Raw genomic sequence first — 55,167 nt, forward strand, 5'->3', positions numbered from 1 at the left:
CGGGGCGATCGTGAACGTCTCGTCCACCGCGGGCATCGGCGGGGCTCCGGGGATGTCGGCCTATGCGGCCGCCAAGCACGGCGTGGTCGGACTGACCCGCACCACGGCCCTCGACGAGGCCGCTGGCGGCGTGCGGGTCAACGCCGTAGCCCCCGGCCCGATCGCCTCGGGCCGCGTGCTCACCCAGCCCGCGGAGGTGCGGGAGCACATCGGCCGGTTCGTGCCGATGCAGCGGATGGGGCGCCCCGAGGAGGTCGCGGAGGCGATCGCCTGGCTCGCGTCGCCGGCCGCCTCGTTCGTCACCGGCGCGGTCCTGCCCGTCGACGGCGGGAAGACCGCCGCGGCCTGACCCACAGACCGCTCCTCGTCGTCACCCGCTGCGCGGGGTTCCTTCGGCGCGCCCGATCCCCCTGCCGGATCCACCCACCCGCTGGATCCGCTCTGCCCGAATCCCTCCCCGTCCGATCCGAAACGGAGACACCCATGGATCCTCTGTCCCTGCTGCGCGAGTTCCTCGTGCTCGTGCACCTCGTGGGCTTCGCCCTGCTGCTCGGCGGCTGGGCCGCCCAGGCCGTGCGCCGGCGCTACGTCACCACGACCCTGTTCCGCACCGGGCTGGGGGTCATGATCGCGTCGGGCCTGATCCTCGCGATCCCCTTCCCCGCCGGGGCGCACCTGGACTACATCAAGCTCGGCGTGAAGCTCCTCGTCGCCCTGGCGATCGGCGGCGCGTTCGGCGTCGTCATCACCCGCGAGCGCGCGGGCCGACCGACCGCGGGGGCCTTCTGGACGATCGGTGCGCTTGCGGTGCTGAATGCGGGCATCGCGATCTTCTGGCACGGCGCCTGACGCCCTCGGTCGAACTCGAGGCACGCGGGCCCGGCGGCCCGCAACCCGACGACTTCGCACGGAGATGTACGCGTTCTTCGGATCCGTTCTCTGGATCCGTCCGAAGAAGGCGCACATCTCCGCCGCAAAGTACCGGGCTGCCCCGTCCGGGAGCGACTCAGAGGCCCCGGGTCGAACCCGTCGCAGCGCCCGGCTCAGCGGAACCGGCGCAGCCTGCGGCTCAGCGGAACCGGCGCAGCCTCAGGCTGTTGCCCACCACGAAGACGCTCGAGAACGCCATGGCGGCTCCGGCCAGCATGGGGTTCAGCAGTCCCAGCGCGGCGATCGGGACCGCCGCGACGTTGTACGCGAAGGCCCAGAACAGGTTCGTCTTGATCGTGCCGAGCGTGCGGCGGGAGAGCCGGATCGCGTCGGCCGCCGTGCGCAGGTCGCCGCGCACGAGCGTGATGTCGCTCGCCTCGATCGCGACGTCGGCGCCCGTGCCCATCGCCATGCCGAGGTCGGCCGTGGCGAGCGCGGGGGCGTCGTTCACGCCGTCGCCCACCATCGCGACGACGCGCCCCTCGCCCTGAAGCCGAGCGATCACGTCGACCTTGCCCTCGGGGAGCACCTCCGCTGACACCACGTCGATGCCCACCTCCGCGGCGATCCGGCGGGCGACCGCCTCGTTGTCTCCCGTGAGCAGGATCGGGGTGAGTCCGAGCCGCTTGAGCGCGGCGACGGCCTCGGCGCTCGTCGGCTTCACCGTGTCGGCGATCACGACGACGCCGCGGGCGGATCCGTCCCAGCCGACCGCGATGACGGTCTTGCCGCCGCCCTCGGCCTCGGCCTTGGCCGCCGCGACCCGCGGGCTCAGGTGCTGCGCCCAGTCCGCGAGCAGGGCCTCCCGCCCGACGAGCACGGCGTGACCGTCGACGACGCCCTGCACGCCGCGACCCGGGATGTTCTCGAAGGACTCGACGGGCGGAACCGGTCCCGCACCCGCCGCCGCACGGGCCACGGCCTGCGCGATCGGGTGCTCGGAGGCGGCCTCGACGGCGCCCGCCAGACGCAGCAGCTCGGCGGGATCCGTACCGTCCTCGACGATGACGTCGGTGACCTCCATCCGGCCGCTCGTCACCGTCCCGGTCTTGTCGAGCACGATCGTGTCGACCTTGCGGGTGGACTCCAGCACCTCCGGACCCTTGATCAGGATCCCGAGCTGCGCACCGCGACCGGTCCCGACGAGCAACGCCGTGGGGGTCGCCAGGCCGAGGGCGCACGGGCATGCGATCACGAGCACCGCCACCGCGGCCGTGAACGCCGCCGTCGCGGGGAACCCCGCGCCGAGCCAGGCCCCGAGCGTCACCACGGCGATCGCGATCACGATCGGCACGAACACTCCGCTGATCCGGTCCGCGAGGCGCTGCACCTCGGCCTTGCCGGTCTGCGCATCCTCGACGAGGCGCGCCATCTGCGCGAGCTGCGTGTCGGATCCGATCCGCGTGGCACGCACGACGAGGCGCCCGCCCGCGTTGACCGTGGCTCCGGCCACGGCATCGCCCGCGCCGACCTCGACGGGCACGGACTCGCCGGTGAGCATCGAGGCGTCGACCGCCGACGTCCCGGAGACGATGACGCCGTCGGTCGCGATCTTCTCCCCCGGTCGCACCACGAACTCGTCGCCGACGACGAGCTGCGCGATCGGGATCCGCACCTCCTCGGTCCGCACGGCGGTCTGCGCCGACGCACTCCCCGCGTCCGAACCCGCGCCCCCGGGCACCGCGCCCGCGTCCGCCGCCTCCGGGGCAGCGCCCCCGGCCCCTGCGCCCGCCGAAGCGCGCAGCACCGCCACGTCCTTGGCGCCGAGTTCGAGCAGCGCGCGCAGCGCCGCTCCCGCCCGCCGCTTGGAGCGCTTCTCGAAGTACCGTCCGGCCAGGATGAACACGGTCACGCCCGCACCCACCTCGAGGTAGATGTTGCTGCTGCCGTCACCGGCCTGCAGAGCGAACGAGAACTCGTGCCGCATGCCCGGCATGCCGGCCGTGCCGAGGAAGAGGGCGTACAGCGACCAGCCGAAAGCGGCCAGCGTCCCCATCGAGATGAGGGTGTCCATGGTCGCGGCGCCGTGGCGCAGGTTCAGCCAGGCGGCGCGGTGGAACGGCCAGGCGCCCCACACGATCACCGGCGCGGCGAGCGCGAGCGAGGCCCATTGCCAGTTGGTGAACTGCAGCGCCGGGATCATCGCCATCGCGATGACGGGCACGGCCAGCACCGCGCTGACGACGAGACGGGTGCGCAGGGAGCGCAGCTCGGGGTCGTCCGCCGTAGGGGCATCGCCGGCCGGCGGCTCCGCGACCGGCGGCGCGGGGAGCACCGCGGAGTAGCCGATGTCCTCGACCTGTGCGATGAGCGTCGCGGGGTCGAAGCCGTCCGGCAGGTCGACCCTCGCCTTCTCGGTCGCGTAGTTCACCGTGGCGGTGACGCCGTCGATCCGGTTGAGCGTCTTCTCGATGCGGTTGGCGCAGGAGGCGCACGTCATCCCGCCGATCTCGAGCTCCACGCTGTTCGCGTTCATGGGTGCATCTCCTTCCGGGGTCGGTCGGCTTCGAGGGGTCAGTGCTGGTGGGTCGCGGTCTCGGCGCCGTGCGCATCCAGGACGAACGCCGCGGTGTGCACGGATCCGGAGGCCAGGAAGTCGAAATAGAGCAGGTAGCGGCCGGCGGTGGGCACGTGCGCGCCGAACCGGACCTCGGGGCCGGAGGTCGCGTCCGGACCGGTCGGTGCGGCGCCCTCGGGGTGCACGTGCAGGTAGGCGAGGTCGCCTTCGCGCAGCGCGACCAGATGCCCGAAAGCCCCGAGGTACGGCTGCAGCGTCGTGACGGGCTCGCCGTCGCGCCGGACCGTCACGGTGAGCTCGGAGCCGGATCCGGCGACGAGATCGCCCGCGATGCTGACGTCGAAGCCATCGACGCTCGTCCGGGTGCTCGTCGCAGGGACGACGGGCGCGAAGGATCCGGCGACCTCGACCGTTCGCGAGAGCGTGATCGGATCCGCCTCCGTCCCCTGAGGCTCGCGCAGGGCCGCGAAGTCGGCGAACACCCGGTACGAGCCGGCGGCGCTCCAGGACCACGGGATGCTCCAGGTGCCGGTGGCCGCGTCGAGAACGGGGTGCACGTGCCGGAACTGCGCGCCGTCGCTGCGGACGACGATGAGGTGCAGGTCCTTCTCGTGCTGTGGCGCGTAGGCGGTGAGCGGGGTTCCCGATGAGTCCAGGATCCGGAAGCTCAGCGTCCCCTGCTCCCCCACCGCGGCCGGCGCGGAGACCGGATCCAGCGTGTACCCGCCGGCGGCGAGCGACACGCCCGCAGTCGACGCGGCCGCCTGTGCGCCCTGGTCGGCGCCCGTCTGCGGCGCGCTGCCGTGCGCGTCGTGCCCGTTCATGCTCTTCTCCTCCTGCTGAGTTCCCTGCTCGTGCTGAGTGCTCTGCGCCGCGGCGTCTCGCGGGGCGACGAGCGCCGCGACGCCGAAGGCCACGGCGAACGCCGCCGCGAGCCCGGCGCCGTAGAGACTCAGTCGTCCCGCGGTGTTCATCAGGCCCGGACCGCCCGGTAGCCCGCCTCGTCGACGGCCGCGAAGACGCTCGCGTCCTCGAGCGGGGCGCTCGCCGTGATCCGGAGCGAGCCGTCGGCGGCGCTCACCTCGACGGCGTCGACGCCGGCGATCTTGCCGACCTCGCGGCGCACGGACATCTCGCAGTGCCCGCAGGTCATCCCGGTCACCTGGTATTCGGTCGTGGTCATGTCGTCTCCTTCGGTCGATACCCCGTCCGGGTATCCGATATCGACAACCATATACCCCCTGGGGGTATTCCGCATCCGTCGAGAATGCCGCATCGCAAGGCAGCGCCCGCGGATCCGGGAGCTGCACCGGCACGTCGCACCGGTCCGGGATCAGTGCAGCGCGCCGTCCGCCTCGACCACGCGCCATGCGTGCAGGCGCACGGCGAGGCCGGCCCGCGTCGGCGCGCAGACGAACGGACCCGCCTCGGCGGTGACCCCGGCCGGGAAGGGCAACACGCGCACCAGCTGGAGGGGCTGCCCCGAGAGGCCGGCGCGTACGGTGAGCGCGTCCGCCCCGCGACTGACCCGCACCTGGATCCGGCGGTCCGCCCACTCCGGCACCGGCGCGAGCGACCAGTCCGACATCCCGTCGGTGACGACGGCGCCGACCTGCGGCCGCCCGTCCGCGAACTCGACGCCGGCCTTGACCCAGCGCTCCGCCGAGACGCGCACGAAGACGCCCGCCTGATCGAACTGCTCGGAGAACGCCGCCGTGAACTCCACCTCCACAGCGGTGCCCACGGCGAACGACACAAGGAGCGCATGCTCGCTGTCGTGCACGAAGCCGTAGGACGTGACCCGCCATGCATCGCTGCCCTCGACGGCCGTGACGACGAGGTCGCCGTGCTCTTCCGCCGTCCCCGCGGGATCGTGGGTCCAGCGTCCGTCCGACCAGGCGATGTCCGTCATGACCTCAGGCTACGGGCACGGCGGCGGCCGGGCGGGCCCCGTCGGTGCGGGTAGTCTCGGCTCCATGTCCGACGGAACCGCCGACCTCGCCGCGGTCGCCGCACCGGTCAGCGCCCGCGCCCGGCAGCGCGCCGCGGATCGCTGGTTCCGCGAGCAGGGGCTGCCGACCTTCGTGCCGCTGCGGCGCTGGTTCACCGACCTGCCACGCCGCGTCGCTCCGCTGGTGACCGCGGTCACCCTGACCGCCGCGCTGCTCTCGGGGATGGGCGAGGGGATCGATGCGATCGCGGCGCTCCTGCCCGACGACGAGTGGGCGCTGCTGGGGATCGTGCTGCTGTTCCTCGCCCTCACCGCGGTCATCGCGTGGGCCGGGTTCCGGCTCATCCGCGCGGCGCTGCGCCGGCTCTCCGCCCCGTCCGGCACCGCGGTCGCGGGGATCGTGATCGCGATCTGCCTGGTCGCGCTCATCGTGGGCGGCTATCTGCTGAAGCCGGCGGCTCTGGTCGCCCCGGTGATCGAGGGGCTCGCCCTCGTCGCCGTCTGCATGCTGGCCACGGGCGCCGGCGGCGGTGCGCTGCTCTCCTGGGGCAGCCGCCTCGCGGTGCGCAACGTCTCGGCGGTCGGGCACATGGCATCGATCGCGCTCCCCGTCATCCTGATGCTCGTGGTCTTCGCGTTCTTCTCCGCCGAGGTCTGGCAGATGAGCTCGGCGCTGCCCTGGGGATCCATCGCGCTCGTCGGCGCCGTCGTCGCGGCGCTCGCGCTCATCGTGGTCCTGCGGGTGTGCGCGTCCGAGATCGACGAGATCAGGCAGACCCTCACCCCCGAGGAGCGCGCCGCCCTGCTCGTCGGCACCCCCATCGCGCGCGAGGGATCCGCATCGGCGCCGTCCGCGCCGCTGCGCTTCGTCCAGCGCTTCAACGTGATGCTCGTGATGGCGGTCGCCCAGCTCATGCAGGCCGTGCTGTTCGCGGCGATGCTCTGGGCGCTGCTCGTGCTCATCGGCGGCATCGCCATCCCGGTCGGGGTCGTCGAGCTGTGGGTGGGACCGGGAACGCCCGCCCACCCCCTGCACGTGGAGCGCCTGGCGATCGGCGGCGCGACGCTCCCGATCACGATGAATCTCGTCAAGACGGCGGCGCTGATGTCGATCATCTCCTCGCTGCCGTTCGTCCTGTCGGCGGTGAGCGAGCAGCGCTACCGCGAGCGCTTCTTCGATCCGATCATGGCCGACATGCGGCGCGCGATCGTCGTGCGCGACGTGCTCATGGCGCGCACCCGCGGAGGCCGGGCGGCCGGCTGAGCCCCGCCCTTGCGGAGTCCGCCCGGCACGCCGCGGCAGGCGGATCCGTAGACTCCGGCCATGCGCATCGTCGTCTCCGGCACGCACGCGACCGGCAAGAGCACCCTGATCTCCGACTTCGCCCTTCTGCACCCGGGCTTCGCCGTGCTGCCCGATCCCTTCGAGCTCGTGGACGAGAGCCTCGGATCCGGATCCGTCGTCGCCCAGCTCAGGGTCAGCGCCGAGCGCCTCCTCGATCCCGCTCTTCCGAGCGCCGTGATCGCGGAGCGCGGGCCGCTCGACTTCCTCGCCTACCTCGCCGCGTTCGACGAGCTCGGTCGCTCCGGGACCGCCGCCGGGCTCCTGCGCCGCGAGGCGCCGCTCGCCGCCGAGGCCATGCGGAAGGTCGATCTGCTCGTGCTTCTCGGCCCGGAGGACATCGCGGTTCCGGAAGAGGAGGACCCGGAGCTGCGGGACGCGACGGCCGAGGCGCTGCTCGAGCTCGCCGACGACGAGGACCTCACCGGCGGCACCCGGATCCTGGACCTCTCCGGCGCACCCGCCGTGCGCCTCGCCGCCCTGGAGGCCGCGGTCGCCGGCTGAGGCGCCGCCTCCGCGACCGCGGCTCCCGCCACTCCCCCGAGCACAACGCAGGAGATCCCGTCGCCGTTGGCCTGAACGGACCGCGCAGACACCGCATCTCCTGCGTTGTGCTCGGGGCGAACCGGTGGATCAGACGCGCAGCGCCTGCTCCAGGTCGGCGAGCAGGTCGGCGGGATCCTCCAGGCCGACGGAGAGGCGCACGACCTCGACGGGGACCGCAGCCTCGGTGCCGCGCACGGAGGCGTGGGTCATCGCGTCGGGGTAGTTGACGAGCGACTCCACGCCGCCCAGCGACTCGGCGAGCTGGAACACGCGCGTCGACTCGGCGAAGCGCCGCGCAGCCTCCCCCGACTCCAGGGCGACCGAGACGATCCCGCCGAAACCGGACATCTGTCGCGCGGCGAGCTCGTGGCCGGGGTGCTCGGGCAGCCCCGGGTAGTACACGCGGGCGACGCGCGGATGGGTCACGAGGAACTCGGCGACCGCCTCGGCGTTGGCGTTGTGCTGGCGCATCCGCACCGGCAGGGTCTTGATGCCGCGCGTGGTGAGCCAGGCGTCGAAGGGTCCGGAGACCGCGCCCACCGCGAACTGCAGGAAGCCGACCTTCTCGGCCAGTTCGGCGTCATTGAGCACGACCGCCCCGCCGACGACGTCCGAGTGCCCCCCGAGGTACTTCGTCGTCGAGTGCACCACCACGTCGGCGCCGAGGGCGAGCGGGCGCTGCAGCGCGGGGGTGGCGAAGGTGTTGTCGACGACGACCACGGATCCTGCGGCGTGGCCGATCTCCGCGAGGGCGGCGATGTCGGAGATCCGCAGCAGCGGGTTCGACGGCGTCTCGACCCAGAGCACGCGCGGAGCTCTGGCGGCGACCGCGGTCCGGACCGCCTCGGTGTCGCTCATGTCGACGACCTGCACCGTGACGCCCCAGGCGCCGAGCACCCGCGAGATGAGCCGGAAGGTGCCGCCGTAGACGTCGTTGCCGAGCAGCACGTGGTCGCCGGGCTGCAGGATCGCGCGGAGCAGGGTGTCCTCCGCGGCGAGGCCGGACGCGAACGAGTAGGCGCGGGCGCCGCCCTCCAGCGCGGCGAGCTGCGCCTGCAGCGCGTCGCGGGTCGGGTTGCCGCTGCGTCCGTACTCGTACCCCTGGCGGAGGCCCCCGATGCCGTCCTGCAGGAACGTGGTCGACAGGTGCAGCGGAGGGATCACCGCCCCCGTGTACGGGTCGGCGGCCTGCCCGGCGTGGATGGCGGCGGTGGCGGTCTTGTCGGTCTCGATGGTCATGTCGGATCCCTTCGGGGTCGGAGCGTTCGTGGTGTCTGCGGGGTCGTTGAGCGAGGGCGGCGCAGCCGAGCCGGAGCTGCCGAGGTCGTTGAGCGAGGACGGCGCAGCCGAGCCGGAGCCGCCGGGGTCGTTGAGCGAGGACGGCGCAGCCGACCGAGACGAAACGCCGGGGTGCGCAGCGGGCGCAGCCGGCACGGCGAACCCGTTCCCGGTCATCCAGTCGTCGTCGTAGAGCTTGTCGAGGTAGCCGCGGCCGTGGTCGGGCAGCAGCACGACCACGACGTCGTGCTCACCCAGCCCTTCCGCGATCCGGAGGGCGGCGACCACGGCCATGCCGCTGGATCCGCCGACGAGGAGCCCCTCCTCGCGGGCGAGCCGGCGGGTCATCGCGAACGACTCCGCATCCGAGACGCGCTCGTAGCCATCGACCACGGATCCGTCGAACGTGTCGGGGAGGAAGTCCTCGCCCACTCCCTCCACCAGATAGGAGTGCACCGGACCGCCGGAGTAGAGGGACCCCTCCGGATCCGCGCCGACGACGCGCACGCGGCCGGCGCTCACCTCCTTGAGGTAGCGGCCGGTGCCGCTGATGGTGCCACCGGTGCCGATGCCCGCGACGAAGTGGGTGACCCGGCCTTCGGTGTCGGCCCAGATCTCCGGGCCCGTCGACTCGTAGTGCCCCCGCGGCCCGTTCTGGTTCGCGAACTGGTTCGGGTTGAACGCCCCGGGGATCTCCCGGGCGAGCCGCGCGGCGACCGAGTAGTACGACTCGGGGTGCTCGGGCGGCACCGAGGTGGGCGTGACGACGACCTCGGCCCCGAAGGCGCGCAGGGTGGCGACCTTGGGTCCGTCGAACTTGTCGGGGACGACGAACACCATGCGGTAGCCCCGTTGCAGGGCGATCAGCGCGAGGCCGACCCCGGCGTTGCCGCTCGTCGCCTCGACGATCGTTCCGCCCGGCTGGAGCAGACCCTCCCGCTCGGCGGCGTCGACGATCGACCGCGCGATGCGGTCCTTCGCGGATCCGCCGGGGTTGAAGTACTCGACCTTGGCGAGAACGGTCGCCGTGATGGCCGGCCGTTCGGCGGTCGCGCCGACGACGGAGGAGAGACGGACGAGGGGGGTCGCGCCGACGAGATCGGCGACGTGGCTTGCGTAGCGCACGGGGGGTGTTCCTGAACGGTCGTCGCGCGAGAGGGCGCGGAGCTGTCTGTGGTCGTCGAAGGAGCGCGGAGGGCGCTCAGAGACAACAACGACAGGTCAGGCTCACGCGGCCAGCATACGCCTCGGGATCCGGATCCGATTCCCGCGGCGTAACAGTGGCAGTAACAGAGGCGCAGTCCGCGCACGCCCGATAGGCAGGGGCGGCGTCGACGGGGCGCCGGCGCCCGGAGCGCGGCTGACGCCGCGGCGGTCTCAGGCGCGGAGCAGGGCGTCCTCGAGGGCGACCCAGGCGAGCATCGCGCACTTCACGCGCGCCACGTAACGGCTGACGCCGGTGAGCGCCGCCGCGTCGCCGTAGAGGTCCTCGTCGAGCTCGACGGCGCCGCGCGAGCGCAGGGCCTCGCGGAAGCCGTCGATGAGCGTCGTCGCCTCGGCCCGGGTCTTGCCGACCACGAGCTCGGTGAGCATCGACGCCGACGCCTGGGAGATCGAGCAGCCCGCGCCGTCCCAGCTCACTGCGGCGATGCGGTCGCCCTCGCCCGAGATGCGCGCGCGCAGCGTGATCTCGTCGCCGCAGATCGGGTTGCGCTGGTGCGACTCCGCTTCATGGGCGTCGTCCGTCGCCTCGAGCAGGCCCTTGCCGTGCGGGCGCTTGGAGTGATCCAGGATGAGCTCCTGGTAGAGGTCTTCGAGGCCGCTCACTTCGGCTCCCTCCGGTCGCTCGGCGCATCGCCCGCCTGACGCACCCCCTGCTCCGCGGAGGATCCGGAGACGCCGAAGAACTCCCGCACCCCCGAGACCGCGTCGAGCATGCGATCCACCTCGTCGGCCGTGTTGTACAGCGCCGCAGAGGCGCGCACCGACGCGGTCACGCCGAGGCGCGCGTGCACCGGCTCGGCGCAGTGGTGGCCGACGCGCACGGCGACCCCGCGTGCGTCGAGGAACTGCCCGACGTCGTGCGCGTGCACGCCGTCGACGACGAAGGCCTGCAGAGCCACGCGCTCCGCGCCCTCCGCGGCGCCGAGCAGCCGGACCCCTTCGATCGCGCCGAGGCCTTCGCGCAGGCGGCGTTCGAGCGCCGCCTCGTGCGCGTGGACCGCATCCATCCCGAGACCGTCGAGGTAGCGCACGGCGGCGGCGAGCGCGATCGCCTGAGACACCGGCTGCGTGCCGGCCTCGAAGCGCTGCGGCGGCGGCAGGAACTCGGTGCGTTCGAAGGTGACCCGGGTGATCATCGAGCCTCCGGTGAGGAACGGCGGCAGCGCCGCGAGGACCTCCCGGCGTCCGTACAGGCCGCCGATGCCGTACGGCCCCTGCATCTTGTGCCCGGAGAACACGGCGAGGTCGACGCCGAGCGCGGGCAGATCCAGCGGCAGATGCGGCGCCGACTGGCAGGCGTCGAGCACGGTGAGGGCGCCGACCTCACGCGCCAGCGCCACCACCGCATCCACCGGGTTCACGATGCCGAGCACGTTCGAGACGTGCGTGAAAGCGACGACCCTGGTGCGGGATCCGATGACCTGCGCTGCATGATCGAGATCGAGCGACCCGTCGTCGCGGATCCGGATCACCCGCAGCACGGCTCCCGTGCGCGCCGCGAGCTCCTGCCACGGCACGATGTTCGCGTGGTGCTCGGCTTCGGTGACAACGAGTTCGTCGCCCGGCTGCAGCGCGAAGCGGGCGCTCGCGGGCGCACCGCGACCGAGCGTGGCGTTGCCGATCGCGTAGGCGACGAGGTTCAGTCCCTCGGTGGCGCCGTGCGTCCAGACCAGGTCGTCCGGCTGCGCCCCGACGAAACCGGCCACGGCGGCGCGGGCGTCCTCGTACAGCTCGGTGGCCTCCGCGGCGAGGGTGTGCGCGCCGCGGTGCACGGCGGCGTTCGAGCGCTCAAGGAAGTCGCGCTCCGCATCGAGCACGACGCGGGGCTTCTGGCTCGTCGCGGCCGAGTCGAGATACGCCAGCGGCATGCCGTTGACGGACTCGGCGAGGAGGGGGAAGTCGGCGCGGACGGCGGCCGCATCGAGGACGGGAGAGCTCACACATCAACGCTACGTCAGTGCGGGGCGGCTGGACGCGCTGTGGCGCCGCAGCTGCGATCCGCAGAAGCGGAGTGAAACACGCGATCGCGCCTCTGGACAGAACCGCCGCGGGGGAATACCTTGTGCCGTAAGCAGTATATCGGGGGGATTCATGCAGGGTCGTGCGCGTTCGCTACGGGGATTCGTCCCCGCTGCGCTCGCGGGCGGAATCCTCGTCCTCGGCTGGATGGCCCTGTCCATCGCCTTCGGATCCGGATCGGCGCAGGCCGCGGAAACCGCACCTCCGGCACCCCCGAGCCTCCTCGGCACGCTGCAGAGCACCGTCGGTGCGGTGCAGGACACGATCGTCGACGCGCCGGCCACCGTGCAGAGCACGCTCTCGGCCGTGCAGCAGACCGTCACCGAAGTCCTCCCCTCCCCCGTCGCCGACGCGGTGGCACCCGCGACCGACGCGATCGCCGACGCGCCGGCTCCCGCGGACGCCCCGGAGACGGCCACGCCCCTGGTGGCACCGCTCGTGGACGCGGCGGCCCCGCTCCTGCAGAGCCTCGGCCAGACGGCCGGCTCCGCGGTCGACGCGGTCACCAGCACGGCCGGAACCATCGCTCCGGCGCTGAGCCCCGTGCTGGCTCCGGTCGGGGCTGTGCTGCAGCAGGTCCCCGCGACGCTCGATTCGGTGACCGCGACCCTTCCGAGCCTGGCGGCGTCCGTCGACGACACGGTGGGCACGGTGACCGACTCCGTGCACTCCGTGACCGGCCCCGCCCCCTCGCCCGTCGCAGGGGAAACGCCCCAGCTCATCCCTCCGGCACCCGCCGGCATTCCGGATCCCGCTTCGCCCCCGGTGGCGCCCTCCTCGTCCCCGACGGAGGAAGGACCCGTGCTCGTGGCGCCCGCGCTCGACGAGGGCTTCTCCGTCGCGCCGCCGGCCACGACGTCCGTGGTCTCTCCCGGCGCCCCCGCGCGCCACCCGGCTGGATCGCCGACCTCCGAGTTCGGCGTGCCGGGAACCGGATCCGCCTCCGGCGGCAGCACGACCGACCTGCGCCTGTTCGGCACGGTCTCCTCTCCGTCGGCGGGCGAGCGCCTGCTGACCGTCCGCATCGGATCGGCAGGCGATGACCGCCTGCCGATCTCTCCGGTCGCGGACCACGACTCCTCTCCCGACTGATCGGGGCACGGCCGTCCTTCGAGGACGGCACGCGTCATTGCGCATGCGCGCATCCCCAGATCAGAAGGAAAGAGAACATGAATCGCATCGTCAAGCGTGCTCTCTGGGGCACGCTCCTCGCGGGCGGGATCACTCTCGCCGGCGCAACGGCGGCGAACGCCGCGGAGGCACCGCCCAACGGCGCCGACTGCGGCTGCAACGTCGTCAAGAGCGCTCTCACGACCGTGACGAACCTGCTGACCGCCCCCTGCGACCAGCCGTCCGGCGGTCAGCCGGGTTCGGGCGGAACGGAGGGATCCGGTGGGCTTCCCGCCGTGACCCAGGACGTCTCGGCCCTCGTCACGGACACCCTCGCCACCGCCACCTCCGCCGTTCCCGGCGGTTCGACCGGCGGCGGGACTCCGGGAGGAGGAACGGATCCCAGCTTCCCCTCCGCACCGGTCGACACCGTGCTGGACACGGTGACCGGCGTCGCGGACACCGCCACGAGCGAGGTCGCGAACACCGTCAGCGGAGTCACCGGCGGTCTGCCCGACCTGCCCTCGGTTCCCGGGCTTCCCGGCACCGGCGCACCGGGCGGCGGCACCGGATCCCCGGGCGTCGTCACGATCCCGGTCCCGGGGGTCGGCACGGTCCACGCCGGCGCCACCCCGGACGGCCTCGACGTCGGGAAGAACCTGAACGTCCTCGGCATCAAGGACGACTGGGACCTCACCGCCGGCCGCAACGGCGTCGCCACCACGGACCGCATCGGCACAGACACCACGAACGTCTACGTCGACGCCGCGGTCCCCACCACCGGCACCACCGCACCCCACGCGTCCGTGACCCTGCCGAACCTCGGCGGGCCCACTGGCGGCGGGCTTCCCGGAGTGCCGGGCCTGCCCTCGGTTCCGGGTCTTCCCGGCGGATCCATCCCGGGTCTTCCGTCCCTGCCGATCGGTGACCTCACCGGCGCGCTCGGCGGACTGACCGGATCCCTCCCGGGCCTGCCCTCGGTTCCGGGTCTTCCCGGCGGATCCATCCCAGGTCTTCCCGGAACGGGCGGCACCTCCGGAGTGATCACCATCCCGGTCCCGGGTGTCGGCAGCGTCCACGCCGGCACCACCCCCGACGGCCTGAATGTCGGCAAGAACCTGAACGTCCTCGGAATCAAGGACGACTGGGACCTCACCGCCGGCCGCAACGGCATCGCCACCACCGATCGCATCGGCACAGACACCACGAACGTCTACGTCGACGCCGCGGTGCCCACCACCGGCACCACCGCACCCCACGCGTCCGTGACCCTGCCGAACCTCGGCGGACTCACCGGCGGCCTGCCGGGCCTTCCGTCCGTCCCGGGTCTCCCGGGCGGCACCCCCGGCGGCAACGGCGGCGGAACACTTCCGGGCCTGCCCGCCCTGCCCCTCGGTGACCTCACCGGCGCGCTCGGCGGACTGACCGGATCCCTCCCGGGTCTCCCGGGCAACGGCGGCACCCCGGGCGGTAATGGAGGAGGAACCGTCCCGGGGTTGCCCGCTCTGCCCCTCGGCGACCTCACCGGCGCGCTCGGCGGACTGACCGGACCCCTGAGCGGTCTGACCGGCGGCCTTCCGGGCCTGCCGACCCTGCCGGGGCTTCCCGGAACCGGCGGAACCCCGAGCACGGGCGTCATCACCGTCCCCATCCCGGGTGTCGGCAGCGTCCACGCCGGCACCACCCCCGACGGCCTGAACGTCGGCAAGAACCTGAACGTCCTCGGAATCAAGGACGTCTGGGATCTCACCGCAGGCCCCAAGGGAATCTCCACGACCGACCGCATCGGCACCGACAGCACCAACGTCTACGTCGACGCCGCGGTCCCCACCACCGGCGCCACCGCACCCCACGCGGCGGTGACCCTGCCCAGCCTCGGCAACCTGACGGGTGGACTCCCCACCGTCCCGGGCCTTCCCGGAACCGGCAACCCCGGCACCCCGGGCACCCCGGGCACCGGCGGAACCCTCCCGGGCCTGCCCAACCTCGGCGGGATCCTCGGCGGACTGACCGGCAGCCTTCCGGGCCTGCCGACCGTCCCCGGCCTTCCCGGAACCGGCAACCCCGGCACCCCGGGCACCGGCGGAACCCTCCCGGGCCTGCCCAACGTCGGCGGGATCCTCGGCGGTCTGACCGGCAGTCTTCCGGATCTGCCGACCGTCCCCGGCACCCCGGGCACCGGCGGAACCCTCCCGAGCCTGCCGTCGCTGCCCATCGGTGACCTCGGCGGGATCGTCGGCGGTGTCACCGGAGCCCTCCCTGCGGCGCTCGGCGTCGCCGGAGAGATCACGGGTTCCGCACCGGGCGCGATCGGCGGGATCACGGGATCCCTTCCCGGCGTGATCGGCGGCGTGATCGGGGGCATCACCGGTTCGCTGCCGGGCCTGCCGATCGCTCCGGGCACGCCGGGCACCGGAACCCCGGGAACTCCCGGCACCGGAACCGGCACTCCCGGGTCCGGTATCGGAGGAACCGCTCCGGGCGCCGGCACCGGCGGAGTCCCGATCGTGTCCACCGTGGCACACAGCCTGGTCGGGGCAGCGCACAGCCTGTACGCCTCGACCCCGAGGAACGGCTCTCTCGCGCAGACCGGGTTCTCCGACCCGTTCCTGCTCTTCGCCGGGCTGATCCTGCTCGCTGCAGGTGCGGTCACGAAGGCCTTCGAACGTCCGTGAATCCGAACGAGCGGAGGGCCGTCCTCGCGGGCGGCCCTCCGCTTCCGAGCCGCTGATCGTCCGGAACGACGGTGTCGCGGCGCCTCCGACCGAGAACCACGGGGTTCTCCACACGCCCCGCGGAAGCGGCTCGCCCCCGATGCCCTGGCCGCTAGGGTGGCCGCATGACCCCCACCGCGGAGACTCCGGCAGGCCTCGGTTCGGCTGCGGCGGGAGCCCCCGCCCGCGTGAAGACGGCGGGATCCGGCCAGCCCCTGCGCGACTACCGCGTGCATCGCTACGTCAACGCGTTCTGCCCGACCTGTCACGACGAGGATCCGGATCGCCCGCTCGCCGACGTCCGCCGGTTGAGCGGCTGGCTGGCCGTGCGGAACGATCGGGTATGGCTGGAGCGCGGGTGTCCCGAACACGGGCTGCAGCGCACGATGTACGACGAGTCGGCCGAGATCCTCACCTACCTCGAGCAGTGGACCGCACCGACCAAGATCCACGAGCCCGATCTCGCCGGCAACTTCAAGCCCGTGCCCTCGGCCTATGAGGACGGCCTCCCCGAGATGCAGACGCAGCACACCTGCATCCTGCTGGAGGACCTCACGGACCACTGCAATCTGCGCTGCCCGACGTGTTTCGCGGAGTCCAGCCCCGCGGCGAGCGCGATCGCACCGCTGGCCGACGTGCTCGCCTCGGTCGACGCACGGCTGGCACGGGAGAACGACCGCATCGACGTGCTCATGCTCTCGGGCGGTGAGCCGACGCTCTATCCCTGGCTGGAGCAGCTGCTCGAGCACCTCGTCGCACGCCCCGTCGTCCGCATCCTGCTGAACTCCAACGGCCTCCGCATCGCCCAGGACGACGCGCTCGTCGAAATCCTGAAGAAGCACCGCGAGCGGGTCGAGGTCTACCTGCAGTACGACGGCGAGAGCGCCGAGGCGTCCGCCTACCATCGCGGGGCGGACATCCGCCGGTTCAAGGAGCGCGCGCTCGCCCGGCTCAGCGAGGCGGGGGTCTTCACGACCCTCACGATGACCGCGGCCCTGGGCGTCAACGACGACGAGATCGGCGCCGTGATCCGCCGCGCCATGGCGACGCCCTACGTGGGCGGCGTGACCATCCAGCCCGTGTTCGGATCCGGACGCTCCGCGGGGATCGACCCGGACGACCGCCTCACGCACACCGGGGTGCTGGCGCGGCTGGCACCGCAGACCGACGGCGAGGTCACCTGGAAGGACCTCACCGCGCTGCCGTGCAGCCACCCGCACTGCTGCTCGGTCGGCTACCTGCTCAAAGACGACTCCGGATCCTGGAACTCGCTGACCAAGCTCGTCGGCCACGACAAGCTCAAGGACTTCCTCGACCTCAACCCCGACCTCATCGCGAACCGGATCGCCGACAGCGGCATCAACCAGAAGCTCAAGGACTCGGTCAAGCAATCGCTGCTCGACCTGCTCAGCGAGCAGTCCTCCCTGTCGCACCCCTCGATCGGATCCCTCTGGAAGGACATCTGCACGGGATGCGACCTCGGCATCGGCACGCTCACCAAGCTCGCCACCGCGGCGCTGCCCGGCCAGCACAAGCGACTGCGCCGGTTCCTCGGCGAGCGCGTCAAGCGCATCACGGTCAAGCCCTTCATGGACATCAACACGATGATCGAGGAGCGCCTCACGCAGTGCTGCGTGCACGTCGCGACGGTCAACGAGCAGACCTCGGCGCATCAGTGCGCACCGTTCTGCGCCGTGCAGGCCTGGGCGCCGCTCTCCCGCACGCGCATCTCGACCGCGACCGGATCCGTGGGCGCCCGCGGCGCCGGTCCCGCCCGCGACGCGGGCGTCGACGCCGGCGACCGCGCGCGACTCCCGCTCTCGGTGGGGCACTGAGCCATGTCCTCGGGGGGCGATGCACGCCATGACCGGTTCCGGACTCCGCCGGAACCGGTCGATCATGCGCCGCACGCGGCGACGGGCGGCGAACCGACGGTGCTCGGCACGTCCGGCGGACCTCCGGAGCCCGGCGAGATCGATCTGACGGGCCTGAACCGCTACGACGAGACGGTCGGATCCCCCGCCCCGCCGTTCGATCCGCTGCGGCTGTGCGTGTTCACGACGGTCGCGCTGATCGCCTGCGTGCTCGGCCCGATCGCCGTTCTGGGCTTCGCGCTCATCGCCATCGCCGGCTATGCGCGCGCCCGTCGTCAGGGTCTGCTCCGATCGAAGTGCAAGCTCGGCGACACCCGCCTGGTCCTCGCGTATCTGTCGATCCTCGCGCTTCTCTCGGCCGTCGCGACGCCGTTCTGGGTGATGTTCTGGATCGGGCGGTTCTGATGTTCCCGACGCTGCAGGATCTGCTCGGGCCCTGGGCACCCCCGCTCGAGACCCACGGCTTCTTCGTCGCGCTCGGCCTGGGCGCGGCGGGGATCGTGTTCCTCATCGAACGCCGCCGGCGGGGCGTCACGGATCCGCGGGTCGCCTATCTCGTGCTCGGAGCCCTGCTGGGCGCCGCGATCCTCAGTCGCCTCGGCACCTGGGCGCAGCACATCGACCTAACCAGGAACCGCGACCTCGTCTCGCAGCTGACGCAGGGCAACGCCTCGATCCTGAGCGCCCTGGTCGGCGCGTGGCTCGGCGTGCACGTCGCGAAGAGGATCGTCGGCTACCGCGACCGCAGCGGCGACCTGTTCGCCCCCGCCGTGGCGATCGCGATGGCGATCGGCCGCTTCGGCTGCCTCTTCACAGAGCGCCCCGGCACCCCGACCGGCACGGGCTGGGGCATCGTCCTGGATCCGGCCGCCGCGACGCGGGTCGGTTCCCCGGCCGGCGTGCCGCTGCATCCGAGCTTCGTGTACGAGATCGCGTTCCACGCGGCCGCGTTCTGCCTGCTCTGGTTCTGGCTCCGCCACCGCGACATCGCCGCCGGCGAGACCCTCACCCTGTACATCGCGGCCTACGGCGTCTTCCGGTTCTTCGTCGAGTTCGTCCGCGGCAACGACGTCGCCTGGCTCGGCCTGACCCGACCGCAGCTCTTCCTGCTCGTCACGATCCCGCTCCTGCTCGCCCGCATCGTCTGGAAGGCGCGACGAGGCGCCTTCCCGCTCACCCCCAGGAGGACCCCGAGTGAACAGCACGCCTGACCTCCCGTCCGAACCGGATCCGGCGCAGCCGCCGACGCCCCCGGACACGCCGCCGCCTCCGGGCACGCCGGCGCCACCGCCGGCTCCGCCGGTGCACCCGGGAACGCCGGATCCTCCCGCGCCGCCGCTGCCGCCGGAACCACCCGTGCCCCTGGCGCCGCCGCTCACCCCGCCGCTGCCGCCCGCACCGGTTGCGCCGCCGGGCCCGGTCGTGCCCGCGGGCCCTCCCGTCGGCGCTCTTCCCGGCGCGTCGCTGCCCGCAGGACAACCCGGCGCACCCGCGGGAGCGCCCGGCGTCCCCGGAGCGCCCGGCGGCTACGCCGGATACGTCGGCCCGACCGGCGCACCGGCACCGCGCTCGGGACTGGGCTTCGGCGCGGGCATCGGCGTCGGGACCGCGGTGGGCTGCGTCTCCATGATCCTCGCCCTGATCCTGTTCTTCAGCCTCGCCAACCTCGGCATGGCCTTCTCGATCGGCGCGGTCGTGCTTCCGCTCATCCTGGGCGCGGTCCTGCTGATCTGGCGGCAGACCCGGGGCATCGGCGTCGGAGTCCTCATCATCTCGGCGGCCGCGTGGATCATCGTGATCGGGCCGTGCCTGGGACTGCTCAACGGCCTCTGAACCTCTCCCCCGGATGGGCCGTCGCTCTCGGCGCGGGGTCGACGATCGACTCGTCCCCAAGGAATCGGGAAGCATAGGTTAGGCTTACCTACCTACCCGTTCCTTTCTTCGAGGAGACCCATGCCCTCCCTCCGTCTGCGCCGCAGCGCGGCCGTCCTCAGCCTCCTGACCGCCGGCGCCCTCGCCCTCACCGCGTGCTCGACCGGATCCGCACCGGACGCGAGCGGGACCGGATCCGCCGACGGCGCGTTCCCCGCGACGATCGAGCACGTCTACGGCAAGACCGTCATCGAGTCGGCGCCCCGGAGCGTCGCGACGATCGGCTGGGGCAGCTTCGACGCCGCGATCGCCCTGGGCACCATCCCCGTCACGATCCCGAAGGCGACGTTCGGCGACCCGGACGGCGACGGCTACCTGGAGTGGACGAAGGCCGCGATCGAGGCCGACAAGGCGAAGCTGCCGCCGCTGCACGACGAGACCGACGGCATCCCCTACGAGAAGATCGCCGACACCTCGCCGGATCTGATCCTGGGCACCAACTCGGGCCTGACGAAGCAGGAGTATGACACCCTCACCAAGATCGCGCCGACCGTCGCCTACCCGGGCTCCCCCTGGGGCACGTCCTGGCGCGACTCGACGACGATGATCGGCACGGCGCTCGGCAAGTCCGCCGAGGCGAAGACGCTGATCGCCGACACCGAGAAGGCCATGTCGACCGAGATGGCGAAGTACCCGGCCGCCAAGGGCAAGACCGGCATGGTCATGTGGGTCGACGCGAAGGATCTCGGCAAGGTGCAGTACTACGTGCCGAGCGACACGCGCGTGCAGTACCTGAACGACCTCGGCTTCGCCACCCCGTCCTCGATCACCGAGCTCGCCAAGAACGAGAAGGGCTTCGTCGGCACGATCTCGGCCGAGCAGGCCGACAAGCTCGACGCCGACGTCGCGGTCGTCTACGTGCAGGGCGGGGATCTGTCCACCCTGCAGAACGACCCGCTGCTCAGCCGGATCCCGGCCGTGAAGAAGGGGTCCGCCGTGCTCGTGAACGACGAGGCGCTGCTGATGGCAGTGTCGGCTCCCACCGTGCTGTCCATCCCGTGGGCGCTGCCGACCTACGCCAAGCTGCTCGGCGAGGCCGCCGCAAAGGCCTGATGACCCTCGCCTCCGCACCGACGACGCCCGCGTCGGGACCCAGGACGCGCCGCCGCGCGCTCCGGGCCCCGGCGTGGGCGCTCGTCGTGTGCCTGGTCGCCCTGCTCGCCGCGACCCTGCTGTCCCTCGCCCTGGGCGCGCGCCTCGTGCCGCTCGGCGCCGTGTGGGACGCATTCCTGCGTCCGGACGGATCGACGGACCAGGCGGCCGTGCTCTCCCGGGTGCCCACGACGATCACCGGGCTCCTCGTCGGAGCGGCCCTCGGCATGGGCGGCGCCCTCATGCAGGGCATGGCCCGCAACCCGCTCGCCGACCCCGGCCTGCTGGGCGTGAACGCCGGCGCGTCGCTGTTCGTGGTGCTCGGGATGACGCTGTTCGGATGGCAGGCGCCGCTCGTGATCGTGTGGTGCGCCCTCGCCGGCGCGGCGGTGGCGGTCGTGCTCGGCTACGGCGCCGCGGCGGCGAGCCCCGGTGGCGCGACCCCGGTGACGCTCGCCCTCGCGGGCGCGGCGGTCACCGCGATCGCGACGGCGGTGATCACGGGGATCCTCATCGTCGATCAGTCGACGCTGGAGAGCTTCCGGTTCTGGCAGGTCGGATCCCTGACCGCGGCGTCGTTCTCCTCCCTCGCCCAGCTGAGCGGCCTCCTCGCCCTGGGCGCGGTGCTCGCCGTCGCCTGCTCGGGTCGGCTGAACGTGCTCGCCCTCGGCGACGACGTCGCCCGCGGCCTGGGCGTGCGGGTCGGCGCCTCCCGCCTCACCGCGGTGCTCGCGGTCGTGCTCCTGTGCGGCACGGCCACGGCCCTCGCCGGCCCCATCGGCTTCGTCGGGCTGGCCGTGCCGCATGCGGTCCGCTTCCTCGTCGGCGCCGACTACCGCTGGATCGTGCCGCTCTCCGCGGGGGCCGGGGCGGCGTTCCTGCTCGTCTGCGACGTGATCGGCCGGATCCTGGCGCGCCCCGGAGTGCTCGAAGTGGGCATCGTCACGGGCGTGGTCGGCGCCCCGGTGTTCATCGCGCTCCTGCGCCGGCGCAAGGCGGTGGGACTGTGACCGTCCTCGACACCGCGCGGACCGCGGCCGCACCCGCATCGGCGGATCGTCTTCGCGCCGCCCGCCGCCGCAATGCCGTGCGCGACGCCGTGCTCATCGCGGGACTCGCCGTCGTCGTCGTCGCGCTGTGCACCGCCGGTCTGGTCTTCGGCGCGAAGACCCTGGCTCTGCCCGACGTGCTGCGCGCGCTCACCGGCCAGACCGTTCCCGGCGTGAGCTTCGCCGTGGTCGAGCTGCGACTGCCCCGCGTCGTCGGCGCGCTGCTCGCGGGAGCCGCGTTCGGCCTCGGCGGCATGCTGTTCCAGACCCTGCTGCGCAATGTGCTCGCGAGTCCCGATGTGATCGGCATCAGCGCGGGATCCAGCGCCGCGGCGATCACCGCCATCTCGTTCTTCGGCGCCTCCGGACTCGTCGTGTCCGGCGCGGCCATCGCGGGAGGGCTCGCGACCGCGCTCCTCATCTGGGTGCTCGCCTACCGCCGCGGGCTCTCCGGCCTGCGCTTCGTGCTGGTCGGCATCGGCGTCGCCGCCGCACTGCAGGCGGTGATCAGCTACGTGCTCACCCGCTCCGACGTCAAGGCCGCCGAGCAGGCGACCGTGTGGATGGCCGGATCCCTCAGCCGCAGCCTCTGGGATCAGCTGGCTCCGACCGCGCCCGCGCTGCTGGTGCTGCTGGTGATCGCGCTCCTGGCGGCGCGCGCGCTGCCGGTCCTCCGCCTCGGCGACGACTCTGCGACCGCGCTCGGCGCGCGTCCGCAGCGCTCCCGGATCCTGCTGATCCTGTGCGCGGTGCTGCTCGTCGCGGTGGCCACCTCGCTGACCGGGCCCATCTCGTTCGTCGCGTTCCTCGCCGGTCCCATCGCCCTGCGGCTCGTCCGGCGCGACGCGGCCCTCCCCCTGGCCTCGGCCCTCCTCGGCGCGATCATCGTGCTCGCCGGCGACGCGGTCGGCCAGCACCTGTTCCCGATCACGCTGCCCGTCGGCGTGATCACCGGCGCGATCGGCGCGCCGTTCCTGCTGTGGCTCCTGATGAGAGGACGCACGCGCGCATGAGCTCGCACACCCTCGAGGCGAAGGCCCTCACCGTCGGGTACGACGGCGACCCGGTCATCGACGGACTCGACCTGACGCTCCCCGGATCCGGGATCACGATGATCGTCGGCGGCAACGGCTGCGGCAAGTCGACCCTGCTGCGCACCCTCGCCCGGCTGCTGAAGCCCCGCAGCGGATCCGTGCTGCTGGACGGGTCCGCGATCGCGCAGCTGCCCACCAAGGAGGTCGCCCGCATCGTCGGCCTGCTGCCGCAGGCGCCGGTCGCCCCCGACGGGATCAGCGTCGCCGACCTCGTCGACCGCGGGCGCACGCCGCACCGCGGCTGGCTGGGCGGACGCGATCACCGCGACGACGAGGTCGTCGCCGACGCCCTGCAGGTCACCGGCATGACGGAGTTCGCCGAGCGTTCGATCGACGAGCTCTCCGGAGGGCAGCGGCAGCGCGCGTGGGTCGCCATGGCGCTCGCGCAGGAGCCGGACATCCTGCTGCTCGACGAGCCCACGACCTACCTCGACCTCGCCCACCAGGTCGAGCTGCTGCAGCTGCTCGTGCGCCTCTCGCGCGAGCGCGGCACGCAGGTGGTCGTCGTGATGCACGAGCTGAACCTGGCGACCCGCTACGCCGATCACCTCGTCGCGATGCGCGACGGCCGCATCGTCGCCGAGGGCGCTCCCGGCGACGTCGTCACGGTCGAGCTGCTCCGCGAGGTGTTCGACCTCGAGGCGGTCGTGATCCCGGATCCGATCGCCGGCACGCCGATGATCGTGCCCGTGGACGTGCACCGGAGCTGAGCGGGCGGATCCCGGACTCTCGCCTCCCGGGGCACAAGGTGCCGCTGTGAGCACCGGATGACGGTAGCTGTTGCGGCGGGACGGGAGCGGTCCTGGGCGGGGTATCAGAGCGGGAGGCGCGGGAGTCCGGCACGGTGACCGCCCGTGCACAACTCAGGCTGCGTCCGGCTGAGGAGCAACCCCGTCCGCGGATTTCCGCGAAGCGGGCGACGCGCGCTTCGCACCCAGCCTGAGTTGTGCACGCTAGGGCCGGGTCAGCTCCTCGAGCACCTCGACCACATGCCGGTACGGCCTTCCAGTCGCTCGGCTCATGCCCAGCTCGCAGGTGCGGTTCGCCGAGACGTAGGCGTCGAACCCCCCGCGCTCCGCGTCCGCCGCGGCGACCTCGGCGGCCTCGACCGCCGTCGCGCTCGCGGTCAGCTCGGGGTGCAGCATGCCGCGGTCGCCGGCGAAGGCGCAGCACCCCCAGCCGTCGGGCACGTACACGTCCTCGGCCACCGCCGCGGCGAGCGCGCGCAGCGCGCCGGTCGCTCCGAGCTGCGTGGTGGAGCACGTCGGATGCACCGCGACGGATCGGATCCGCTCGCGCACCGTCAGCTTCGGCAGCGCCTCCCGGGCGAGGAACGTCGTGGCGTCCTCGATGCGCAGGGCCGCGTACTCGGGGTGCTCCGCCATGGCCTTCGCAAGCATGACGTGCAATCCCTCGGTGCACGACGCCGCGTCGCAGACGACCGGCAGCGCTCCCTCCCGGCTGGCCCGCCACAGCGCCGGCAGCACGCGCTCGGTCATCGTGGCGTAGCCGTCGAGCTGACCCTTCGACTTCCACGGGGTGCCGCAGCAGAGTCCGCCGGCGTCGGCCGGCACGCTGTACGCGATCCCCGCCCGCTCCAGCAGCAGCCGCACCGCCTCGCGGGAGCCCTCGCCGTGCACGCCGTCGGGATCCTGCTCCGCGCCGAACATGGTGCCGATGCAGGATCCGAACAGCACCGCCTGCGCGTCCGCCGGAGCCGCCGCGCGCAGCGCCGGAGACCCGCCCGCCGGAAGGCCGCCGTCGTAGAGCGGCACGGTGTCCGCGCCGAGCACGGCCCGGCCGGCGCGGGTGACGGCGGTCACGAGCGGCGCCGGCAGCGCGTTCGCGACCGTCAGCGCGAGACCGCCGCCGCGGGTGATCGCGCCCCAGCCCTTCGCGGCCGTGTTCCAGACGCCCTGCTCGAACCGGTTCGCCTCCTCGGCGCGCAGCCGGCGCACGAGGTCGCCGGTGTTGATGTCGACCGGGCAGGCGACCCCGCACATGCCGTCGACCGCGCAGGTCTGCACCGCGTCGTAGTCGTAGTCCCGCGCGATCTCGGCCGCCACCTCGACTTCGCCGCGGTGCAGGGCGGCCGTCATGTCCCGGCGCAGCACGATGCGCTGCCGAGGGGTGAGGGTCACGTCCTTGCTGGGGCAGGTCGGTTCGCAGTACCCGCATTCGACGCACCGGTCGACCTCCCCCTCGACGGTCGGCACGGTCTTCAGATCGGCGAGGTAGGACGTCTCGTCATCCGACAGCACGACACCCGGATTGAGGATCCCGTCCGGGTCGATGAGTCCCTTGAGCTCCCACATCATGTCGGTCAGCACGTCGCCGTACTGGCGCCGCACGAACGGCGCCATGATCCGCCCGGTGCCGTGCTCCGCCTTGAGCGTGCCGCCGTGTGCGAGGACGAGCTCGACGAGATCCTCGGTGAACGCCTCGTACCGGCGCAGCGCCGCATGGTCATCGAAGCGCTCGTTCACGAGGAAGTGCACGTTGCCGTCCTTGGCGTGCCCGAAGATCACGCACCCCTCGTAGCGGTGCTTCTCGAACAGCGCCGTGAGTCCCTCGCACACGCCGAGCAGCTCCTCGACCGGAACCGCGATGTCCTCGAGCAGCGCGGTCGTGCCGCTCGGGCGAGCGCCCGCGACCGCGGTGTACAGGCCCTTGCGCACGGTCCACAGCTCCCCGCGCTCGGCCGGATCCTGGGTCATCCGCGCCGGCGTGGTGAGCGGCAGGGTCCCGACGTGCGCGAGAGCAGCCTCGACCCCGGCCTCCAGCGCCCCGGGATCCGCGGCGTGCACCTCGATGAGCAGCGCGGCGTGCCCTCGCACGTCGATGTCGGCGATCACCTCGGGCACGGTGCTGAGGGACTGCGCCACCCGCAGCGATGCGGCGTCGAGCAGCTCGATCGTGGCGAGGCCGAGTGCGGTGAGGCCGGGCAGCGCCGCCATCGCCGCGGAGAGCGTGTCGAACACGAGCAGGCCCGTGGAGATCTCGGGCTGGATCGGGATCGTGCGGAACCGGGCCTCGGCGACGAACGCGAGCGTCCCCTCGGATCCGATCACGAGATGCTCCAGGATCCGCACCTCGTCGTCGAAGTCGAGGAGGGAGTTCAGCCCGTACCCCATCGTGTTCTTCATCGAGAACTGCCGCGCGACCTCGGCGCTCAGCGCAGGGTCGGCGCGCAGGCGGTTGCGCAGATGCACCAGGCCCTGAGCGATCGCGGGCTCGCGCTCGCGCAGCTTCGCGGCGGCGTCAGGATCGGCGGTGTCGAGGACCGTGCCGCTGGGCAGCACGAGCAGCATCGACTCGATCGTGCGGTACGAGTTCTCGACGATCCCGCAGGCCATGCCGCTGGAGTTGTCGGCGACGACTCCGCCGATGGTGCAGGCGATCTCGCTCGCCGGATCCGGGCCGAGCTTGCGGCCGAACCGGGCGAGGCGGGTGTTGACCTGTCGCACGGTCGCACCGGGCTGGGCGGCGACGCTCCGGCCGTCGTCGGAGACGCGGATGCCGCGGAAGGCCGAGCGGGTGTCGACCATCACGTCGCCGGTGACGCCCTGGCCGCTGAGGCTCGTGCCGCCCGATCGGAAGGTGAGGGTGCGCCCGGCGGCGCGCACGGCCGAGAACACCCGGGCGACCGCGGCGGCGTCCTGCGGCACGAGGACCGCATCCGGCACGAACAGGTAATGCGACGCGTCGTGCGCCCGGGCGAAGCGGTCGATCGTGCGGGACGCGACCCGCACGTCCGGGCCGAGCAGCGCGGCGTCCAGCGGCGAGGTCAGGGCGGCGGGCATGGAGGCTCCTTACTCTCGCTGCACTGCGAAGCATATTGTCAGACAAGTATACCGACGGGTGGAGGATCTCCTACACTGATCGCATGGTCGACAACACACTGGCCGTCGTCGGCGTCGTGGAGGCGGCGAGCAGGATGCTGCGCGACCGGATCCTGAGCGGCGCCCTCGCGGGCGGCACCCCGGTGACCGAGGCCTGGGCGTCGGCAGAGTTCGGCATCGCCCGCCCTACCGCGAAAGCGGCGATCGAACAGCTCGTGATGAGCGGTCTGCTCGTGCGCACCGCGCACCGCAGCGCTCGCGTCGCCGCGATCGACGCGGAGATGGTGCGCGACGTGTACCGCACCCGGGCCCTTCTGGAGGCCGGCGCCCTGCGCACCCTGGCGAAGGAAGGGGTCGTGCCCGCCGCCGCGGTGCTGGCCAACGAGGAGATCGCCGGGATGGCGCCCGGCCCGGACCCCGCGACGGTCGACCCCGACATCCGCTTCCACACCGCCCTGATCGACGGCCTGACGAGTGCACGCACCTCACGGATGTATCGCACCCTGCTCGACGAGGCGCGCCTCTGCATGGCGCAGGTACAGGACCGCCGCCTGCTCGACGCGGCGGCGATCGCCGCCCAGCACCGCGCGATCCTCGACGCGGTGCGCGGCCACGACGGCGACCTGGCCGCGCGGCTGCTGCACGACCATCTCGGATCCGCGGAGGAGCGACTGGTGGACGCGCTCGGGGCCTGACCCTCAGCGCGCCCCTCGCCCATCCGGGAGCACCCGGCGGACCGAGCGCTCCGCCGTCTCACGCCTCGAGAGCCTCGAGGTCCTCGATCAGCCGCGCATGCGTCGGCACCCAGCCCATCGCCTCCCGCGTATGGGCCGAGGACGCCGGCTGGTCCGCGGCGAACACGGGCCCGATCGGTCCGAAGGCCTCGACCGGCGCCTGCTGCACAGGGAGGCCGAGACGTCGGCCGATCACCTCGGCGATCGAGCGCACGGTGTCGCCCTCATCCTGCACGGCATGCCATGCGGTGCCGGGTGCGGCGTTCTCGAGCACCATCCGGAACAGGACGGCAGCATCGAGAGCATGCACCGCGGGCCAGCGCTGTTCGCCTGTTCCGGGATAGGCGGCGACTCCGCTCCGGCGCGCCATGTTCGCGAGCAGCCCGGCGAACCCGCCGTCGCCGTCCTTGTGCACGGTGCGGGGCAGGCGCACGGCCGCGGTGCGGATCCCCCGCGATGCGGCCGCGAGGGTGCGTTCCACGGTGACGGCACGGCCGCCGACCGGGCCGTCGGTGGGCAGCGGGTCGGTCTCGACGGAGGGGCGCCCCTCGGCGCTCGGCGTCCCCGAGACGACGACGAACGGCCGATCGCTGCCCGCGAGGGCATCGACGATGGCGTCGATCGCGGCGCTCTCCTCGGCGATGTCCCGCTCGAGCGCCGCCTGCGTCGAGAAGTCATTGCCGAACGCCAGATGGATGACGCCGTCGGCGGCCGCTGCGGCGCTCCGGATGACGTCGAGGTCGGCCAGTCCACCGCGGACGACGGCGGCTCCCGACGACTCCGCTGCGGCGGCGGACGCGTCGGATCGGGCGAGCGCGACGACGGAGTGCCCGCCGTCGATGAGCTCGGCGACGACGGCCGAGCCGATGAGCCCGGTGCCGCCGGTGATGAAGACCCGCATGGGTACCTCCGATGAGTGATGGGATAGTAGTCCCATCACTTTATGACGGGACCTTTGTCCCGTCAACTAGAATGGAGGAATGGCACGTTGGGCACCGGGAGCGCGCGAGCGGTTGGTCCTCGCCGCCGTCGACCTGTTCCACGACCAGGGGTACGACGAGACCACGGTCGCACAGATCACCGCGCGGGCGGGCGTGACGAAGAGCACCTTCTTCCGCCACTTCACCGACAAGCGCGAGCTCCTCGTCGCCGGTCAGGCGGCCATGAGCGCCCTCCTCGCCGAAGGGATCGCGGCGGCACCGCCAGAGGCCTCGGCGCTCGACGCCGTGGCCGACGGGCTTCGCCGGGCCGCCAGCGCGTACGGACCGCTGAGCCGCGAGATCGCGCCCCGGCTCGAGGCCGTGGTCAGCGCGAGCGCCGAGTTGCGCGAGCGGAACGCCCAGAAGTCCGTCGGCCTCGCCGCGGCGATGGAGGAGGCGCTCGTCGCCAGGGGCGTCGCGCCGGTCGTGGCGCGGCTCGCCGCCGAACTCGGCGTCCTCGCCCACCACAACGCGTTCGCACGCTGGGCCGCGGAACCGGACGCGACGACAGAGGCGATGGCGCACTACTCGGTCGAGGCGCTCGCCGAGCTGCGCGCCGCCGCCGCCGAACTCGCCTGAAGCCGAGCGCAGGCGAGGCGGCTTCCCTTCCCCAGCCTCCGCCGCCCGGGCAGGGCAGAGTCGAACCGGGATCCGGATCCGGGATCAGCGTCCGTCGGCGAGATCTCCTGGATCCGCTTCCCGGAACACGCCGTCCACGAGCACCGGCACGGTCGCGGAGACGTCGGTCTGCGCGGCGATGAGCACGTCGCCGCCCTGGCCGTAGTCGTCGCGCAGCTCGACGCCGCTGGTCGACGCGGTGAACAGGTGCCGCGCCGCCCGGGCGAGGCCCGTGTACGCGGCGCAGGCCGCGGCCGCCTCGGGAGAGCACGCATCGATGCCGAGCCCGCCGAGCGCGTCGATCACGGCGCCCGCGGTGAGCAGGTCCTCCACCGAGAAGCGCACGGTGTCGTCGTCGCGCACCTCGCCGCCGGCGACCACGGCGACCTTCACCCGGTGCCCGACCGCATGCTGGCGTGCGAGGATCCATTGCGCGACGGCCGTGCGGTTGCGCAGCGACGCGGCGAGCACCGGCACGCCGAAGGCCGCCGCCGCGGCCGACAGCCGGGAGCCGTTGAACGACGGCACCACCGCGCGGGTCGCGCCGAACGCCGCGACGTTCTCGGCGGTCAGGCTCGACGGCGACAGCGTCACACCGTCGCCCCCGCGGGGGCCCGCGAGCCGGGCCGCGCCGAAACCGCCGCCTGCCGCGACGGCCTCCGCCTCGGCCCTCGTGCCGGCGAACGGCTGCACCTCGAGCCCCTCGCTGACCGCCCGCTCCACGGTCGTGGTGAACGAGATCGCGTCGATCACGACGATCACGCCGGCGCCCTGCCCGATCGACCGCAGCCCCTCGCGCGCCCAGTCGAAGCGCACCTCGTACTCCTGCTGCAGCGGACGGTCGGGGCTCATCGGCGTTCTCGCGGTGCTGCTCACCCGGGGAATGCTACCGGGCCGACCGGATACCCTGGATCCCGCGTGCCCCGCCCGCACGACCGCCGGCAGAACCCGAGGAGCGCGATGTTCGACAGCCCGCTCTCCGCCTCCGCGTACGAGGTGCTGGGCGTCGTCGCCACGGCCTCCGATGACGAGCTCCGCCGCGCCTACCGGCTGCAGCTGCGCCGCACGCACCCCGACACCGGCGGGGATGCGGCCGTGTTCATCCAGGTGCAGCGCGCCTGGGAGCTCGTCGGCACCCCCGAGCTGCGCGCGGGCTACGACCGGGGGCACGGGTTCGCCGACGACGACGCGCCCTGGGACGGCTGGCGCGCCCCGGCGGCCCGCACCGACACCCGGCCGCGCGCGAAGTCCTACGGGGAGGCGGGCGGGAGCCGGCGTCGGCACTACATCGCGCAGGTGCGCGCCTGGACCGGATCCGACGTGGCGGATCCGTACGATCCCGCCTTCGTGCGCACGGTTCCGCGCGAGCTGCGACGAGTTCTCGCGAACGCCCTCGCCGAGGAGCACACCGCCCGGACGGTCGCCGACCTGGGTATGGGCTTCACCGCCTGGCACGACGTGGCGATCCCGTCCGGGACGCCCGTGGCCGGCGCGCCCCTGTCCGGTGCCGCCGGCGGAACACCCCCGTCGCCCGACACGCTCGACCACATCGTCCTCGGCCCCTCGGGCCTGTACGGCCTGATGTCGGCCGACTTCGGCGAGATCGCGAGCTTCCGCGGCGGCGAGGTCATCGGATCCGGCACCGGCTCCCGCGCTCCGGTCACCGCACTCGTGACGCAGGTGCGAACGATCGCCCGCGCCGCCCGGGTGCGCTTCGGCGGCGCGATCCTGGTACTGCCGGACGACGACCTGGCGCAGGCGACGACCCCGCTCGGCGCGATCCGCGGCACGACCGTCGTGGTCGTGCGCCGCAGCGCCCTGCGCCCCCTGCTCCGCGCCGGGGTGCCCGGGTCCCGCACGATCGGCGGCACCGAGCTGTTCGATCTGCGCACGCGGATCCAGCAGACCGTGCGCTTCGCCTGACGACGACCGGATCCGGATCCGGCTCTCCCGTCTGTCTCTGATGTCTCTGAGGGAGGGGCGCGGGCTGCGGACCGCACAGGACCCAGGCCCATGGCGACGTCCGCCGCGGCGGGCCATCATGAGGGTGGGCTTGTCGCGCACGCGACGCGGCGGAGAGGGGCGACCGATGACGACGCAGGGCGGCACCCCGGCCTCCGCCGACGACGCCGACGCGACTGCACCCGCACCCGCACCCGCACCCGCACCCGCACCGAGCTCGGCATCCCCCGGCGCGGTCCCTGCCCCCACTCCCTCGCCCCGCGCGGTCCCCGCCCCCGTCACTCCGCGCACCGGCGCACCCCGGCCGCTGCCCGCGGCCCTCATCATGGTCGCGGTCTTCGCGTTCCTCCTCGGCGGGGTCGAGCTCGCCCTCGGCCTGGGCGCCCGGAGCACGTTCTGGGTCGTCGCGCTCTTCACCGGCGTGTTCTGGATCTGGGTCGCCGCGGGGCTCCTGGCCTGGTGGCGCCGGCCGCACAACGCCACCGGAGTGCTGCTCGTGATCGGCGGCATCGCGCTGTTCCTCGCCGGGCTCGTGAACGTCGGCGTCGAGGTGCTGTCGGTCGTCAGCGCGGTCTTCGCCACGAGCCCCCTGGCGATGACGGTGCATCTGCTGCACGCGTTCCCGTCGGGCCGGCTGCGCGGGCGGCTCTCCATCGCCACGGTCGTGCTGGCGTGGATCTCCTGCCCGGTGCTCCAGCTCGCCGTGGTGCTGACTTCGGTCCTCGCACCGGACGCGGCCGGGGTGATCGCCACGGTGCAGAAGGGCATCGGGATCACCGCGATGGTGCTCACCGCGATCGTGCTCAGCCGACGGCTCGTCGCGGCCGATCCCGGACACCGGCGGGTGCTGGGCCCGCTCTTCGGCTACGGCATCGTCGCCGTGCTGCTGCTCGCCTTCGCGCCGACGATCGTGCACGCGTTCGGCTGGCCCCGCGAGATCGGCGGCATCACGCAGCTGCTCGTCTCCGCGGCGATCCCCGTCGCGTTCCTGCTGGGCGTGCTGCTCGGAGGCTTCCGCCGCACGGGCGACCTCGAACCCCTGAGCGCCTGGCTCGGCGTCAGCGGCGCGGGCGGTCCTGCGGTCGCGCGAGCACTGGCGGCCACCCTCGGCGACGACTCGCTGGAAGTCGTCTACTGGTCCGAGGAGCACGAGGAGTTCGTCGACGGGGCGGGCGCGCCGGTCGATCCGTCGCGTCGCGGCGCGGATCGCGGCTGGTGCGAGATCCGCATCGACTCCCGGCTCGTCGGCGCGATCGTCTACGACACCCGGATGACCGCGGATCCGGGACCGGTGCGGCGCGCGGGCGACGTTCTCGCCATCGCGATCGACCGGGAACGCCTCACCGCCGAGCTGCGGGCGAGCAACGAGGCGCTCAGCCAGTCCCGGATCCGGCTCGTCGAGACCTCCGATCGCGAGCGCTCACGCATCGCGCAGGACCTGCACGACGGGATCCAGGTGCAGCTCGTGCTGCTCGCCCTCGCCGCCCAGACCATCGCGAACGACCCGGACGCGCGCCCGGCGACGAGCGAGGCCTCGGCCCGACTGCGGCAGGGGATCGATCAGGCGGCGGCGGATCTGCGTCGGCTGGTGCACAACGTGCTGCCGGTGGCGCTCACCGAGCGCGGGCTCACCCCGGCCGCGGAGGACCTCGTCGACCGCCTGGCGATCCCGGCGACGCTGGAGGCCGACGTCGACGACGCGGCGATCTCGTCGACGACCGCGCACACCGCGTACTTCATCATCGCCGAGGCCCTGACGAACACCGTCAAGCACTCGAAGGCGTCGCGGGTGCGCGTCGCGATGCGCACCCAGGACGGCCGGCTGCACCTGGTGATCCACGACAACGGGGTCGGCGGAGCGAGCCTCGACCGCGGAGCCGGGCTCCGCGGTCTGCTCGATCGGGTGGACGCGCTGGGCGGCCGGCTGCGCCTGCGGTCGGATCCGGGACACGGCACCGAGGTGAAGGTGGATCTGCCATGCGGGTGATCATCGGCGAGGACGAGGTGCTGCTGCGCGAGGGTCTGCGCCACCTGCTCGCACAGGACGGCTTCGAGGTGGCCGCCGCCGTCGGCGACGCCGAGGCGCTGCTGGAGCAGGTGGACCTGCTCACGCCGGACCTGGTCATCACCGACATCCGGATGCCGCCGACGCACACCGACGAGGGCCTGCTCGCGGCGCTCCGGATCCGCACGGCGCACCCCGGGATCCCGGTCGTCGTGCTCTCGCAGTACGTGCAGCGCCGCTACGCGACCGAGCTGCTGGATCAGGACGGCGGCGGCTTCGGCTACCTGCTCAAGCAGCGCATCGCCGACGTCACCACGTTCACCGCCGACCTGCGCCGCGTCGCCGCGGGCGGCACGGCTCTGGACCCCGAGGTGGTCTCGGTGCTGGTGACCCGCGCCAGCCGCGCGAGCGGAGCCGTCGGCTCGCTCACCCCGCGCCAGCTCGAGGTGCTCTCGCTCATGGCGGAGGGACGCAGCAACGCGCGCATCGCCGCCGATCTCTTCCTCACCGAGAAGGCGGTCGTGCAGCACACCTCGCACATCTACACCGCGCTCGGACTGCCCGTCGACGGCGACGACCACCGCCGCGTGCTCGCGGTGCTGCGATTCCTCGCCTCCGTCGCCGAGGAGTACCGCTGAGCCCTTCACGGGGGCACCGCGTTTCGTCTCGCTGCGCTCGCTCAACGACCCCGACGGGAGGGCGCGCTCGCTCAACGACCCCGGCAGGAGGATGCACTCCTCGTGCTACTTCCGCGGCGGCGGAGCATAGGCGGTGCCGAGCTCACCGGTGAGGGCGACCAGGAGCCGCACCGCGGGCGTCTGGCAGATCGCATCGCCCGGGTCGTCCGTGAGCGTGGGCGACGTCGTGCAGCCGCCCGAGGCGATGTCGCTGTTGGTCTGCACCGCGACCGTGGTGTCCGTCGCCGTGTCGTAGAAGAGCGAGGTGTTGTAGCCGGAGAGGTCGCCGGTGTGCCCGACCCACCCCTGCGAGCAGCTCATCCCGAAGCCGTAGCCGATGTCGGAGAACGAGGTCAGCCGCAGGGTCTGCGTCTTCGCGTCGACGAGCCCCTGCCCGGTGCCCAGCGCGCGTCCCATCGTCAGCAGATCGTCGATGTCGGAGATGATCTCGCCGGCCGTGAAGCTCCACGACGGGTTCCAGTCGGTGGAGTCGGCCGGGGCGTCCGGGGTCGCGCTGTTCCCGTTCAGGGTGTAGCCGCGCGCATACGGCTCGGGCAGCGCCGCCGAGGTGCCGGGCCAGGACGTGTTCGCCAGATGCAGCGGATCGAAGATCCGGGACTGCATGAGCCGGCCGACATCCTCTCCGGTCACCTTCTCGATCACCTTCCCGAGCAGGACCGTGTTCGTGTTCGAGTAGGCGAAGCCCTCGCCCGGGGGGAACAGAGGCGAGACGGCGGCTCCTGCCGCGATGACCTCCTCGGGCGTGTAGACCGCGGTCGGATCCGCGAAGTACTTCTCCAGGAGCTTCTCGTTCATGGTGTAGCTGGCGACGCCGCTGGTCATGTCGGCGAGCTGGGTGAGCGTGATCCGGTCTCCGTTCGGGATCCCGTCCACATACTTCGAGATGGTGTCGCTGAGCTTCAGCTTCCCCTCCTGGGCGAGCTGCAGCACGATCGTCGCGGTGTACATCTTCGTGAGCGACGCGATGCGGGTGTGCATGCCGACCTGCATCGGAGTCCCGGCGAGATCGGCGTTCCCGTAGGCCTTGGTCCAGGTGCCCTCCGGCGTGCGCACCCCCACGACCGCGCCCGGCGAGGCTCCGAGCGCGAAGGCCTTGGCCGCCGCGGCGTCCAGCTTCGCGACGGTCTCCGCCGGCAGCGCCGACAGCGTCTTCGCGCCGGCCTTCGCGGCGATGGTGGCGGCCGGATCCGCGACGCAGCCGGCGGTCGCCGCACTCGCGGACGGCGACGGCGAGGCCGTGCCGGGCGCGGCGCCGGACGGACTGGTGCAGCCGGCCAGGACGAGGGCGCCGACGACCACGGCGAGCGCCAGGGGGTGGCGGGGGGTGCGGCGGGACGGCGTGATCATGTCAACCTCCGTAGATGCTCGTCATGAGCGTCGTGGCGATCGTCGCCGCGGGCGGACGCCCGTCGGCTGCCGGGGCGAGGTTCGTCCAGACGACGATCGTCACCTTCTGCTCCGGGTCGTACCCCATGAAGGAGTTGAAGCCCGGCAGCTCACCCGTGTGACCGTAGAGCGGCCCGATCTTGGCGATCCCCCACCCGTACTGCGGGTCGGGCAGCGGGGGCAGCGGGATGGGCACCGGCTGCACGCTGGCGAGGCGCTCCCTCTGCAGCGTCGGGCTGAGCAGGCCACCGCCGCCCAGCGCCTCGACCCAGTGCGCGAGGTCCCGGATCGTCGAGACCCCGGCGCCTGCGGCCCCCGCCCAGGACGGGTTCAGCTCCGTCGTGTCTCCGGGCAGCAGCGTTCCGGCCTTCGCCTGCGCGAGCTGATCGGGCGGAAGCTCGCTCGTCTCCATGGTGTCGACGTTGGTCGAGTACATGTAGCCGTGCGAGAACGGTGCGGGGAGGGCGGCGTCGTCGGCCGCGGGGTACGACGTCTCCCGCAGCCCCAGCGGGGTGAACAGCCGCTCCTGGAAGATCTCCGCGAGCGGCTTCTGCTCGAGCTGCTCCGCGATGAGCCCGAGCAGCACGGTGTTGGTGTTGGAGTACGCCCAGCCGTCCCCCGGCGGGAACAGCGGCGGCTCGGCGAGGCCCATGGCCGCGAGCTCCTCGGAATCCCACACCCGCTGCGGCTGCGTGTCGAGGGCCGTGTTCAGCGCGAGGGTGGTGGTGTAGTTCGCCAGCCCGCTGCGCATCGTGAGCAGCTGCTCGATCGTGATGCGGCTGCCGTTCGGCACGTCGGGGCGGTACTTCGACACCTTGTCCGTGAGCGCGATGCGCCCCTCCTGCACGAGCTGCAGGATCACGGTCCCGGTCATCGTCTTCGTGTTGGATCCGATGCGGAAGTGATCGTCGAGCGACACCGGAGTGGATCCGCGCAGCTCGGTCGTGCCGTAGGTCGCGGTGACCTCCCCGTCGGGGGTGCGCACGAGCATCGCGGCCCCCGGAACGCCCAGCTCGGCGGCGAGGGCGGCGAAGCGCGTCCGCAGCGCGGCCGGATCCGTCGTGACGGATCGCCCCTGGGCGGAGGGCGAGGGCGACGCCGACGGGCCGGCGACCGGTGCACCGGCGCAGGCCGGGAGGCACAGGGCGATGACCGCCGCAGTGGCGAGCGCCGCCACCCGGCGACCCCTGTTCGACATCCTCACGGCGACTCCTCCGTCGTCTCCCGCACACACGGCGGGTTTCGCCGACGCGGTCTCCCCGATGAGATCCGCGCCGGCCCCGGCATCCCCAGCGGGTCCAGTCTCCCGAAGCCGGCACCGGCGCGGAATGGGTCTACGTCTATTCCTTCGCGCGGGCCGTGATGGGAGAGTGTGCTCGGGAGGGTTCGCTCATCGGAAGGGACACCGTCATGGCCACCGCACGACTCGCGAGGCCGGTCGCGCTCGCGGCCGCTCTGCTCCTGCTCGCCGGGTGCTCATCGCAGCCCTCGACCGGCCCCACCGCCACCGGCGCCGGCACGCCGACGTCGACCGTGCCGGCGGTGTCGACCTGCGTCGCGGATCCCGCCGCGGTCGTCGCCCGTTCCGCAGACCTGCCGACCTCCGCGATGCCCGACGACCTCGTCGCGACGATCGACAAGGCCGCGCAGGACTCCTTCGCCCAGACGTCCGCGAAGGGCGCCGTCGTGGCCGTGCAGTCGCCGAAGGGCCTGTTCCTCAAGGCGTACGGCATCGCGGATCCCGCCACCGGAGCACCGATGACCACCGACATCTACCAGCGGGTCGGATCCATCACCAAGACCTTCACCGGCACGCTCACCGTGCAGCTCGCCGCCGAGGGGAAGCTCAGCCTGGACGACCCCATCTCGAAGTACGTGGACGGGGTGCCGCGCGGCGGCGAGGTCACCATCCGGATGCTCGCCGACATGAGCAGCTCGGTGACGAGCTACACGAAGGACGACGCCTGGCAGAAGGTGTTCTTCTCGGATCCGGACCGGGTGTGGAAGCCGGAGGAGCTGCTCAAGGCGGGCATCTCGCTGCCGCCGCAGGATTTCGCGCCGGGCACCGCCTTCGACTACTCCAACACCAACACGATCCTGCTGGGCTTCGTGATCCAGAAGGTGACCGGCAAGAGCTATCAGGACGTGCTCGCCGAGAAGATCCTGACGCCGCTCGGGCTCACGCACACGATCTTCCCGGCCGGATCCGCCGCGTTCCCCGACCCGCACGCCCAGGGGTTCACCCTGCAGGGCGGCCACGGGACGCCGGAGAACCCGGCGAACACGACGAACTGGAACCCGTCGTGGGGCTGGACCGCGGGCGAGCTGATCTCGAGCGCGCAGGATCTGCTGCGCTACGGACGCGCGGAGGGCACCGGCGCGGGGCTCGTGCCGGCGAAGCAGCAGGAAGAGCGGCTCACCTCGTTCCGCGAGTTCAACGGCCCGGGCGCGGGCGGCTACGGCCTCGGCTGGGGCTGCCAGAACGGATGGGTCGGCCACACCGGCGAGCTGCCCGGCTACAACACGGCGATGTTCTACAGCACGGCGGACGACACCACGATCATCACCATGGTGAACAGCGACATCCCCTCCGGCGACTGCCCGAGCGACGCCCGCACGCTCACCGACAACCCGACCGACCTGCCCTGCAGCTCGCCCGCGACCCGGATCTTCCAGGCCCTCGCGACGACGCTCGGCACCCCCTTCGCCCCGCAGAAGAAGTAGCCGACGAGACGGCGGCCCCGGGGTCCGGATCGGGGTCAGGGTCCGGGTCCGGATCCGTCCCGCCCCGTTCCTCCGCTCCGTCTCCCTCCTCCCGTCGTCTTTCCCTCCCCTGGCGGGCGCCACTGCGGGGAGGGGAAGACGGTGCGGAGAGGGAGACGCGCAAGGGACGTCAGACGGCGAGCGCCGGGGCGCCCCGCCACGGACGGCCGATGAGCAGCAGCACGGCGAGCCAGATCTCGAACGCGAAGATCGGCACGGCCGCGATGCCCGCGACCACGCCGTTGAGCGGGATCGCCCCCCAGAGCTGCGCGAGGTCGCTCGCGAACACCAGTGCACCGCCCGCGACTCCGAGTGCGGCGAGCGCCCGCGGCAGGATCCGCGCATCCCAGAGCAGCCAGCCCAGCACCACGGTGTTGACGCCGATGACCAGCCCCTGACCGACGAGGAACGCCGCCGTGTGCAGCGCGGCCGCGGGGCCCGCCGCGAGCCAGGACGCGCCCTGCGCCCCGGCGCTCGCGAGCATCGGCAGCGTGCCGGCGAGGATGACCGCCGCCTCGACCGCGCGGAGCACGGCGAACGTCAGCGCGCGCGTCGGCGCGTACTCCTGCAGCAGCCGCCACAGCAGCACGCCCGTGCCGACGCAGCCGATCGCCAGGGCGAACTCGAGGGCGACGCCGGCGCGGATCCAGCCCTGGGCGTAGGCGGGCACGGCGAGCACCGAGGTGACGTGCGTCACGAGATAGAGGATCCCGGCGAGGAGGGCCTGCCGGCGGAGAGAGGGGGTCATGACGGATCCGTTCATTCGGGTGTACGGCGTATACCTTGCGGATCCGATCGTAGGTGTACGCTGTATACGTGTCAACATCGGTGCCGCGGACGCCCCTGGACCGGGGCCGCATCGTCGCCGCGGCCATCGAGCTCGCCGATGAAGCCGGCCTCGAAGCCACGAGCATGCGGCGCGTCGCGGAGCGCCTCGGCGTCACCCCGATGGCCCTCTACAAGCACGTCGCACACCGGTCGCAGCTCGTCGACGACATGCTCGACGCGCTGCTGGCTCGCATCCCCGCCGCCGCGCAGGGCGCCGACTGGCGCAGCAGCGTCCGCGCCAGGATCCTGGCCGCGCGCACCCTGCTCTCCGCGCATCCGTGGGCCCGCGACGCGATCGAGTCGAGCCCCCTCGCCACGGCACGGGTGCTCGCGCACATGGACGCGCTGATGGGCGCGATGTTCGACGGCGGCCTTTCGGCCGACCTCGTGCACCACGCCATGCACACGCTGAGCACGCGCATGTGGGGGTTCACCCGCGACGTCATGCCGACTCCGCGCCTGCCCGATGACGCGGAGCAGCGCGCGGCCGCGATGTCCGCCTATGCGCGGGAGTTCCCCTCCATCGTGCGGATGGCCGCGACCGCGCCCGGCGCCGGCACGGACTGCGACGACGACGCTGAGTTCGCCTTCGCCCTCGACCTCCTGCTCGAGGGCGTGGAGCAGCGCCGCGTCAGCGGATGGCGCTCGGATCGCTGATCCGGCCGGCGGCACGAGAAACGTTCTGCGCGGGAGACACCACGTCCGCCGCGTGTCTCATGCGGATTCCGGTTTCTCGCGGATCCTGCGCTCGGACGGCACCCGATTGCTGGGATACCGTGGCGGAATGAGCGGAAACCACGTGTACGAGACCGGAGCGATCGACACCTGGGGTGTCGACGAGGGCACCGGCAAGCGGTTCGTCGACGGGGAGTCGGCGCAGTACCTCGGAATGTCGGTCAACTCCACGGATCCGGGCGGGAGCTCGCCGTTCTGGCATCGGCACAGCCGTTTCGAGGAGCTGTACGTGTTCCTCGACGGACGGGGCCAGATGGCGCTCGACGACGAGGTGGTCGACGTGCAGCCGGGCACCGTCGTGCGGGTCGCTCCGGAGACCTGGCGCGCGGTGCACAGCGCCGCAGACGCGGGCGTGCCGCTGAAGTGGCTCTGCCTGCGCGGTGGCGGCGACAGCCTCGCCGGGATCGGCCGCGACGGCGAGCTGGACAAGGAGCGGCCGTTCCCGTGGGCGCGGTGACCGACGTCTCGATCGGCGGCGAGAGCATCCGGCTCGGGCAGTTCCTGAAGTTCGCCGGGCTCCTCGACTCCGGCGGCGACGCCAAAGAGGCGATCATCGACGGGTACGTGCGCGTCAACGGCGAGGTCGAGCGCCGCCGCGGGCGCCAGCTGGCCGATGGCGACCTCGTCGGCTACGAGGAGCGGACGGTGCGCGTGCGGCCCTGAGCGCCGAGCCGGTCAGTCCTGCGCGGGACGGCGCAGCAGCTCGATCACGACGAGCAGCAGCACCGCGCCCAGCAGCACCCACAGCACGAGCCACGCCGTGAGCGGATGCACGAGCAGCACGACGGCCGCGGCGGCGAGGGCGACGACGATGAGGATCCCCCGGCGCGACCGATCGATCCATCCGCCGAGGCGCGCGACCCCGCCCGGAGCATCGTCCGAGGGCGCGCCCCCGCCGGGACGCACCGCCGCGGCCACACGGCCACCGGCGCCGCGGACGGCGACCGCCGCGCGCGAGGCGCCGATCAGCCAGGCGACGAGGGCCGCCACCAGCGAGATCAGACCGAGTGCGAGCAGACGCTGCGTGAGCGGCTCCGTGATCCGGTCGAACACTCCCCCGGCCGCCGCAGGCGTGATCGCGGATCCGTTGGACGCCAGGGCGCCGATGCCCACCGCGCGTCCGACCGCGACCGCGGCGAGCAGCATCACCATGATCACGACCGCCGCGACACCCGTCGCGAGGATCGCGCGCCGGCGGCGCCGCGCCACCAGCACACCGGCGACGAGCAGCGCGAGCGCGAGCCACGGCAGCCAGGCCGAGACGGTGACGACGATGCCGTAGGCCGCGACGGCCGTGCCCATCGAGGCGTTGTGCACGAGGACGATCGAGCGGTCGGTGGTGGGGATGGCCTGCGCGAAGGTCACCCCCTCGGCGAGCAGCCGTGCGCGCACCCCTTCGAGGACGGGTCCGAGCTGCAGCGTCAGCGTGCCGTCCGCGCCGGCGACGACCGCCGTGTCGGGGCCGCCCTGCAGCGCAGCCACGGCCTGGGCGTGGGAGACGCGCAGGGTCTGCTTCCAGATGTCGGCGAACGCCGGCGAGGTGATCACGTTCTCGACCATGCCGCGCACGAGGTTCTGCGCCCCCTGAGCGACCGGAGCCTGGAGCAGCCCCAGAGCGGTCGCTGCCCGGGGCGGCAGGTCGAGCGAGCGCAGACCGTCGAACACGTCGGCGGTGAGACCGGGGATGTCGACCTGCTGGTCGATCACGTCGTTGGTCGCGCGCACCAGCACGGCCTGCACCGCCGGGTCGGCGGCGAGCGGGGCGAACGTCGCGACGAACTGATCGGTGTCGGTGAGCAGGTCCCGGGCATAGCTCGTGACGGCGCTGACCGAGCCGAGGACCAGGCCGAGCACGATCAGCACCGCCGAGGCCGCACTGCGCCACCCCGCGCCGGCACGCGCCGCGGCGCCCCGGCGCAACACATCGTTCTCGGCCTCGAGGCGGGCGATCTGCGCGGCCGGATCCTCGGCGCTCGTCATCGACGCATCCTTCCGTGGGGCTCGGTCGGGAAGGCGCCGAGCAGGTGGGCTAAGAGCAGACTATTGCCCCATCCGACGCCGACCAGGTCTCCGCGCCCCGCCCTTGGATCGCGCGCCCGGGCCGGCGCGACCGTCAGCCCGCCAGGCCCAGGAACACCAGGAGCAGCCGCTCGACCTGCGCGAGCTCCTCGGCCGTGGCACGAGCTGGGCACTCTTCGCGGACGAGTGCACCTGTGCGGATCGATCGTCCGGACCGGATCCTCTCGCTCCACGGGTCCGGTCCACCGATCGGTGCTCGACCATGACCGATCGGTGGATCCGGGCGAAGCGACCTCCGAGGACTCTGGAGGGATGAACACGACAGCCACCGTCTCCCCCTTCTCACCTCGCCGCGCGGCGTTCCGTCCGGTCGTCCTCCTCTCCTGGGCGTTCGTCGCGGTCAGCGCCGCGATGATCGCCTTCCTCTCGCTCGCCACCGTGTCCGGCACCGCGTTCGAGATCGCGATCTGGATCCGCTGCTCCCTCGTCCTGGCCAGCGGGATCGTCGTGGTCGCGATGGCCGTCGCCGCCGCCCGCGGCTCCCGCGGCGCCTGGGTGCGCCTGCGGATCGTCAGCCCGATCATCGTGGCCGCGGTGATCGTGATCGTGTCCATCCCCGGCTTCCTGCCCGACGGGGTGCGCATCGAGCAGGCCGTGTGCGGGCTCCTGCTGCTGCCCGTGGCGATCCTGGTGAACCTGCCCCGCATGCGGGCGCTCTTCGCGCCGAAGGCGTAAGGTCGGCCCGTGATGGACTCGCGCTGGCGGACCGTGCTCTCGGTCGCCCCGTACGTCGTGCTGGGGCTCCTGGCCGGGTTCGCGGTCCTCACGGAGGCGCGGCAGCCGGAGCGGCTGCTGCCGACGCTCGCCCTGTGCGCGGCCTACGGCCTGTGGGTGCTCGTCCTGCGCACCCTGCCGTTCCGGTGGCGCGACCGGCCCGCCGTGATCGCGGTCTTCCTCGCCGGCGCGATCGGGCTGAACCTGCTGCTCGTGCTGCGCGAGGGCACGTTCGGCTTCCTGGCGGTCGCGACTTTCTCGTTCGCGTACTCGCTCGCAGCCTGGCCGTGGGAGCTGATCCCCGTCGCGGGCACCGCGGTCGTCGCGGGGATCGCGCAGAGCTCGGGGTTCCGCGCGGATCCGGCCGGCATCGCGGGAACCGCGGCCGTGATCCTGCTGAACGTCGTCGTGATGTGCGGGCTCTCGTTCGGACTGCACCGCGCCGAGCTGACGATGCACCGCACCGCCGTCCAGGACGAGCGCGCCCGTCTCGCCCGCGAGATCCACGACACCCTCGCCCAGGGCTTCACCGGCATCATCACCCAGCTGCAGGCGGCGGAGCAGGCGGCCGACGACGGCGCGCGCCGCCGGCACACGGAGGCCGCACTGACGCTCGCCCGCGACGGGCTCGCCGAGGCCCGCCGCTCCGTGCAGGCGCTGCGCCCGGCGGCGCTGGAGCAGACCTCGCTCGCGGACGCCCTCTCCGGCGTGGCCCGGTCGTGGTCCACGCGCACCGGCATCGCCACGACGGTGACCGCGGCCGGTGACGCCCGAGGGCTGCCGACGGAGACCGAGGTGGCGCTGCTCCGCATGGCCCAGGAGGCGCTGGCCAACGTCGAGAAGCATGCGGCGGCGACCCGGGTGACGCTCGCCCTGCGCGTGGGGCCCGCGACGGCGAGCCTGGAGGTGCGCGACGACGGCCGCGGCTTCGACGCCGTCGACCGCCTTAGGGGCGCCGCGGACGGCTCCGGCGGGTACGGCCTCATCGCCATGCGGGAGCGGCTGGAGGCCGCGGCAGGGGCGCTGATGGTGGACTCCCGCCCCGGGCGCGGAACCGTCGTGCGCGCGGAGGTGCCCGCATGACCGCACTCACCCTGCTCGTCGTCGACGACCATCCCGTCGTGCGCGACGGCATCGTGGGCATGGTCGGATCCGCCGAGGACATCGACGTGATCGGCGAGGCGTCGGACGGGGTCGAGGCGGTCGCCCTCGCCCTTGTGCACGCCCCCGACGTCGTGCTCATGGATCTGCGGATGCCGCGGATGGACGGCGTCGCCGCGCTGCGCGAGTTCGCGCGCCTCGGCATCACCAGCCGCGTGGTGGTGCTGACGACGTTCGACGCGGACGCCGACGTGCTCCCCGCGATCGCCGCCGGCGCCACCGGATACCTGCTCAAGGACGCCACCCGAGACGAGCTGCTGGACGCGATCCGCGCCGCGGCGGCGGGACGGACGGTGCTTGCCTCCGAGGTTGCCTCACGGCTCGTCGGCCGGGTGCGCGCCCCCGAGGCGAGCCTCCTCACCCCGCGCGAGCTGGAGATCCTCGCCCTGGTCGCCGAGGGCACCACGAACCGCGCCGCCGGCGACCGGCTGCACCTCAGCGAAGCCACCGTCAAGACGCACCTGCTGAGCATCTACGCCAAGCTCGGCGTCGGCGACCGTGCCGCCGCCGTGGCCGAGGGCTTCCGCCGCGGCCTGCTCGACACGGCCCGCTGAGGGCCGCCGGCGCCGACGGTAAACTGGGCCGATGGGCGATGGGGAGCTCGGCCTGCCGGGAACACGCACTTTCGCGGACGCCTTCGCCGACGCGATCGCTCGCCGCGACGTGACGCTGTCCGCCCTGCGGACGCGCCTGGAGGATCGCGGGAATCCTGTCTCGCTCGCGACCCTGAGCTCCTGGCGGTCGGGAACGCGCACGCCCGACGTGCAGCGGAGCTGGGCGGCGCTCAGTGACCTCGAGGACCTTCTGCAGCTCCCCGCAGGCGATCTCGTGCGCCTCACCGCGCCCCGTCGCGCGCCGACGAATGCGACTCCCGCCCGGTTCCTCTTCGACGAGGCGCGCGCCGCGGGACTCGACATGAGGATCGACGACGTCGTGAGCGAGCTGATCCGCGTCCTGGAGCTGGCGCCTCAGGATGCGTTCCGCGAACTGTCGATCCAGCGGATCATCGACGTCGACGAGAACCTCCTCGTCGCGCGCGAGGTCACCTACTCCGTGGTCGAATGCGTGACCGGAGAGGTGTCCCGTTTCGGCTGGCTCAAGTTCAGCGACGAGCCGCAGTTCGACGGGATCGGTCAGATCACGCTCGACGGGCACGCCAGCGAACACCACGTCGATCCCTCGGGACGCATCCATGTGACGGTGTTCGAACTCGAGGAACCGCTCGCCCCCGGCGAGACCACCCTCCTCGCCGTGCGTCAGGACATCCCGGTCGAGCAGCGGTCCCAGCGCCGCGAGACGGTCACGCACGTCCATCACCCCGCGCAGAAGGTCGTGAGCTGGATCCGGTTCGATCCGCGCAACGTGCCGGAGCGGATCGAGGAGTTCGATCGCACCGAGACGGCCGAGCACATGACTCTGCGCGTCCTGGACACCCCGACGTCCCTCCATCAGGTCCGCTGGGACTATGGTCCCGGGGCGCTGGGCCTGCGCTGGGGCGACCCGCAGCCCGCCGACGACTGAGCCGGCTCCGCGCCGGCGCGCGCGGCGCGCTCCTCAGTCGTCATCGAACCCCCAGCGCATCCTCAGGCCACCCGGACCGAAGTCGCGGCGCAGGCGGTGCACCGATCTCGTCGTCCCCGCCGCCACCGTGACCGTCCGGGTGCCCCGGGACGTCATCTCGGTCTCGTCGAACCACTCCGGGGCACGGTCTCCGGCGGCCCGGAACCACTGCACGATCTCGCGCACCGGCCGGCGGACCGTCATGAGATGCTCACGAGGCGCGGGATAGCCCTCGGGAGACACCGCCTCGAACGAGACCATCGCGGTCTCACCCGGCTCGAGCGAGCGGTCGAGCGCCAGGGCGAAACCGCTCATCGTCCCGCCCGGGTGCCGGACCGTCCGGGCGAGCGTGCATCCGGCGAGGTTCCTCAGCACCGGCACGATCTCCGTGGGGCGGGACGCGGTGAGCAGAACCCCGAGCGAGTCCACACGGTTCTGCACGCACTGCACGAGGAGCACCGAGGACGCCTCCGACACCGTTCCCGATGCCGAGATCTCGATCGTCTCGCGGAGCGAGAGGATCCGCAGGCTGTCCGGAGGCGAGACCGCCAGCAGCGCGAACGTCTCCGCGCCTTCGGAATCGCGGAGCGAGGCGGGCGCGGACACCCTGCCCCGCCGCCGGGATCGCCCCGCCAGAAAGCGCGTGAGCGCACCCGACTCGAGACCCAGCTCGACCTCGATCCCGGCCACGATCGCAGCCGACGCCGCCCCTTCGGGGTGCCGCGCCCCCGTCCGCCAGTAGCTGAGCGTCGCAAGCGAGATCGACAGTCCCCGCCGGGAGAGCCGGTCCCGCAACGCCGACATCGAGACCCCGCCGACCGCGAGCGCCTCCGCGAACTCCTGCGCGAACGCCCGCTCCCCTGGCATCGGTCCTCTCCCGCCGTGCTCGTCCCCTCACCGGAAGTATCCTCCGATGACGCCGGATCCCGCGGATCCGCTCCATCCGGATTCACACTTCCAGACCTCCTGTGAAGGCCCGCTTCCTATCGTCGAGCATGTCGGAGACAGCGAGCCGTGACTCGCCGCCTCCGCATCGCCGAGGGGAGACGGGGACATGCTGACGGAAGAACGACGCGCGCGAATACTCCGCGAGATCGCGCGGCGCGGCAAGATCGAGGTCACCGCCTTCGCAGAGACCTGGGGATTCTCGGAGATGACCATCCGTCGAGATCTGGACGCGCTCGCGAGCGAGGGGCTCGTCCGTCGCGTCCGCGGCGGGGCCGTGCCCCGCCGGGAGGGCGCCGGGCTCCTTCCCGAACGCGGAACGACGCGGGGCACGCTGGGCCTGATCGTGCCCGACGCCGGACGGCACTTCTCCGGCGTGATCCGGGGCGCCGGCGAGGCCGCCCGCACGGCGGGGTATCGCCTCGTCGTCGGCTCCTCGCTGTCCTCGCGCGCCGAGGAGAGTGCGCAGCTCGCTCGAATGCTGGAGGCGGGCATCGACGGCCTCCTGTTCGCTCCGGCCGTCGGCGCCGCACCGGAGCCCCTCGATTGGGAGCAGATCCGCGACCTCCCGGTCCCCGTCGTGATCGTCGAGCCGGCGCCTCTCCGGCTGCCGACGGATCTTCGCGCCGACGTCGTGCAGACCGATCATCGCCACGGCGCCCGCATCGCGGTCGAGCATCTCGCCGCCAACGGCTACGCCCGTGTCGCGCTGTTCGCGCCGGACCCGGTGACCGCCCTCACCCAGCAGCGGGGATTCCGCTGCGCCGTCGCGGAGCTGGCCCTGGACGCCGACGTCCCCGAAGTGGCGTTCGGGAGGCACGGCGATGCCCCTCCCCTCTCCGGATCCGTCACCGCGTTCCTGCGGCACTGCGAGGAGGCGGCGGTGCACGCGGCGTTCGTCGGTTCGGACGAGGCGGCCGCACTGATGCTGCTGGAGCTGCAGCGCGCGGGGAGCCGGGTGCCGGACGACTTCGCGATCGTCGTCTACGGCGACGACTCCGCCGGGCTCACCGGGACCCCTCTCTCGGCCGTCGCGCTGCCCTCGCTCGCCGTCGGCGCCCGTGCGGCGGCGCTCTGCGTACAGCGACTGGAGCAGGATCTGCCCGCCTCTCCGGCGAAGCTCTCGCTCGTCCCGTATCTGATCGCCCGGGAATCGAGCCGCGCCACGCTCGCCCGCGGTCGGGAGATGCTCCGCGTCTCCTGACGGATCAGCAGGGTCCCGGGAGCCGCAGCGACTGCGGTCGCACGCAAGCCGTCAGCCCAGGGCCTCCGGGAACACGACGTCGATCTCATGGATCCGGTCGCCGAAGTCCTTGCGATTGTTGGTCAGGAACCGATCGGCGCCCGCCGCGATCGCGGTCGCGAGATGCACGGCATCCGGAGCGCGGAGGCCGTACTTCGCTCCGAGCGTGACCGAGAGGTTCGCGATCACGCCGTCCATGGGCAGCAGACGGAGTCGCCCGAGGAGCTGAATGAGTCGCGCGACCTCTGTCGACGCAGGACCTGCGCGTAGCGGCTTCGGAAGGATCTCGGGCATGAGCAGGAGCGACCCGATCGCGCGGTCCTCGGCGCCGGCCTCCTCGAGCAGTGCCGCGAGCGCGCCTTGGAAGGGATGCTCATGGTCGGCTGCGTAGATGAGCACATCGGCATCGAACGCCGTGATGCCCCTCATCGAGAGTCGCGACCTTCGCGGATCCAGGCGATGAGATCCTCCGCGTCCGCGTGATCCAGCGCGGGCTCCCGTCCGAGAGGCTCCGTCCGGGCCGCCTCCAGACGGGCTCCGAGTTCGTCGGCGGCCCGCCACGCCTCGGCCGCGCGAGGGGAACGGAGCTTCGTCGGGCTGACCATCACCGCGACCACCCGGCCATGGCGAGTGATCCGCACGTCTTCCCCCGCCTCGACCCGATCCAGGAGCGCGGGAAGGGTCTGCCGGGCGACGGATGCACTGACACTGTCCATGGAGAAATCGTACACTGTTGTACAAAATAGTACGATCTACGAACCCTGAGCTGCGCGAGTGCCATCTCCCGACCCTGACGACCCGCGGCATGCCGCGGGGATCGATCTCCGTGATCCGTGCACAGCGGCGCGGCGCGCATGGCTGTGCAGGACGGAGCCGCAGGCGCCGGGCCCCTCCGGCCGCCCCAGGACCCAGGGGATCCGCTACCCCGCCGACTCCACCGCCGCGAGCGCCTCGATCGCACCGCGGGTCGGGGCGATCCGCACGAGCGCGCGGTACAGCCGGATCAGCGCCTCCCGGTCGGTGACCCCGGTGCGCACCCGATCGCAGTGCACCGACTGGATCGCGGCTTCGAGCTGGAACCGCCCGGGTTCCCCTCCCCCGGCGACGCCGCTCAGCCGCGCCGCGCGGTGCAGCAGCGCCTCCCCTTCGGCGATGAGCGCACGATCCCACTGAGCGGGATCCTGTTCGGCGAGCGACGGCCAGCGCTCCCCGGGCTCCGCAGGCGTCCGCGCGGGGGCGCGCGACTGGGCGAGCGTGAGCAGGGCTGCCAGCCCCCACGCCTCGGGATCGACGTCGAGCAGGGTCGCGGTGAGCACGGCGAGCCAGCGGGCCTCGTCGGCGAGCGACGTGCGCACGTCGTCGTGCGGATCCAGCCAGTCCAGTGCATACGCGCCGTAGATCGCCTCGAGCACGGCGGTCGTGCGGGCCGGCATGTCGGCCCGCACCGGCAGCGCGAATCCGATGCCCGCGTCCCGGATCTTGCGCTTCGCCCGCACCAGGCGCTGCGCCATCGCCGCCGGCTCCACGTCGAACGCCCGCGCGACCTGTGCAGCATCGAAGCCGAGCACGGTCTGCAGCATGAGCGGCGTGCGGATCCCCGCATCGATCGCGGGATGCGCGCACGCGAACAGCAGCTCGAGGCGCCGGTCGGGGATCGCATCGCCCCGTTCCACCAGTGCGACGACGTCGATCCCGGCGTCGAGCGCGGGACCCTCGTCCGCGCCGGCGTCGTCCAGCGGTGCCCGGGTGCGGTGCGCGGCCGAGCCCCACACGTCGCGGAGTCTGTTGCGGGCCACGGTGAGCAGCCATCCTTCCGGGTTGTCCGGCACTCCGGCGTCAGGCCAGGAGCGCAGCGCGCGCTCGAGCGCGTCGGCGAGGCAGTCCTCGGCGAGCGCGAGGTCGCCGGTCCCGCCGGCGAGCAGCGCCACGAGCCGCCCGTAGGAGACGCGCACGGCGCGCTCGGCGGCGGCCCGCGCCTCGTCGACCGAGCTCACGCGGCCCCCGCGGGCCGCGCCAGATCCGCGAGACCGAACCCTCATCACGAGACCGCGGATCCCATCGTCGGTCTCGTGACTCCGGTTCGGTCTCGCGGACTCACGGCGGCGGTCAGCCGCTGCGCCCATCACCGCACCGGCGAGGCGCCCTGCCAGGCGCCGTCGACGTAGCGGGTGGCGACCGGCCGCACCTCGACGGCTCCCCAGGCGACCGACGGCGCCTGCTGGGCCCACCCGATCGCCGCGTCGAGGTCGTCGACCTCGATCACGACCGTTCCCCCGAGCTGCTCCCTGGTGTCGGCGAAGGGCCCGTCCTGGATGACGGGGTGGCCGTCGCGGACGCGCACCGTGGTGGTCGCCGCCGAGGGATGCAGCACCTCGGCGCTGCGCAGGACGCCGGCTTCGTCGAGCGCCTTCGCATAGACGTCGAAAGCGCGCATGCCCTCGGCGAGCGCCTCGGGCCCGAGGTCCTCCGCGGTCATCTCGGGGTACTGCAGCAGAAGCGTGTAACGCATGATCGGCCCTTTCTCCATGATGTCGAGGCCCTGGCGGCCACCGACACCCTGATGACGATCGAAGGATCCGCCGATCGACATCCTCCTCCGCCACAGTCGGATCCGCATCCGCCGGCGCGGGTCCTCGAGGCGGGGCAGGACCCTTCCCGTCGCAGAAAGCGTCGCCATCGCCCGCTCGGAGCGACACTTTCTGCGACGGGAACAGACCCCGCGCCTCAGACGCCTCGCTCAGAGGTCTCCGAGCACGTCGGCCGGATCCGCGTCGAGGGCCAGCGTCTCGAGCACCCGGAGCAGACGACGCTCCTCGAAGGCGAAATGGTTCTCCATGATCGCCGCGACGCCGTCGAGGTGCCGGGTGAGCTCCTCGGGGGACGCGCTCGCGTCGACGGCTCCGGCGAGCGCGGTGAGCAGCCCGTCGATCATGGCGTGGTCCCGGGACAGCGTCCGCAGCACCGGAGCGAGCTCCGGGTGTGCGGTCTCGATCGCGGGGAACAGAGCGCGGTCCTCGCCGCGATGGTGCCGATCGAGCGCGACGCAGAACCCCCGGCAGTACAGCAGCAGATCACGCCCCGGCGGGGGATCCGATCCGCCCGCACCGGCGCGCGCGAGGGCGAGAGCCTCGCGCAGCCGGGTGTGCGCGCTGCGCAGCTCGTTGCTCCAGGCGATCAGCCTGGTCGTCTCCCGCTCAGTCACGCGGGAGCGAAGGGCAGGACGAGGTCATCGTCGTTCCTTCCGTCCGGCGCCTCCATGCCTGACACGGTCTGCCACCGGCACGCGACGCGGGGATCAGCGTACCCCACGCCCTCGGCGCACGGCCGCCCGCGGGCGTAGGGTGGCGGCGAAGTCACTCACGCGACCAGAGGAGACGCGATGTTCGGAGACAAGCGGCGCGAGGAGAAGCGCGAAGAGGCGGCACTCGCGGAGGCGAAGGCGCAGGCGGCGGCCGCGGTCGAGGAGAGCGAGACCGACGACGCCTCCTTCGAGCCCGACGAGCGGCTGGAGGAGCAGGAGGAGCCGGACAGCGGCGACGTCCGGCGGTGACCCACGCCCTCAGGGCGTCGTCAGCACCTCCTGCAGCACGGTCGCCTCGCTGATGTCGGCGCGCCGGGCCGCGGTCAGCAGCGTCACGGGCCCCTCCCGCACGAGCGCGCGCAGGCCGGCGAGCGCTGCGGCCTGCGCCGGATCCTCCAGCTCGGCGCGATACCGGCGCGCGAACTCGGCGAACCTCTCCGGATCATGCCCGTACCACTGGCGCAGCGCGGTGGACGGGGCCACGTCCTTGCACCACTCGCGCAGGGCGGCGCGCGCCTTGCTCACCCCGCGCGGCCAGAGCCGGTCCACGAGCACCCGCGCGCCGTCGTCGGGCGCCGGCGCGTCGTAGATGCGGCGCACCCGCACTCCGACCGGGGCGCCGTCTCCCGCGGTCATCGCCAAGCCCTCACCGGAGGACGACGCTGGCCTCGGACGTGTAGGCCGAGAAGGTCACCGACTCCTGCGCGTACAGCCGGATCCCGTCCGCGTCGTGCGAGAGATACCCGATCGACACATCCTGGCCGAGCGTGAGCGCGTAGTCGCCTCCGCGCATCGTCAGCACGATCGCCCCCTCGAGCGCGGGCGCGAACACGATGGTGCCGTCGTCGCCGAGCAGCCGGGCCAGGTGCTGGTGCACCGGGTGGCCGTGATCGACCGTCTCGGCGGCCGCGGTGTACAGCTCGGCTGACAGCAGGAGCGCGTACGGCCCCTGCACACCGACCGTGCGGAGGACCGTGAGCGCCTGCGCGACCGCGGCCGGAAGCTCCTGCGGATCCGACGGGAGCGGGATCACGGCGTTCGAGCTGCTCGAGACGATGCCCTGCACGCCCGCCGCCTGGGATCCGGCGAACACCAGGGTGTCCTCGGCGGTGGCCAGCGCCTCCACGGCGTCCTTCACCGGCTGCCAGTCGGAGTCCTGTGCGCCGCGCTCGACATCGTCGACGGCCGCGTGGGTCACGGTGAACGGGGCGCGCAGCTCGATGAGCGGCTGCACCTGCCGGCGGCGCGCCTCGACCGCCCCGGCGGGGGCGTCGATCGGCTCGACGTGCCCGGTGCCGATCGCGGACAGCTCGGGTCCGCCCGCCTCGGGCACGTCGACGACGCGACGTCCGGCGATGCGGGTGATGAAGGTGCGGCGCGCCTCGTCGTCGATCTGATCCCAGGCGGCGGAGGAGATCGGTGCGAGTCTGCGGTGGAGGTTGTCCATGTCTGCGGCCTTTCGCGGGGTGGGGGTCAGTGCGCGGCGGCGGTTCGGAGTCCGCCGATGCCCAGGTCCGTCGTCGGCGCGTCGGCATCCACCGGCGCCACCTCGGCCGGAGCCGCGGCGGGTCCCGGCCCCGGCACGTCGTCGAGGAAGTCCACGGTGGGGGTGAAGAACAGGGTGCCGGTGCGAGCGGTCGAGAAGTCGAGGATCCGGTCCGTGTTGCCGGGAGGGCTGCCCAGGAACATGTTGCGCAGCATCTGCTCGATCACGCCCGGATCCGCGGCGTAGCCGATGAAGTAGGTGCCGAACTCCTCGGTGCCGAGCTCGCCGAACGGCATGTTGTCGCGCAGGATCTGCCGCTGCACTCCGTCGGCGTCGATGATCGTGTTGAGGTGCACGTGGGAGTTGACCGGCTTGACCGCGTCGGGCATCTCGACGTCCTCGAGCTTGCTGCGGCCGATCACGCGCTCCTGCTCCTCGATCGGCAGGGCACCCCACGCCCCCAGATCGTGGGTGTATTTCTGCACGATCACGTAGCTGCCGCCGGCGTAGTCCGGATCCTCGTCGTCGATGAGCACCGCGGCCGGAGCGGCGGCCCCCTCGGGGTTCTCGGTGCCGTCCACGAAGCCGAGCAGATCCCGCTCGTCGAAGTACTTGAAGCCGTGGGTCTCGTCGATCACCACGGCATGACCGCGCAGCCGGTTCATGACCTGCCGAGACAGCTCGAAGCACACGTCCATGTGGTGGGCGCGCACGTGCAGCAGCAGGTCTCCCGGGGTTCCCGGCGCGCTGTGCCGCGGACCCTCCAGCGGCACGAACGGGTGCAGGCCCTTCGGGCGCGGCAGCGCGAACATCCGGTCCCAGAACTCCGCGCCGATGCCGAGGACGCAGTTCAGCTCATCGTCCGGGATCCGGAACGACACCGATCGCGTGATGCTGGACAGGTCGGCGAGGACGTCGCGCACGACCTCCTCGCTACCCTCGTTCACCGTGAGGACGAGGAAGAGCGCGGCCCGGGCCGGCGGTGCGACGAACTGCTGAGTGACCACCGGATCCGTCCCCTCCGCGCGCGTTCGCGACGCACGGTCAGCCTGTCATGGGAGGGCATCCGCTTCAAGCCGGTTGTCGTCGCGATCAGCGGGACTTGGCCCGGAGGACAGGCGGACGGTCCGGCGCGCCTGCTCCGGAGGCGGCGCCTCGATCGCGTCCCGGGCACTGCCCCCCGGTCCTCGCCGGCCGGTCATCCCCACGCCGGATCGCCGGGAACACCGAGGTAGCCGGCGCGGAGCTCATCCACCAGCGAAGGCCGGGTGGAGCGCCAGCCGAGCCGCTCGCGCGCCCGGTCGGCGGCGGCGTGCTGATCGAGAAGGAGCACTCCGGCGAGCGCCGGTCCGATCCGTCGAGCGGTCTCCTCGGCGGTCTCCGCGCGCACCGTGGCGCCCTCGGCCGATGCGGCGGCCGCCGCCAGCTCGGCGACGGTCTCGGTCGCCCCGGATGCCGCGATGTACACGTCGTCGACGTGCGATTCGGCGCCGATGATCCGGACGTACAGATCGGCGAGGTCATCGACGTGCACGGTGGCCCACTGCTGGGAGCCGTCTCCGATCAGCGGGAGCACCGGCTGCGCCCCGCTGCGGTCGATGTCGTCGACGAACCGGCGCGGGATGCCCTGGCCGTGCCCGTACACGATCCCGGGCGCGACCACGACGACGCGCATCCCCTCGCCGTCGTCCGCGAGCAGCCCCCGCGCGGTCTCGTCCATCCAGGCCACGGCCGCCGGCGGCGCCGAGGGCGACTTCTCCGTGAGATCCCGTCCCGATCCGTAGGTCCACAGACTGCTCGTGTAGACGAAGGGCTTGTCACTCGTCAGCAGCCCCGGCGTGACGGCGGCGATGAAGTCCGCATCCTCGGAACGGGACGTGGCGGTGTGGATCACGCCGTCCGACTCCAGCGCGAGATCCGACACCGTGCGGGTGTCCTCCTCGGAGGCGAGGAACGGATCCGCTCCCGCCGCACGCACCTCGTCCGCATCGTCCTGGCCGTCGACGAGGGCGGTAACCCGATAGCCGGCGGCGATCAGCGCCTCCATCACACCTCGTCCGATGAAGCCCGTCGCACCGGTCAGCAGCACGCTCATCTTTCCTCCTCGTCCGTTCCGGTCTCCCCCGTCGCGAGATCCTCCGGCCCCTCATAGGCGAGCAGGTAGGAGAACCACCGGCCGTCCCGCTCCTCCGGTTCGATGTCGTAGACCTTCACCCATCGCCGGCCGTCGTGCTCCACGATCCGGCGGAGCTCGTCCTCCGGCCTCCGATCGACGAGGACGAGCCCTTCGACCCGCTCCACCACGGGGCCGAACGGCCGATCCCGCAACACCGCCGCGTACGTCTCCGGGTTCATCCTCACCGCCCCCGCTGCTCGTGGCCACCCCCTCGTGGTCCGCCACGCTAATCCTCCTCCGCCGGTGGCGGGAGGGCGTCGTGGCGGACCTGTCACGGCGCACAAGCGGCACTGTGGGCGGTGACAGACGTCCCGTCCGGCAGCGCGGCCGCGCGTTCGGGCCGTGATCTGCTGGAGGCGCGGGGCGGCCTCGCCGACGGCGTAACCTCGCTGTCAGCGATGCGCACGGGATGGAGCGGCCTCCCGGCGGGATCGAGGAGAGCGGATATGACGGAACGCGCGGCGGATCTCTCGCACACGGGGATCCGATGAGCACGACCGACCGCGATGAGGGCATCGCCTGGGTCGAGCGCCGGCTGCCGAGCCTGATCGAGAGGGTCTACGCCCGCAGCGTCGAGACCCTGCCCGTCTACGAGGACGAGAAGCACGTCTCCACCGGGGAGCTGCGGCGCTCGATCGAGGAGAACCTGCGCTTCCTCGTGCACGCGCTGCGGCACCCCGGAGAACCGCTCGACCTCGCCGTCCCCGAGCAGACCGGCAGGCGCAGGGCGCACCAGGGCGTGCCGCTGCCCGAGGTACTGCAGGTGTACCGGATCGGCTTCGGGACCCTGTGGGGAGCCCTCGTCGAGCGCGCCGCCCAGAGCGCACGCACCGAGGTGCTCACCCGGCTGCTGGACACGTCGACCCGGATCTGGACCGTCGCCGAGGAGCACGCCACGGCGATCACCGAGGCCTATCGCGCCACGACAGCCGAGATCCTGATCTCCCAGGAGCACCGTCGCGCGGCGCTCGTCGAGGTGCTGCTCACCGGGCACGTCAGCAAGGACGCCGGCCCCTGGGAGGCGGCATCGCTGCTCGGCTTCCCCGCCGACGCGGACCTGGTCGTGGTCGCGGCGCAGACGAACGAGGTGGCGGCGGAGTCGCTGCCCGGGATCGCCCGGCGCCTCGCGGACCAGGGGTGCGTCTCGGGCTGGCGGCTCACGCCGGCCCTGCAGCTCGGCGTGATCGCCCTCGCCCGCCCCGAGGCGATGGACGAGGTCCTCGAGACGCTGCGCGGCTACCCGGGCGCCCGGGTGGGCGTCAGCCCGCCCTTCGCCGC

55 protein-coding genes and 1 pseudogene (2 of these 56 only partly in view) are annotated in these 55,167 nt (G+C 72.7%); 30 read left to right on the forward strand and 26 right to left on the reverse strand.

What is annotated here, in order from left to right; genetic code table 11:
* A protein-coding gene (locus J8G10_RS09335) for an SDR family NAD(P)-dependent oxidoreductase (protein ID WP_251443574.1) crosses the window boundary here: on the forward strand, positions 1–349 show its final stretch. Its footprint begins 377 nt before the window's first position; 349 of the gene's 726 nt are visible here — the last part of the coding sequence; its start codon lies off the left edge, out of view; the stop codon is at positions 347–349.
* A 134-nt stretch (positions 350–483) separates the two neighbouring features.
* Positions 484–849 (forward strand): Fe-S protein, encoded by a 366-nt coding sequence (locus J8G10_RS09340; RefSeq protein WP_251443577.1) that lies wholly within the window; start codon positions 484–486, stop codon positions 847–849.
* 220 nt (positions 850–1,069) lie between these two features.
* Here J8G10_RS09340 and J8G10_RS09345 read toward each other — a convergent pair whose 3' ends face one another.
* The 4 genes from J8G10_RS09345 to J8G10_RS09360 all read right to left on the reverse strand — a co-directional run bounded on the left by J8G10_RS09345 (position 1,070) and on the right by J8G10_RS09360 (position 5,360).
* Positions 1,070–3,406 (reverse strand): cation-translocating P-type ATPase, encoded by a 2,337-nt coding sequence (locus J8G10_RS09345; RefSeq protein WP_251443580.1) that lies wholly within the window; start codon positions 3,404–3,406, stop codon positions 1,070–1,072.
* A 38-nt stretch (positions 3,407–3,444) separates the two neighbouring features.
* The gene (locus J8G10_RS09350) at positions 3,445–4,422 is read right to left on the reverse strand and encodes a heavy-metal-associated domain-containing protein (RefSeq protein ID WP_251443582.1); all 978 of its coding nucleotides are present in this window, start codon (positions 4,420–4,422) and stop codon (positions 3,445–3,447) included.
* A complete protein-coding gene (locus J8G10_RS09355) occupies positions 4,422–4,631 on the reverse strand; it encodes a heavy-metal-associated domain-containing protein (RefSeq protein WP_251443585.1) in 210 nt (69 codons plus the stop codon). The genes J8G10_RS09350 and J8G10_RS09355 overlap by 1 nt, the downstream gene beginning before the upstream one ends.
* A 150-nt stretch (positions 4,632–4,781) precedes the next feature.
* A complete protein-coding gene (locus J8G10_RS09360; RefSeq protein ID WP_251443588.1) occupies positions 4,782–5,360 on the reverse strand; it encodes a DUF1349 domain-containing protein in 579 nt (192 codons plus the stop codon).
* Positions 5,361–5,424: 64 nt separating this feature from the next.
* Here J8G10_RS09360 and J8G10_RS09365 point away from each other — a divergent pair, with 64 nt between their 5' ends.
* Together J8G10_RS09365 and J8G10_RS09370 are read left to right on the forward strand one after the other, a co-directional pair.
* On the forward strand, positions 5,425–6,663 hold the full coding sequence (locus tag J8G10_RS09365; protein WP_251443591.1) for a hypothetical protein: 1,239 nt from the start codon (positions 5,425–5,427) through the stop codon (positions 6,661–6,663).
* A gap of 60 nt (positions 6,664–6,723) precedes the next feature.
* Positions 6,724–7,245 carry an AAA family ATPase gene (locus J8G10_RS09370; protein ID WP_251443594.1) on the forward strand — a complete coding sequence of 174 codons (522 nt, stop codon included), beginning with the start codon at positions 6,724–6,726 and terminating at the stop codon, positions 7,243–7,245.
* Between the two features lie 129 nt (positions 7,246–7,374).
* On the opposite strand, the gene J8G10_RS09375 is transcribed toward J8G10_RS09370, so the two are convergent.
* From J8G10_RS09375 to J8G10_RS09390, 4 genes and pseudogenes are all read right to left on the reverse strand, one after another.
* A complete protein-coding gene (locus J8G10_RS09375) occupies positions 7,375–8,526 on the reverse strand; it encodes a cystathionine gamma-synthase (RefSeq protein WP_251444358.1) in 1,152 nt (383 codons plus the stop codon).
* Between the two features lie 318 nt (positions 8,527–8,844).
* Positions 8,845–9,690: pseudogene (locus J8G10_RS09380) on the reverse strand (PLP-dependent cysteine synthase family protein); the annotation flags it as partial.
* Positions 9,691–9,942: 252 nt separating this feature from the next.
* Positions 9,943–10,392, reverse strand: coding sequence for a Fe-S cluster assembly sulfur transfer protein SufU (gene sufU, locus J8G10_RS09385; RefSeq protein ID WP_251443597.1), 450 nt, complete (start codon positions 10,390–10,392; stop codon positions 9,943–9,945).
* Positions 10,389–11,729, reverse strand: a complete 1,341-nt coding sequence (locus tag J8G10_RS09390; RefSeq protein ID WP_251443600.1) for a SufS family cysteine desulfurase — start codon at positions 11,727–11,729, stop codon at positions 10,389–10,391. The genes sufU and J8G10_RS09390 overlap by 4 nt, the downstream gene beginning before the upstream one ends.
* Before the next feature lie 151 nt (positions 11,730–11,880).
* Here J8G10_RS09390 and J8G10_RS09395 point away from each other — a divergent pair, with 151 nt between their 5' ends.
* The 10 genes from J8G10_RS09395 to J8G10_RS09440 all read left to right on the forward strand — a co-directional run bounded on the left by J8G10_RS09395 (position 11,881) and on the right by J8G10_RS09440 (position 23,383).
* The gene (locus J8G10_RS09395) at positions 11,881–12,900 is read left to right on the forward strand and encodes a hypothetical protein (protein ID WP_251443603.1); all 1,020 of its coding nucleotides are present in this window, start codon (positions 11,881–11,883) and stop codon (positions 12,898–12,900) included.
* Positions 12,901–12,977: 77 nt separating this feature from the next.
* A complete protein-coding gene (locus J8G10_RS09400) occupies positions 12,978–15,593 on the forward strand; it encodes a hypothetical protein (RefSeq protein ID WP_251443606.1) in 2,616 nt (871 codons plus the stop codon).
* Positions 15,594–15,757: 164 nt separating this feature from the next.
* On the forward strand, positions 15,758–17,467 hold the full coding sequence (locus J8G10_RS09405; RefSeq protein WP_251443609.1) for a radical SAM protein: 1,710 nt from the start codon (positions 15,758–15,760) through the stop codon (positions 17,465–17,467).
* Positions 17,468–17,566: 99 nt separating this feature from the next.
* On the forward strand, positions 17,567–17,911 hold the full coding sequence (locus J8G10_RS09410) for a hypothetical protein (RefSeq protein WP_251443613.1): 345 nt from the start codon (positions 17,567–17,569) through the stop codon (positions 17,909–17,911).
* Positions 17,911–18,717 (forward strand): prolipoprotein diacylglyceryl transferase, encoded by an 807-nt coding sequence (locus J8G10_RS09415; RefSeq protein ID WP_251443616.1) that lies wholly within the window; start codon positions 17,911–17,913, stop codon positions 18,715–18,717. Before J8G10_RS09410 ends, J8G10_RS09415 begins: the two co-directional genes overlap by 1 nt.
* Before the next feature lie 145 nt (positions 18,718–18,862).
* Positions 18,863–19,339 (forward strand): hypothetical protein, encoded by a 477-nt coding sequence (locus J8G10_RS09420; protein WP_251443618.1) that lies wholly within the window; start codon positions 18,863–18,865, stop codon positions 19,337–19,339.
* A gap of 120 nt (positions 19,340–19,459) precedes the next feature.
* The gene (locus tag J8G10_RS09425; RefSeq protein WP_251443621.1) at positions 19,460–20,491 is read left to right on the forward strand and encodes an iron-siderophore ABC transporter substrate-binding protein; all 1,032 of its coding nucleotides are present in this window, start codon (positions 19,460–19,462) and stop codon (positions 20,489–20,491) included.
* Positions 20,491–21,540: an iron ABC transporter permease gene (locus J8G10_RS09430; protein ID WP_251443624.1), complete on the forward strand. Its 1,050-nt coding sequence runs from the start codon at positions 20,491–20,493 to the stop codon at positions 21,538–21,540. Before J8G10_RS09425 ends, J8G10_RS09430 begins: the two co-directional genes overlap by 1 nt.
* Positions 21,537–22,592, forward strand: a complete 1,056-nt coding sequence (locus J8G10_RS09435) for an iron chelate uptake ABC transporter family permease subunit (RefSeq protein WP_251443627.1) — start codon at positions 21,537–21,539, stop codon at positions 22,590–22,592. The genes J8G10_RS09430 and J8G10_RS09435 overlap by 4 nt, the downstream gene beginning before the upstream one ends.
* Entirely contained in the window at positions 22,589–23,383 is a 795-nt protein-coding gene (locus J8G10_RS09440; protein WP_251443631.1) for an ABC transporter ATP-binding protein, read from the forward strand. The genes J8G10_RS09435 and J8G10_RS09440 overlap by 4 nt, the downstream gene beginning before the upstream one ends.
* A gap of 243 nt (positions 23,384–23,626) precedes the next feature.
* Here J8G10_RS09440 and J8G10_RS09445 read toward each other — a convergent pair whose 3' ends face one another.
* Positions 23,627–26,476: an FAD-binding and (Fe-S)-binding domain-containing protein gene (locus J8G10_RS09445; protein WP_251443634.1), complete on the reverse strand. Its 2,850-nt coding sequence runs from the start codon at positions 26,474–26,476 to the stop codon at positions 23,627–23,629.
* Positions 26,477–26,559: 83 nt separating this feature from the next.
* Here J8G10_RS09445 and J8G10_RS09450 point away from each other — a divergent pair, with 83 nt between their 5' ends.
* Positions 26,560–27,210, forward strand: coding sequence for a GntR family transcriptional regulator (locus tag J8G10_RS09450; RefSeq protein ID WP_251443637.1), 651 nt, complete (start codon positions 26,560–26,562; stop codon positions 27,208–27,210).
* 58 nt (positions 27,211–27,268) lie between these two features.
* On the opposite strand, the gene J8G10_RS09455 is transcribed toward J8G10_RS09450, so the two are convergent.
* A complete protein-coding gene (locus J8G10_RS09455; RefSeq protein ID WP_251443640.1) occupies positions 27,269–28,150 on the reverse strand; it encodes an NAD-dependent epimerase/dehydratase family protein in 882 nt (293 codons plus the stop codon).
* A 79-nt stretch (positions 28,151–28,229) separates the two neighbouring features.
* On the opposite strand from J8G10_RS09455, the gene J8G10_RS09460 reads away from it, so the two are divergent.
* Entirely contained in the window at positions 28,230–28,808 is a 579-nt protein-coding gene (locus tag J8G10_RS09460) for a TetR/AcrR family transcriptional regulator (RefSeq protein WP_251443643.1), read from the forward strand.
* An 84-nt stretch (positions 28,809–28,892) separates the two neighbouring features.
* Here the strand turns inward: J8G10_RS09460 and J8G10_RS09465 are convergent, their stop codons facing one another.
* The gene (locus J8G10_RS09465) at positions 28,893–29,723 is read right to left on the reverse strand and encodes a 2-phosphosulfolactate phosphatase (protein WP_251443645.1); all 831 of its coding nucleotides are present in this window, start codon (positions 29,721–29,723) and stop codon (positions 28,893–28,895) included.
* 84 nt (positions 29,724–29,807) lie between these two features.
* On the opposite strand from J8G10_RS09465, the gene J8G10_RS09470 reads away from it, so the two are divergent.
* The 3 genes from J8G10_RS09470 (at position 29,808) to J8G10_RS09480 (ending at position 33,452) form a co-directional block, all read left to right on the forward strand.
* Positions 29,808–30,770, forward strand: coding sequence for a J domain-containing protein (locus J8G10_RS09470; RefSeq protein ID WP_251443647.1), 963 nt, complete (start codon positions 29,808–29,810; stop codon positions 30,768–30,770).
* A 166-nt stretch (positions 30,771–30,936) separates the two neighbouring features.
* Positions 30,937–32,796 (forward strand): sensor histidine kinase, encoded by a 1,860-nt coding sequence (locus J8G10_RS09475; RefSeq protein WP_251443649.1) that lies wholly within the window; start codon positions 30,937–30,939, stop codon positions 32,794–32,796.
* Positions 32,787–33,452 (forward strand): response regulator transcription factor, encoded by a 666-nt coding sequence (locus tag J8G10_RS09480; protein ID WP_251443651.1) that lies wholly within the window; start codon positions 32,787–32,789, stop codon positions 33,450–33,452. The genes J8G10_RS09475 and J8G10_RS09480 overlap by 10 nt, the downstream gene beginning before the upstream one ends.
* 105 nt (positions 33,453–33,557) lie before the next feature.
* Here the strand turns inward: J8G10_RS09480 and J8G10_RS09485 are convergent, their stop codons facing one another.
* A complete protein-coding gene (locus tag J8G10_RS09485) occupies positions 33,558–34,859 on the reverse strand; it encodes a serine hydrolase (protein WP_251443652.1) in 1,302 nt (433 codons plus the stop codon).
* A gap of 1 nt (position 34,860) precedes the next feature.
* Positions 34,861–36,096: a serine hydrolase gene (locus tag J8G10_RS09490; RefSeq protein ID WP_251443654.1), complete on the reverse strand. Its 1,236-nt coding sequence runs from the start codon at positions 36,094–36,096 to the stop codon at positions 34,861–34,863.
* Positions 36,097–36,308: 212 nt separating this feature from the next.
* On the opposite strand from J8G10_RS09490, the gene J8G10_RS09495 reads away from it, so the two are divergent.
* The gene (locus J8G10_RS09495; protein ID WP_251443657.1) at positions 36,309–37,622 is read left to right on the forward strand and encodes a serine hydrolase; all 1,314 of its coding nucleotides are present in this window, start codon (positions 36,309–36,311) and stop codon (positions 37,620–37,622) included.
* Positions 37,623–37,791: 169 nt separating this feature from the next.
* Here J8G10_RS09495 and J8G10_RS09500 read toward each other — a convergent pair whose 3' ends face one another.
* Positions 37,792–38,409, reverse strand: a complete 618-nt coding sequence (locus J8G10_RS09500; RefSeq protein ID WP_251443660.1) for a DUF4386 domain-containing protein — start codon at positions 38,407–38,409, stop codon at positions 37,792–37,794.
* 68 nt (positions 38,410–38,477) lie between these two features.
* Here J8G10_RS09500 and J8G10_RS09505 point away from each other — a divergent pair, with 68 nt between their 5' ends.
* The 3 genes from J8G10_RS09505 (at position 38,478) to J8G10_RS09515 (ending at position 39,887) form a co-directional block, all read left to right on the forward strand.
* Positions 38,478–39,146 carry a TetR/AcrR family transcriptional regulator gene (locus J8G10_RS09505; RefSeq protein ID WP_251443663.1) on the forward strand — a complete coding sequence of 223 codons (669 nt, stop codon included), beginning with the start codon at positions 38,478–38,480 and terminating at the stop codon, positions 39,144–39,146.
* 127 nt (positions 39,147–39,273) lie between these two features.
* Entirely contained in the window at positions 39,274–39,681 is a 408-nt protein-coding gene (locus J8G10_RS09510; RefSeq protein WP_251443666.1) for a cupin domain-containing protein, read from the forward strand.
* On the forward strand, positions 39,669–39,887 hold the full coding sequence (locus J8G10_RS09515) for an RNA-binding S4 domain-containing protein (protein ID WP_251443669.1): 219 nt from the start codon (positions 39,669–39,671) through the stop codon (positions 39,885–39,887). The genes J8G10_RS09510 and J8G10_RS09515 overlap by 13 nt, the downstream gene beginning before the upstream one ends.
* 12 nt (positions 39,888–39,899) lie before the next feature.
* On the opposite strand, the gene J8G10_RS09520 is transcribed toward J8G10_RS09515, so the two are convergent.
* Positions 39,900–41,204, reverse strand: a complete 1,305-nt coding sequence (locus J8G10_RS09520) for a hypothetical protein (protein WP_251443671.1) — start codon at positions 41,202–41,204, stop codon at positions 39,900–39,902.
* Between the two features lie 351 nt (positions 41,205–41,555).
* Here J8G10_RS09520 and J8G10_RS09525 point away from each other — a divergent pair, with 351 nt between their 5' ends.
* From J8G10_RS09525 to J8G10_RS09540, 4 genes are read left to right on the forward strand one after another with little or no spacing between them, the layout of a single operon-like run.
* Positions 41,556–41,978: a hypothetical protein gene (locus tag J8G10_RS09525; RefSeq protein ID WP_251443673.1), complete on the forward strand. Its 423-nt coding sequence runs from the start codon at positions 41,556–41,558 to the stop codon at positions 41,976–41,978.
* A 12-nt stretch (positions 41,979–41,990) separates the two neighbouring features.
* The gene (locus J8G10_RS09530) at positions 41,991–43,100 is read left to right on the forward strand and encodes a sensor histidine kinase (RefSeq protein ID WP_251444359.1); all 1,110 of its coding nucleotides are present in this window, start codon (positions 41,991–41,993) and stop codon (positions 43,098–43,100) included.
* A complete protein-coding gene (locus J8G10_RS09535; RefSeq protein WP_251443675.1) occupies positions 43,097–43,732 on the forward strand; it encodes a response regulator transcription factor in 636 nt (211 codons plus the stop codon). Before J8G10_RS09530 ends, J8G10_RS09535 begins: the two co-directional genes overlap by 4 nt.
* Positions 43,733–43,763: 31 nt before the next feature.
* Positions 43,764–44,699, forward strand: a complete 936-nt coding sequence (locus J8G10_RS09540) for a hypothetical protein (RefSeq protein WP_251443677.1) — start codon at positions 43,764–43,766, stop codon at positions 44,697–44,699.
* A gap of 33 nt (positions 44,700–44,732) precedes the next feature.
* Here the strand turns inward: J8G10_RS09540 and J8G10_RS09545 are convergent, their stop codons facing one another.
* Positions 44,733–45,605 carry a hypothetical protein gene (locus tag J8G10_RS09545; RefSeq protein ID WP_251443679.1) on the reverse strand — a complete coding sequence of 291 codons (873 nt, stop codon included), beginning with the start codon at positions 45,603–45,605 and terminating at the stop codon, positions 44,733–44,735.
* 187 nt (positions 45,606–45,792) lie between these two features.
* Here J8G10_RS09545 and J8G10_RS09550 point away from each other — a divergent pair, with 187 nt between their 5' ends.
* Positions 45,793–46,887, forward strand: coding sequence for a LacI family DNA-binding transcriptional regulator (locus J8G10_RS09550; protein ID WP_251443681.1), 1,095 nt, complete (start codon positions 45,793–45,795; stop codon positions 46,885–46,887).
* Between the two features lie 51 nt (positions 46,888–46,938).
* Here the strand turns inward: J8G10_RS09550 and J8G10_RS09555 are convergent, their stop codons facing one another.
* The 5 genes from J8G10_RS09555 to J8G10_RS09575 all read right to left on the reverse strand — a co-directional run bounded on the left by J8G10_RS09555 (position 46,939) and on the right by J8G10_RS09575 (position 50,128).
* Complete coding sequence (locus J8G10_RS09555; RefSeq protein ID WP_251443683.1) at positions 46,939–47,355, reverse strand: PIN domain-containing protein; 417 nt, start codon at positions 47,353–47,355, stop codon at positions 46,939–46,941.
* Entirely contained in the window at positions 47,352–47,642 is a 291-nt protein-coding gene (locus J8G10_RS09560; RefSeq protein WP_251443685.1) for a type II toxin-antitoxin system Phd/YefM family antitoxin, read from the reverse strand. The genes J8G10_RS09555 and J8G10_RS09560 overlap by 4 nt, the downstream gene beginning before the upstream one ends.
* 204 nt (positions 47,643–47,846) lie before the next feature.
* Positions 47,847–48,920, reverse strand: coding sequence for an RNA polymerase sigma factor (locus J8G10_RS09565; protein WP_251443688.1), 1,074 nt, complete (start codon positions 48,918–48,920; stop codon positions 47,847–47,849).
* A gap of 128 nt (positions 48,921–49,048) precedes the next feature.
* Complete coding sequence (locus tag J8G10_RS09570) at positions 49,049–49,435, reverse strand: YciI family protein (RefSeq protein WP_251443691.1); 387 nt, start codon at positions 49,433–49,435, stop codon at positions 49,049–49,051.
* Positions 49,436–49,663: 228 nt separating this feature from the next.
* On the reverse strand, positions 49,664–50,128 hold the full coding sequence (locus tag J8G10_RS09575) for a hemerythrin domain-containing protein (RefSeq protein WP_251443693.1): 465 nt from the start codon (positions 50,126–50,128) through the stop codon (positions 49,664–49,666).
* A gap of 177 nt (positions 50,129–50,305) precedes the next feature.
* Here J8G10_RS09575 and J8G10_RS09580 point away from each other — a divergent pair, with 177 nt between their 5' ends.
* On the forward strand, positions 50,306–50,476 hold the full coding sequence (locus tag J8G10_RS09580; RefSeq protein ID WP_251443695.1) for a hypothetical protein: 171 nt from the start codon (positions 50,306–50,308) through the stop codon (positions 50,474–50,476).
* Between the two features lie 9 nt (positions 50,477–50,485).
* Here the strand turns inward: J8G10_RS09580 and J8G10_RS09585 are convergent, their stop codons facing one another.
* From J8G10_RS09585 to J8G10_RS09605, 5 genes are all read right to left on the reverse strand, one after another.
* On the reverse strand, positions 50,486–50,863 hold the full coding sequence (locus J8G10_RS09585; RefSeq protein ID WP_251443698.1) for a DUF488 domain-containing protein: 378 nt from the start codon (positions 50,861–50,863) through the stop codon (positions 50,486–50,488).
* 10 nt (positions 50,864–50,873) lie between these two features.
* Positions 50,874–51,674 (reverse strand): family 1 encapsulin nanocompartment shell protein, encoded by an 801-nt coding sequence (locus J8G10_RS09590; RefSeq protein WP_251443700.1) that lies wholly within the window; start codon positions 51,672–51,674, stop codon positions 50,874–50,876.
* A gap of 26 nt (positions 51,675–51,700) precedes the next feature.
* The gene (locus tag J8G10_RS09595; protein ID WP_251443702.1) at positions 51,701–52,720 is read right to left on the reverse strand and encodes a Dyp-type peroxidase; all 1,020 of its coding nucleotides are present in this window, start codon (positions 52,718–52,720) and stop codon (positions 51,701–51,703) included.
* A 191-nt stretch (positions 52,721–52,911) separates the two neighbouring features.
* A complete protein-coding gene (locus J8G10_RS09600; protein WP_251443704.1) occupies positions 52,912–53,808 on the reverse strand; it encodes an NAD-dependent epimerase/dehydratase family protein in 897 nt (298 codons plus the stop codon).
* The gene (locus J8G10_RS09605) at positions 53,805–54,068 is read right to left on the reverse strand and encodes a hypothetical protein (RefSeq protein ID WP_251443706.1); all 264 of its coding nucleotides are present in this window, start codon (positions 54,066–54,068) and stop codon (positions 53,805–53,807) included. The genes J8G10_RS09600 and J8G10_RS09605 overlap by 4 nt, the downstream gene beginning before the upstream one ends.
* Before the next feature lie 308 nt (positions 54,069–54,376).
* Between J8G10_RS09605 and J8G10_RS09610 the strand changes: the two genes are divergently transcribed.
* Positions 54,377–55,167 carry the 5' portion of a CdaR family transcriptional regulator gene (locus tag J8G10_RS09610; protein WP_251443708.1) on the forward strand. 412 nt of this gene lie beyond the right edge of the window, so the window shows 791 of its 1,203 coding nt (coding positions 1–791); it begins with the start codon at positions 54,377–54,379; the stop codon falls past the right edge of the window.

The organism is Microbacterium sp. USTB-Y (assembly GCF_023703415.1).
In the GTDB taxonomy this organism is placed as follows: Bacteria; Actinomycetota; Actinomycetes; order Actinomycetales; family Microbacteriaceae; genus Microbacterium.

Bases quoted from the DNA above. Each gene is read 5' to 3' on its own strand.
- J8G10_RS09555 (WP_251443683.1), bottom strand. From the start codon at position 47,355: ATGAGGGGCATCACGGCGTTCGATGCCGATGTGCTCATCTACGCAGCC.
- J8G10_RS09470 (WP_251443647.1), top strand. From the start codon at position 29,808: ATGTTCGACAGCCCGCTCTCCGCCTCCGCGTACGAGGTGCTGGGCGTC.
- J8G10_RS09585 (WP_251443698.1), bottom strand. From the start codon at position 50,863: ATGACCGCGGGAGACGGCGCCCCGGTCGGAGTGCGGGTGCGCCGCATC.
- J8G10_RS09540 (WP_251443677.1), top strand. From the start codon at position 43,764: ATGGGCGATGGGGAGCTCGGCCTGCCGGGAACACGCACTTTCGCGGAC.
- J8G10_RS09355 (WP_251443585.1), bottom strand. From the start codon at position 4,631: ATGACCACGACCGAATACCAGGTGACCGGGATGACCTGCGGGCACTGC.
- J8G10_RS09415 (WP_251443616.1), top strand. From the start codon at position 17,911: ATGTTCCCGACGCTGCAGGATCTGCTCGGGCCCTGGGCACCCCCGCTC.
- J8G10_RS09400 (WP_251443606.1), top strand. From the start codon at position 12,978: ATGAATCGCATCGTCAAGCGTGCTCTCTGGGGCACGCTCCTCGCGGGC.
- J8G10_RS09475 (WP_251443649.1), top strand. From the start codon at position 30,937: ATGACGACGCAGGGCGGCACCCCGGCCTCCGCCGACGACGCCGACGCG.
- J8G10_RS09450 (WP_251443637.1), top strand. From the start codon at position 26,560: ATGGTCGACAACACACTGGCCGTCGTCGGCGTCGTGGAGGCGGCGAGC.
- J8G10_RS09545 (WP_251443679.1), bottom strand. From the start codon at position 45,605: ATGCCAGGGGAGCGGGCGTTCGCGCAGGAGTTCGCGGAGGCGCTCGCG.
- J8G10_RS09530 (WP_251444359.1), top strand. From the start codon at position 41,991: ATGGACTCGCGCTGGCGGACCGTGCTCTCGGTCGCCCCGTACGTCGTG.
- J8G10_RS09590 (WP_251443700.1), bottom strand. From the start codon at position 51,674: ATGGACAACCTCCACCGCAGACTCGCACCGATCTCCTCCGCCGCCTGG.
- J8G10_RS09365 (WP_251443591.1), top strand. From the start codon at position 5,425: ATGTCCGACGGAACCGCCGACCTCGCCGCGGTCGCCGCACCGGTCAGC.
- J8G10_RS09520 (WP_251443671.1), bottom strand. From the start codon at position 41,204: ATGACGAGCGCCGAGGATCCGGCCGCGCAGATCGCCCGCCTCGAGGCC.
- J8G10_RS09525 (WP_251443673.1), top strand. From the start codon at position 41,556: ATGAACACGACAGCCACCGTCTCCCCCTTCTCACCTCGCCGCGCGGCG.
- J8G10_RS09350 (WP_251443582.1), bottom strand. From the start codon at position 4,422: ATGAACACCGCGGGACGACTGAGTCTCTACGGCGCCGGGCTCGCGGCG.
- J8G10_RS09340 (WP_251443577.1), top strand. From the start codon at position 484: ATGGATCCTCTGTCCCTGCTGCGCGAGTTCCTCGTGCTCGTGCACCTC.
- J8G10_RS09560 (WP_251443685.1), bottom strand. From the start codon at position 47,642: ATGGACAGTGTCAGTGCATCCGTCGCCCGGCAGACCCTTCCCGCGCTC.
- J8G10_RS09370 (WP_251443594.1), top strand. From the start codon at position 6,724: ATGCGCATCGTCGTCTCCGGCACGCACGCGACCGGCAAGAGCACCCTG.
- J8G10_RS09495 (WP_251443657.1), top strand. From the start codon at position 36,309: ATGGCCACCGCACGACTCGCGAGGCCGGTCGCGCTCGCGGCCGCTCTG.
- J8G10_RS09345 (WP_251443580.1), bottom strand. From the start codon at position 3,406: ATGAACGCGAACAGCGTGGAGCTCGAGATCGGCGGGATGACGTGCGCC.
- J8G10_RS09535 (WP_251443675.1), top strand. From the start codon at position 43,097: ATGACCGCACTCACCCTGCTCGTCGTCGACGACCATCCCGTCGTGCGC.
- J8G10_RS09360 (WP_251443588.1), bottom strand. From the start codon at position 5,360: ATGACGGACATCGCCTGGTCGGACGGACGCTGGACCCACGATCCCGCG.
- J8G10_RS09430 (WP_251443624.1), top strand. From the start codon at position 20,491: ATGACCCTCGCCTCCGCACCGACGACGCCCGCGTCGGGACCCAGGACG.
- J8G10_RS09480 (WP_251443651.1), top strand. From the start codon at position 32,787: ATGCGGGTGATCATCGGCGAGGACGAGGTGCTGCTGCGCGAGGGTCTG.
- J8G10_RS09550 (WP_251443681.1), top strand. From the start codon at position 45,793: ATGCTGACGGAAGAACGACGCGCGCGAATACTCCGCGAGATCGCGCGG.
- J8G10_RS09600 (WP_251443704.1), bottom strand. From the start codon at position 53,808: ATGAGCGTGCTGCTGACCGGTGCGACGGGCTTCATCGGACGAGGTGTG.
- J8G10_RS09605 (WP_251443706.1), bottom strand. From the start codon at position 54,068: ATGAACCCGGAGACGTACGCGGCGGTGTTGCGGGATCGGCCGTTCGGC.
- J8G10_RS09485 (WP_251443652.1), bottom strand. From the start codon at position 34,859: ATGATCACGCCGTCCCGCCGCACCCCCCGCCACCCCCTGGCGCTCGCC.
- J8G10_RS09445 (WP_251443634.1), bottom strand. From the start codon at position 26,476: ATGCCCGCCGCCCTGACCTCGCCGCTGGACGCCGCGCTGCTCGGCCCG.
- J8G10_RS09455 (WP_251443640.1), bottom strand. From the start codon at position 28,150: ATGCGGGTCTTCATCACCGGCGGCACCGGGCTCATCGGCTCGGCCGTC.
- J8G10_RS09570 (WP_251443691.1), bottom strand. From the start codon at position 49,435: ATGCGTTACACGCTTCTGCTGCAGTACCCCGAGATGACCGCGGAGGAC.
- J8G10_RS09440 (WP_251443631.1), top strand. From the start codon at position 22,589: ATGAGCTCGCACACCCTCGAGGCGAAGGCCCTCACCGTCGGGTACGAC.
- J8G10_RS09580 (WP_251443695.1), top strand. From the start codon at position 50,306: ATGTTCGGAGACAAGCGGCGCGAGGAGAAGCGCGAAGAGGCGGCACTC.
- J8G10_RS09490 (WP_251443654.1), bottom strand. From the start codon at position 36,096: ATGTCGAACAGGGGTCGCCGGGTGGCGGCGCTCGCCACTGCGGCGGTC.
- J8G10_RS09510 (WP_251443666.1), top strand. From the start codon at position 39,274: ATGAGCGGAAACCACGTGTACGAGACCGGAGCGATCGACACCTGGGGT.
- J8G10_RS09460 (WP_251443643.1), top strand. From the start codon at position 28,230: ATGGCACGTTGGGCACCGGGAGCGCGCGAGCGGTTGGTCCTCGCCGCC.
- J8G10_RS09395 (WP_251443603.1), top strand. From the start codon at position 11,881: ATGCAGGGTCGTGCGCGTTCGCTACGGGGATTCGTCCCCGCTGCGCTC.
- J8G10_RS09425 (WP_251443621.1), top strand. From the start codon at position 19,460: ATGCCCTCCCTCCGTCTGCGCCGCAGCGCGGCCGTCCTCAGCCTCCTG.
- J8G10_RS09405 (WP_251443609.1), top strand. From the start codon at position 15,758: ATGACCCCCACCGCGGAGACTCCGGCAGGCCTCGGTTCGGCTGCGGCG.
- J8G10_RS09500 (WP_251443660.1), bottom strand. From the start codon at position 38,409: ATGACCCCCTCTCTCCGCCGGCAGGCCCTCCTCGCCGGGATCCTCTAT.
- J8G10_RS09375 (WP_251444358.1), bottom strand. From the start codon at position 8,526: ATGACCATCGAGACCGACAAGACCGCCACCGCCGCCATCCACGCCGGG.